Source organism: Mesorhizobium sp. M0862 (genome assembly GCF_040319795.1).
Taxonomy (GTDB): domain Bacteria; phylum Pseudomonadota; class Alphaproteobacteria; order Rhizobiales; family Rhizobiaceae; genus Mesorhizobium.
In genome coordinates this window covers 222,715-276,809 of record NZ_JAMYOJ010000007.1, presented here as the reverse complement: position 1 = coordinate 276,809, position 54,095 = coordinate 222,715, and the positions used below count along the sequence as shown (strand labels likewise).

The following is a 54,095-nucleotide window of genomic DNA, read 5'->3' as shown; positions in this document are numbered from 1 at the left end:
GCTATGCGCTGACGGAAGCAGCCGCCACGCTGTTCGAACGCGGCAGAGCGGTGAGCGAGCAGGCGAGCGCGTTCGCACTATTGGCATTGGGCTCGGTCGAGGCGATCGAAGGCACGGTGCGCATTGCCGCCAGCGAGGTGGTGGCGGCCTATGTGCTGCCGAAGATGACGGCGCGGCTCGGCATCGAGGAGCCCGGCATCGAGGTCGAGATCGTCGCCTCGAACCAGGTCGAGAACCTGCTGCGAAGGGATGCCGACATCGCCATCCGCATGGTCAAGCCGGCGCAGAACGAGCTGACGGCGCGCAAGGTCTGCGATATCAAGCTCTGCTGCTGCGCGGCGAAATCCTATCTCGACCAGCACGGCCGCCCGCTCAAGCCCGCCGATCTTCTCGACCACCCGCTGATCGGCTTCGACCGCAGCGACGAGATGATCCGGGGCTTTACCCAAGCCGGCATCCCCGTCACCCGAAGCAGCTTCCGCTTCAGGGCCGACAACCAGATCGTTCTGTGGGAAGCGCTGCGGGCGGGAAACGGCGTCGGTCTTGGCCAGGAGCCGCTGGCCGACAGCGACCCGTCGCTGGAGAAACTGCTGCCCGGCCTGCCACTGCCCAGCCTGCCGGTGTGGCTGGCCATGCATCGCGACGTGCGCACCAGCGTGCGCATCCGCCGCGTAGCGGATTTCCTCTACGAGGAGCTGAAGCGCTATTCGGCGGGGGCGGCCGCGAATTCGGCGCGGTGAGCGAGCCCGGCCATCAAAAGCACGACGATCAACAGCCCCGACATGGCGACGAAGATCGGCCCGAAGCTGGAATGCTCGGCGACGAAGCCGATCGCCGACGGCGCCACCAATATGCCGGAATAGCCCATGGTGGTGACGACGCTCATGCCGGTGCCCGACGACATGCCTTCCTGGTTGCCGCCGGCCGAGAAGATGATCGGCACCATATTGGCGATGCCGAAGCCGCAGAGAGCAAAAGCCGCGATGGCGATCCAGGGCGAAGGCGACAGGCCGGCGACCAGCATGCCGGCGGCGGCGACCACCGCCGAGCCGCGCAGCGTCGCCACCGCGCCGAAGCGGTTGCGCACGCCGTCGCCGAAGAAGCGCATGACCGCCATGACGCCGGAGAAGGCGGCGTAGGCAAGGCCGGCGATGGCGAGGTCGGCGCCGAGCTCCTGCCTGAGATAAAGCGCTGCCCAGTCGAGCACGGCGCCCTCGGAAATCATCGTCAGCAGCGCCATCAGCCCGACCAGGTAGACCAGCGGGTTGGCCGGCAGCGTAAATTTGTGATGTTCGGCCGCCTGCGGCTTGTCTTCGGCGATGAGGTAGCCGACCGCCACGGCAATGACGGCAAAAGCGATGATCGTGACTACAGCCGCATGGGCGAGGTGGCCGTAAGTCTGGATGGCGTAACCGCCCAGACCGCCACCGGCGAAACCGCCGAGGCTCCAGAAGCCGTGCGAGGACGACATGATGGCGCGGGACAGCCTGCGCTCGACCACCACGGCATTGGCGTTCATGGCGACATCCATGCCGCCGATCGAGCCGCCGAAGATGATCATGGCGATCGACGCCAGCGGCACGTTGGGCGCCAGCGCCACGACCAGCAGGCCGAGGCTGCCGCACAGGCCAAACCAGCGCAACACGGTGCGCGAGCCATGCCTGGAGATCAGATGGCCGCACCAGCTCATGGCCGCGACCGCGCCGACGCCGAACAGAAGGATCAGCAGACCGAGGGTGAATTTCGAGATGTCGAGCCGGGTCAGGAACACCGGAATCTGCGGCGCCCAGCTGCCGGTCAGGAAGCCGTTGCCGAGGAAGATGCTTGCTACAGCCCATCGCCCGCGAATGGCGCTCTGCATGGTGTTTTGCGCGTTCATGGCCCGAATCCGGTCAAAGAATGGCTTTGCGCGGCAAATTAGATCGATTCAATTTCTCGTCAAGCGCTTGGCTGCGAAAAGCTTGTGGGCCACATCTAAGGGGAAACCATTGGGCAGCGTTCCTTCGCGCCCCCCCTCTGTCCTGCCGGACATCTCCCCCACAAGTGGGGAGATTGGCGGCTTCGGCGCCTCGCTTATTCTTGCACCGCTGGCGATTGGCTAGAGCCTGCGTGACGGCCAATCTCCCCCCAAGTGGGGGAGATGTCCGGCAGGACAGAGGGGGGCGCTGTCCCGCCGACGTCAATCCTGTGAACCGCGCGCTACTTCAATGATCCCTCGGCCGCCTCGCCTCGAATTCCGCCTTCTTGGCGTCCGAAGCCTCGGTCTGGTTCAGCGCCTGCCATTGCGCATAGGGCATGCCGTAGACGATTTCGCGCGACTGGTCCTTGCCGAGATCGACGCCCTCAGCCTCGGCCGCTTCGCGATACCAGTTCGACAGGCAGTTGCGGCAGAAGCCGGCGAGGTTCATCAGGTCGATGTTTTGCACATCGCTGCGCTCGCGCAGATGATCGACCAGCCGGCGGAAGGCCGCGGCCTCGAAATCGCGTTTCTGGTCATCGCTGAGTTCGGTCATTGCCTTGGATCCTCACAGCGGCCCGGTGCGCGAGCCGAACATCTTCACCTGATGTATATCGGGACGGCGGTCGATGGCGTCAACGATCGGCGCCAGCCGTTCCGTCCAGGCCAGCGCCCCCTTGCGGTCTGATATCAGGTCCTGGCGGATCTCGATCAGCGCATGGGCAAAGCCGTTGACGATGGCGTGCTTGAACATGGTGTCGCCGCGCAACGCGCCGTCATAGGGTTCATTGTCGCCGACGACGAGGTTTTTATCCTGCGCCAGCATGTCGATCAGCGGCCGCGCCACGCGGTCGTCGAGGTCCCACAATATGCCGACATGCCAAGGGCGGATGAAGCCCTGCATGACAGGGGTGAAGGAGTGTACGGAGAAGATGAACGGCGCTTTGCCTGAGGCGTGCGCCACCGACGCGATCATGGCGCCGACCGCGTCCTGATAAGGCCGGTAGAAGCCGTCGAGCCGCCTTTCGCGTTCTTGCGGCGCCATAGGGTAGTTTCCCGGCACGACAGTGCCGTCATAGAGCTGGCGGATCAGCGTCGGGTCGTCCTCGCCGCGATTGGGATCGATCAGCAGCCGCGAAAAATTGGCGATCACCGCCGGCACGTCGAGCGCTGCGGCCAGTTCGCGCGTCACCGTCTCGACACCGATGTCGTAGGCGATATGGCGATCGAGTTCCGCCGCCGGCAAGCCGAGACTGCCATACTCCTCCGGCAGGTCGCGGCGGGCATGGTCGGCGACAAGCACGATGCCTCGCTTGCGGTCGCCTTCGACGATATCGAAAGGCGCGAAAACTGTGGATCGGGTCATTGGCTGGAAAGGTCTGTTCGCTGGCTTCCGGGGAGGGTGGTATCGTCATTCCCACGAAGAGGACGGTTGCGCAATGCCGTTGTTTGGCCACGGTTTCTGCGAAAATCCTGTGACGCGCGGCGTATCGCGTGTCGGGGGCCTTTCTAAATCGATTGGAATTGGACAGAACGGCGCGTTGACATGCGCCCGGACTTTTCCGAAAAGGGGCGTTGAGAGATGCAGATGACGTTATTGAGGGGTTTCGGGATGGGTTCCGCCGGCAGGCCGCGTGCGCGCACCGCCTTTGCCGTGCCGCTCCTGACCCTGACGCTAGGGCTCACCGCGCTGGTCGCGGCTTCGCCTGCCCGCGCCGATTTCCGCGTCTGCAACGCCACGCAGAACCTGGTCGGCGTTGGCATCGGCTACCGCGCCAAGGCAGGCTGGATCACCGAGGGGTGGTGGCACATCGAAGGATCGAGCTGCAAGACGCTGATCGAAGGTCCGCTGTCATCGAGGTTTTACTATCTTTATGCAGAAGACGCCGAGCGCGGCGGGCGCTGGGATGGCCCGATCAACATGTGCGTGGCCGAAAAAGAGTTCAAGATCGCAGGCGTTACCGATTGCGTCGCCCGGGGCTTCCAGCGCGCCGGATTCCAGGAATATGACACGGGCGAGCAGGCAAGCTGGATGGTCCAGCTGACCGATGAGTCCACAACGGGAGGCGCTCCAGCCGCCCCGGGAACAAACAGTCAATGAGACGTAGCCGCAAGGTCAAGATCCTCGCCACCATCGGTCCTGCCTCCTCGTCCGAGGAGATGCTGCAGAAGCTGTTCGAAGCCGGCGCCGATGTCTTCCGCATCAATATGAGCCACACCGATCACGAGCTGATGCGCACGCTGGTCGGCCGCATCCGCGCGGTCGAGGAAAAGGTCGGCCGTCCGATCGGCATCCTGGCCGATTTGCAGGGACCGAAGCTGCGCGTCGGCAAGTTCGCCAACGGCAAGGAGGTTCTGACGCCGGGCCAGACCTTCACCCTCGACAACAATCCCGAGCCCGGCACGTCGACCCGGGTCTACCTGCCGCATCCCGAAATCCTGAGTTCGGTCGAGGCCGGCCACCGTCTGTTGATCGACGACGGCAAGCTGGAGCTCAGGGCGGTGAAGAGCGACGGCAAATCGATCACCTGCACCGTCGTCGCCGGCACCACCATTTCCGACAAGAAGGGCGTCAGCCTGCCCGACACCGACCTGCCGGTCGGTGCGCTGACCGAAAAAGACCGCAAGGACCTCGATGCGGTGCTGGCGGAAAGCGTCGACTGGGTGGCGCTGTCGTTCGTGCAGCGGCCGGAGGATTTGGCGGAAGCCCGCAAGATCGCGCGCGGCCGGGCGCTGATCATGGCCAAGATTGAAAAGCCGCAGGCCGTCGCCCGGCTGGCCGAAATCATCGAACTCTCCGACGCGCTGATGGTCGCCCGCGGCGATCTCGGTGTGGAAATGCCGCTGGAAGCCGTGCCTGGCATCCAGAAGCAGATCACGCGCGCCGCGCGCCGCGCCGGCAAGCCGGTGGTGGTCGCCACGCAGATGCTGGAATCGATGATCACCGCGCCGGTGCCGACCCGCGCCGAGGTGTCCGACGTGTCGATCGCCGTGTTCGAGGGCGCCGACGCCATCATGCTTTCAGCCGAATCCGCTGCCGGCGCCTATCCGGTCGAGGCGGTGGCGATGATGAACCGCATCGCCACCAAGGTCGAAACCGACCCGACCTATGCCGGCATCATCAACGCGCAGCGCTCGGAACCGGAAGCAACCGGCGCCGACGCCATTTCGCTCGCCGCCCGCGAGATTGCCGAGACTCTGAAACTGTCGGCGATCATAACCTATACGGCGTCGGGCACCACCGGCCTGCGCGCCGCGCGCGAGCGGCCGCAAGTGCCGATCATCGCGCTGTCGCCGATCCTCAACACGGCGCGGCGGCTGTCGCTTTTGTGGGGCACGCATTGCGTCGTCTCGCCCGACGCCAGCGACCTCGACGACATGGTCGACCGCGCCTGCCGCATCGCTTTCGAAGAGGGGTTCGGCCAGCCGGGCGACCGTGTCATCATCACGGCGGGCGTGCCGCTGAGGACGCCGGGTTCGACCAACATGCTGCGCATCGCCTATGTCGGATCGGACGTGCAGGCCACCCGCAACATAGGTTGACAGAGGCTTCAACTCATCACAGTTCGCAGCGCTCTTGCCGCACCTTCGGCGTGATCGATACGCTGAAGGAAGCGGTGTGCGCGAGGGAGTGGGTCATAGAGATACTGATCCGGGCCGCGCATCTTTCGCCGGTTGAGGTCGGCGGTGTCGAGCAGGTCGAAATCGACCCTTTCCAGCGTGCAGTGCCAGCCTGCGCTATGCGAAGCCCATCCCCTTCCGTGGTGCTGCAGAAGCCGCTCTCGGCTGGAATAGCCGTGATAGTCGAAGGCGATCACGCCGTTCGTCATGTAGATATGGTTGCCGTAGAAATCCTCGCCCGGAATGATCCGTTCGCCGTAGAATCCGTCCAGGGGAGGATGGCTGAGGAAGGTGCCCGCAAGGATGTGGCAGGCGCCGTAGCCGAAGAAGATGCGATCCGGTAGCGCCCAGAACGCTTCGGGGTTTTTCTTGATTCCGTGCTTCAGGACATACATGCGCCGTCACGTCGGGGCGAGTTGCGCGTCGGGCACCGTAATGTCGGGGCACTGTGCATCGTTGTAGGCATCGCCGGCGATGCGTGCTTCCACGGTTTTTGCCAATGCCTGCAGGTCGACGACCTTGCCGGCGACTTTTTCGATGGCACCGACGACGAGGTCTGGCGCGATCCAATCCGGCTTGTGTCCGAGATTGTGGACCCAGATCAGTTCGGCGCCGGGGATGTCCCTGTCCAGGCCGACCGAATGGATCGAAGCATAGACCACCTTGTCGCGATCGCCCGAGATGACAATCGTTGGCGCTGTGATGTCGCGGTATTGCGGCGCGGCGTTCAGCGTATAGTCGTAGAGGCCGGCGACATCGATGGCGTTGGCGCGGAAAGCGCCGGGACGCAGCACCAGCGGAATCGAGGCATTGCCGACATAGCCTTCCGGCACCTTGTTGGGAGAAAACACGCAGGCCGTGGCGCTGTCCATCTGCAGCGTGCCTGCCGGATAGGTCAATGTCTCCGAGAACAGCCAGCCGATGATGGGGGTGGCGGTCAGCTTGTAGTACCAGGCGGTCGCGCCGCCCGGCCAGGGGTGGCTGACCGGCGACAGAAAGACCAGCCCGAGCGTCTTCTCCGGGTGTTCGCGGCCAAAGGCGGCGGTGATCACGCCGCCAAAGGAATGGCCGACCATGATCGCATTGTGGATGCCGAGACGGTCCATCAGCCTGGCGATGGTGTCGGCCTGCGCCGACGGGCTCTCATTGCCGGGGCCGCGTGCCGACCAGCCAAAGCCCGGCCGGTCGAGGAAGACCATCTCCGCGCGGCCTTCGAGCAAAGGCCTGATCGGCAGCATCTGATCCCTGAGGTTGGCGCTGGCGCCGTGGATGAAGACGATGGCCGGCAGCTCGGCATTTTGAGGCGCCGGCACGTGGACATAGTGGATGCGGGTGCCGTCGATGTCGGCAAATTCGCCGGCCGGCGGGTTCCGCCACTCGATCAGCCACGCGCCGGCCCGGGTGACACCGGCCAGGGCAAAGACGAGCGCGAGGAGCAAAGCACAGGCGGCGTAAATGAGGTTCATGCGCGGAGATACGGGGGTGGAGGGGGATAAGTTCTAGGGAGTAGGGAGTAGGGAGTAGGGAGTAGGGAGTAGGGAGTAGGGAGGTGGCGTCTCGACCAATCTTCTCTACTGACTACTAACTAATCCCTAATTCCTACTGCCTAATCAAATTCCTTCGCCGGCAAGCTCTTCCGAAATTGCCGCGACCTGGTCCTGGGCGCTGCGCATCATCGGGTAGATAGTCAGCACCTTCTGCCAGGCTTCGAGCGCCGACTGCTTGTGGCCGGTGGCGGCCATGATCTGGGCCAGGCCCGAAAGCGCGCCGAAATGGCGTGGTTCCAGCTGCAGCGTCTGGTCGATGTCGGACATCGATTTCCCGAAATTCTTCATCATGTAATGCACCGTGGCGCGCCGGTTCCAGCCTTCGGCATATTTTGGCTGCAGGATGACGACCTGGTCGAGGAAGTCGAGGGCGACGTCGAACTTCTGGTCGTCCATCGCCTTTTGCGACCATTGCATCATCAGGTCGATCGAGGCGCTGCCGGACTGGAACCATTCGCCCCAGATGCGCCCGGCGATGCGCTCGGCCGCCTTTTCGTTGCGCTCGCGCTTCAGCTCGGCAAACAGTTGGTCGAGCCTGGCTTCCCTGGTCAGGGCAACCGGCGGCTTTGCCGGCGGATCGTCCGCCGACGCCGGAGCGACGCCGAAAAGAAAGAGGGTGGCCAAAAATGCAAAAAGAATCCGCATCGCCGGAATCTAACCCCGGACCGCGGATCGTCAAACTGAAATTAGCGTGAAAGTGCCTGGAACCAGGCAATTACCATCATATGGACGGAGGCAACGAACCCCCGGCCGAACACTCAGCCCTGGCGCGCCTTGTAGCGCGGAGCGGTCTTGTTGATGATGTAGACGCGGCCCTTGCGGCGAACCAGCTGGTTGTCGCGGTGACGCGCCTTCAGCGCCTTGAGCGAATTCTTGATCTTCATGGTCTTGCCCGTCGGTCTGGGCCCTGTCCGGGCCGAATTATTAAGGCGCGCCTGAAAAGCGCGCCTTTGAACTTGCGGTGGCTCATAAACGAGGAGCCTTGCCCGTGTCAACCGCAAGCGTGCTGGATAGAGGCCGAGAATGGCTTTGGCCATCAAATATCCGCCATCTCGGCTCCACGCCATTGCGCGGCCGAAGGCGGGCTGGAATGGTGCGGCACCCGCAAGCCGATTTGGAGACCTCCATGCGCCTGTTGTTTGTGTCCGCGAGCCTTGCCGTTATGGCAGCCGCCTCCATCGCGCAGGCGCAGGAATGCGACCGCAACGACGACAGCCAGCAGATGATGAACATCTGCGCCGGCGAGGACTATCGGGCCGCCGATGCCAAGCTCAACCAGGCCTACAAGGATCTCGTCGGTCGCAACGACGACAAGGGCAGGAAGCTGCTGCAGGTCGCGCAACGCGCCTGGATCGCCTTCCGCGACGCCGAATGCGCCTATACGACGACAGACAGCGAGGGCGGCTCCATCCATCCGATGGAGGTTTCACAATGCCTGACCGAACTGACGGACCAGCGCATCAAACAGCTCACCGCGGGCGCCAATTGTAGGGAAGGCGATGCGAGTTGCGCCAGCCCCGACGAGGACGGGGATCTGAACGACGAGCTGCAATAGGGCTCGAGCCACGCCCTCGCGCAAAGTGCCGGAATGGCTTAGCTACGGCGGCTGATGCGCGTGAAATGGCCCATCTTGCGGCCTGGGCGCGCTTCCGCCTTGCCGTAGAGATGCAGCATCAGATCGGGCTCGGCGAGCAAAGCGGGTACGCGCAGCACATCGTCGCCGATCAGGTTTTCCATGATGCAGTTTGAATGCCGGCCAGGGTTGCCCAGCGGCAGGCCGGCAATGGCGCGGATATGCTGCTCGAATTGCGAAACGATGCAGGCGGCTTCCGTCCAGTGGCCGGAATTGTGCACGCGCGGCGCCATTTCGTTGGCCAGCAGCGTGCCATCGGCAAGAACGAAGAACTCGACGCCGATGACGCCGACATAGTCGAGGGCCGCCAGGATTTTCGCTGCCGACCCCTGTGCCGTCGCCGCCGTCTCCAGCCTGATCTGGGCCGGCAGGGTCGAGGTATGCAGGATGCCGTCGCGGTGGACGTTCTCAGCCGGATCGTAGGCGGCGACCGCGCCGTCCAACCCGCGCGCGGCGATGACCGAGATTTCGCGCTCGAAAGCGACGAAGGATTCGAGGATCAGCGGCACATTGCCCATGGTCTCGCATGTGCCGGCAAAGCCGCCCGTCTCCATGTTGCGGAAGACGCGCTGGCCCTTGCCGTCATAGCCCATGCGGCGGGTTTTCAAGATGCCGCTGCCACCGAACTCTCTCAGCGCCGCCGTCAGCTCGTCGTCATTGTCGACGGAGCGGAAATCCGCTGTCCTGATGCCGATGCCGTTCAGGAATAGCTTCTCCGCCACCCGGTCCTGGGCGACTTCCAACGCCCTGGGCGGCGGATAGACCGGGACCTTGGCGGCGAGCGCGCCGGCAGCCGCTACCGGCACATTCTCGAATTCGTAGGTGACGACGGCGCTGACTGCCGCCAGTTCGGCAAGGGCGTCCGCATCGTCATAGGCGGCGGTGATCTGGCGGTTGGCGACCTGAGCCGCCGGGCAATCGGCCTGCGGTTCGAGGATAATTGTGCGGTAGCCGAGGCGCGCTGCGGCAACAGCCAGCATGCGGCCGAGCTGGCCGCCGCCGATGATGCCGATGCTCGATCCGGCGGGCAGGCTCACGGCGCGTCCGTCGGTTCGGTGGCGACCCTGGCGGTTTGGGCGGTGCGCCAGGCATCCAGGCGGGCGGCAAGTTTTTCGTCGTGCAGCGCCAGCACGGCGGCCGCCAGAAGGGCGGCGTTGGCCGCACCCGCCTTGCCGATGGCAAGCGTGCCGACCGGAATGCCGGCCGGCATCTGGACGATGGAGAGCAGCGAATCCTGGCCGGACAGCGCCTTCGATTCGACCGGCACGCCGAACACCGGCAGCGGCGTCATCGCCGCCGTCATGCCGGGCAGGTGGGCGGCGCCGCCGGCGCCGGCGATGATCACCTTGTAGCCGGCCGCCTTGGCGCCTTTGGCGAAATCATAAAGGCGGTCCGGGGTGCGGTGGGCGGAGACGATCAGCCGCTTGTGCGGAATGCCCAGCGCCTCCAGCGTTTCGGCGGCGTGGCGCATCGTCGCCCAGTCGGACTGGCTGCCCATGATGATGGCGACGTCGGCGCGGTGGTCGGTCAAGCGCATGCTCCCGGCGGTAAAGGCGCGCCTTAGCGGAATTCGGGCTGGCCCGCAAGGATGGCGGCCGCCGCAGCCTAGTCCGGCCAGCGCAGGGCGCCGGATGAATCCTTTCGCGGCTGTCTCATCGCATCCGCCGGCCTGTCGGCCGCGGTGAGCACGGCGCGGAGGCGTTCGGCGACGATCTCGGCCTCGCCTGGGTGCAGGTTGCACGGGTCGAGGAAGAAATGGCCACGCTCGACTTCGTGGTTGCGCACGATGATGGGCGGCGATCCGGCCGCCAATGCCGAGGCGAGGCCGGCGGCACTGAAGCGGCTTTCGGGGGAGACGAAGATCTGCAGCCGGTCGAGCGGATTGGCGGTCGGGTCGGGAATGATGTTTGCGACGATGCCGGGTATTCCCTGCAGCGAATCCCTCCACAGATGGAGCGCCGCTTCCTCGCGTCGGCGGATGCCGGCATGGTCGCGCTTTTCCCAGGCTTCGAGCGCCGCCATCGTGCCGGCGATGCTTTCCTTGCCGACCTTCATGGCGCGGGCGACGCCACGGTTTTGCAGATAGGCGGCGCGGACGAGATCCTTGCGGCCGGCGACGATGCCGCTGGTCGGCCCCGAAAGGAATTTGTGGCCGCTGTAGACGACGATGTCGGCGCCGCGCGCCAGGAAGCTGCGCAGGTCATATTCGGAAGCCGCATCGACGATCACCGGCACGCCCCTGGCGTGGCAGATATCGCAGAATTCCTCAAGGGAAAGCATGCCGTATTGCACGGTGTGGTGCGCCACGACGTAGAGCGCCGCCGCCGTGCGCTCGTTGATAGCCTCGCGCACATGATAATCCTGCGTGACGCTGACCGTGCCGGCCGGAATGACCTTGGCGCCGGCGACGCGGATCGACTGGTCGATCGGTGCGCCGTAATTGACGATATGGCCGAGCTGGATGACGACTTCGGACTTCAGCCCTTCGGTATCGTCGGGCAGCCGTTCGATCGCCAGCAAATTGGTGCCGGTCATCGCCCCGGCGATCGCCATTGTGATGCCTGAGGCGCAGCAGGCGGTGATGAAGCCGGCCTCGCCGCCGGTGAGGCGGGCGGTGATTACGCTTGCGGCGCGCTGCAGATCGTCCATCTCCACCCATTGCGAGGCGATCTCGGCCATGGCGCTGATCGCCTCGGGAACGATGATCGAGGCGCCGAGCGTCGTCATCGTGCCGGAGACGTTGATGATCGGCCGCAGTCCCAGCCGTTCACGGATCGTGGTGTTGGAGCCGGTGTCGGAATAGGTTTTCATGTTCAGCAATCCCTTGACGGTCAGGCGGCGATCTCGACGACCGCTTCGATTTCGACGGTGATGTTTCCAGGCAGCGAGCCGACCCCGATCGCCGAGCGGGCATGGCCGCCGATCTTGTCGAAGACGCTGGCGAACAGGTCCGAGCAGCCATTGACCACTTTCGGGTGGTCGCTGAAGGTCGGCGTCGCATTGACGAAGCCGAGCAATTTGACGACGCGCACGATGCGGCCGAGATCGCCGGCGGCGGCGTGCATGACGGCGAGCAGGTTGAGGCCGGTGAGGCGGGCATGCTCATAGGCCTGCTCGACGGTGACGTCCTCGCCGACCTTGCCGGTGCACAGCGTGCCGTCGGCGCGCAGCGGCCCTTGACCCGAAAGAAAGATCAGCCGGCCGCTCTCGGCATGGGTGACGAAATTGGCGATCGGCGTCGGCGGCTCGGGCAGCATCAGGCCGAGCTCGGCGAGCCGGATGTAAGGCGTCATGGAAGAATTCTCCTTGGGCCGGCCTGTTGTTTTACGCAATTCCCAAGGGAAAGCGCTTCGCGCTTTTCCCGGGAAAACCGCTTACACTTTTCCTGGAATTGCTTTGGGCCGCCCATGTCAGAAATGCGAGGCGCGGAACCGCGCCAGGAAAGAGCGCAGGCGCTCATTGGTGGTCTCTTCGGCAAGGATCTCCTTCGGCGGGCCAACAGCGCTGACACCGCCATCGGCCATGAAGACAATGCGGCTCGAAGCGTCGCGGGCAAAGGCCATCTCGTGCGTGACCATCACCATTGTCATGCCGTCTTCGGCCAGGCTGCGCACAACGGCCAGCACCTCGCCGACCAATTCGGGATCGAGCGCGGAGGTGATCTCGTCGAGCAGCAGGATCTTTGGCTCCATGGCGACTGCCCGCGCTATGCCGACGCGCTGCTGCTGGCCCCCGGAGAGTTCCGCCGGCAGGCTGTCGGCCTTGTGGGCGAGGCCGACGCGGCTCAGCCAATGCTCGGCGATCTGGCGCGCCTCGGCCTTGCTCTTGCCGCGCACCTTGGTGAGGCCGAGCATGATGTTGCCGGCGGCGGTGAGGTGCGGAAACAGGTTGAAGCTCTGGAACACCATGCCGGTTTCGGCGCGCATATTGGCAAGGTCGCGCTCGCTGCGCCGCTGGCGCGCGCCGGCCTCACGAAAACCGACCTCCTTGCCGTCGATGCGGATCGAGCCTGAGTCGTAGCTTTCGAGAAAGTTGACGCAGCGCAGCAGGGTGGTTTTGCCGCTGCCGGAAGGGCCGATGACGGTGACCACTTCGCCCCTGTCCACCTTGAGGCTGACCGAGCGAAGCACCTCGACCGAACCAAAGGCTTTCGAGACCCCGGCAATGTCGAGAAGGGCAGCATTGTCGTTCGAGCTTGTGGCCATCGTGCTAGTCCCGGATGAAGGCAAAGCGCCGTTCCAGCCGCCGGCTGGCGTAGGAAAGCGCATAGTTGACGGCGAAATAGATCAAGGCGCCGAGGATGTAGAGCGGCATCGCCTCATAGGTGCGGCCGATGACCTGGTTGATCGCCTGCATCAGGTCGGTGATGCCGAGCAGCGAGACCAGGGCGCTGCCCTTGACCGCATCGGTGACGCCGTTGATCCAGGGCGGCAGGAAGCGCCGGAAGGCCTGCGGAAAGATGACGTAGGTGAGCCGCTGGCGGAAGGTCAGCCCAATCGCCATCGCCGCCTCGGACTGCCCTTTGGGAATGGAGCCGACGGCGCCGCGGAGATACTCAATGACCTGCGCGGTCTTAAACAAGGTGAGCGCCAGCACCGCCGCCGAGAAGGATTGCAGATGCAGGCCGATGGCCGGCAGGCCGTAATAGACGAAGAACATCAGCACCAGGATCGGGATGCCGCGGATGGTGTCGGAGAAGATGCGCACGGCCCAGCGCAGCGGCGCCGGGCCGTAGACCAGGCCGACGCCGAGCGCGACGCCGGCAATCAGCGACAGCACCACGACCAGCAGCGACACCCACAAGGTGATGGCGAAGCCCTGGGCGAGGAACGGTACGGCGTAGAGGATCTGGCTCAGCATGTCAGCGCGCAGCCCTGAACCGGCGTTCGACCAGCCGCAGCCCGAAGAGCAGGGTGTAGCCGGTCACCAGGTACATCGCCGTCGTCACCAGATAGACCTCGACGATGCGGAAGGTGTTGAAGTTGATCCACTGGGCGCCGAAGGTGAGCTCGGGCACCGAGATCACCGAGGCGATCGACGTGTCCTTGAACAGCGAGATGAAGGTGTTGGACAGCGCCGGCAGCGTGATGCGCAGCATGGTCGGCAGGCGCACATGAACCAGCCGCTGCCAAGGCGTGAGCCCGATCGCCTTGCCGGCATCGAGCTGGCCGCGCGGCACGGCTTCGAGGCCGGAGCGGAACACCTCGACCAGATAGGCGCCGCTATAGACCGACAGCGTCAGCACGAACGAGGTCGGCGCGTCGTAGGCGACGTCGATCACCGTCGGCAGGCCGTAGAAGACAAGATAGACGAGCAGGATCAGCGGCACGTTGCGGATGAATTCGACGTAAGCCGCAATGATGGCGCGCACCACGCGTCCGGCCGAGACATACCAGACCGCCAGCACCAGGCCGATGACGACGCCGATGGCAATCGAAATCACGGCAAGCTCGAGGCTGAGCAGAAGGCCGCCCCACAGCTTGTCGAAATGGCGCCAGATCAGGTTGAAGTTGAGCGTATAGCCCATGCGTCTCCGGCAATAACCAAGGGGATGCGAACTAGAAGGCGGAAGGGCTAACCCTTCCGCCAGCACTTGTCAGACAACCGGGAAACCGGGATGGCGGGCCGGCGGCTCTTGGCCGAAATAGTCCTTGAAGGCGGCGTCGTAGAGTGTGGTCTCATGGCCGAACATGGCGATGGTGAAGGTCTGGTTGACGAAGGTCAGCCAGTCCAGGTCGCCCTGCCTGACCGCCGCGCCGTAGAGCATCGAGTACCAGCTCTTGCCGGCATCGAAATATTTGTCGGGGTTGCGCGAGGCCAGCCAGCGCACGGTTGAAAGATCGACAGCGGCGGCATCGGCGCGTTTCGATTCCAGTGCCTGCAGCACATTGGCCTGAGTGTCGATCTGCAGCACCTGCGCCTCCGGCAGGGCGTAATGGACCGAGCTTTCGGCATCGACATTCTGCAGGATCGAGATGCGCGTCGCCGAACCACCGGCGAGCAGCTTGTCGAAGGTCTTGTTTTCCGCCGTCGGCAGCGTCAGCAGGGCGACGCCCTCGACATAGTATGGCCTGGAGAAGTGGATCAGCTGCGAGCGCTGCGCGGTCATGGTCATGAACTGGATGGTAATGTCGACCTTGTTGGTGGTGACATTGGGGATGCGCTGCGCCGGATCCTGCATGACGAACTCGACCTTGCTCGGATCGTCGAACAGGCCCTTGGCCAGAATGCGGCCCATGGTGATGTCCATGCCGACTAGCTCGCCGGCATCGTTTTCGAAATGCCATGGCGCGTTGGTGCTGCCGGTGCCGACGATCAGCTTGCCGCGGTCAAGCGCGGTGCGCAGAACGCTGTCGGATGCGGCTTGTGCCGCCGCCTTTTCGGCGCTGACAGCGGTCATCACGCCCGCCGTTGCAAGCCCGGCCATGCCCAGTTTCAGAAAATCTCGCTTGGATGCGTCGTTCACTGCGACCTCCTGTTGTTTGAGTTCCCCTACAGACACACGTGTCGCCGACCTGAATTGTCTCTTACAATAGACATATGTATCCTATACAAGACAGATACTAACATCAGGAATCAGTTATGCAAGATAGCAATGGACTCACGGATCGGGCGGAGCTTGGTCCAGCCGAGAGCCCGACGCCCGACAAGACCTCCGGCTCGCGCGAGAAGGGCCTCAACCGGGTGCTGGAGATCCTGGACTTCCTGCATGCTACGCAGCGCGCCATCGGCATTGGCGATCTCGCCAAGGGGGTGAATGCGCCGCGCTCCACCACCTATACGCTGGTGCGTTCGCTGGTCGATGCGGGTCTCCTGGAGATGGAGGGCGACGGCAACCGGGTCTATTTCGGCAAGAAGCTCTACCTCTATGGAATGGACTATGTGAGGGGCAACGACCTGCTTAGGCGGGGCCGGCAGGAGGTCGACAATCTGTCGCGCGAGACCAGCGAGACCTCCGAATTGTGCATGCTGCAAAGCGGGCGCTATACCATCGTCCATTCCAGCCCCGGCACCAGGCCGTTCCGCATCAGCTCGGCCACCGGCCTGCAGATCCCGCTGCCATGGACGGCATCGGGGCGGCTGCTTCTGGCCGGATTGGAAAGGGCCGCCATCCAGGACATGGTCTCGGAAGACGACCTTTTGCTGCCCGACGGCCGCAGGCTGCAGTTCGACGACTTCATTGCCGATATCGCGACGGCCAGAACGACCGGCTATTGCATCACTTCGGGGCTGGTCGACGCCTACACCAAATGCCTGGCCGCCCCTGTCTTCGCGGCCGCCGGCAAGGTCGAGGCGACGCTGTGCCTGGTGGTGCCGATCGACACTTCAGCGGAGAAGACCGACGAATTGCTGACGTTGCTGCGCCATCGCGCGGCGCGGCTGTCGATAGCGGGGTGAGCAGTTAGGCCCCGAGGCCGTCGGCTAAGCGATGATGTCCGGAATGATCTTGTCTTCCAGCGCCATCAGCCGGTCCTTGAGGAAAAGCTTCTTCTTCTTCATGCGCTGGATCTGCAAGGGGTCGCAGCCCATGGCGATCATCGCATTGATGGCCGCGTCGAAATCGGCATGCTCCTGCTTCAGGCGGGAAAATTCGAGGCGGACATCGGCCTTTTCCTGGTCGGACATTCTCTACCGTCTGCATGTCTGCGGCGCCCGGCAATGGGCATGATTGGGCGGGGGCGGCATCAATTGCCGCCGGCGCGCAGCCAATATCACATATCACATTGTCGTGGAATGCTACCACGCAGCATTCGACATCGCAGCCGGATGGTGGCAGACTGTCATGGTGCCGTCACAGATGCGACCTGCGGTGGACGTGCCTTTGACGGCTGCAATCGAGGAAACCATGAAAGGGAGAACCAATCATGTCTCTTGCATCCCATCTTGATGAGTTGCAGCGGAAACACGGTGATATCGAACGCGAGATCGACGATGCGATGAACCATCCATCGGTCGACGACCTCGAAATCGTGAATCTGAAGCGACGCAAGCTGGCACTCAAGGACGAGATTGAAAAACTGAAGGCGAAACCGACGAGACACTGACGCCCTTCCAGGATTAGACGCGCCGCCTTGGCGCGTGACTATCGCTCCGGTGGCGACATGCCGCCGGAGGCCTGTTTTTGCTACTGATTCCGATACTGTTGGCTGGCGAAACCCGTCTGTGGGGTCACCGCGCTGCTGCGATTTGGCGGCTCTGCTTGTCTGTCGCCATTGACAAGCCATCTTTGCTCCTCCACCTCATGCCCGAACCTCAGCGCTATGCGCTGATAGCTGATTGAGCGTGCGTCGACGTGGACGTATGTCGCTCGGGTGATCAAGAGGCTGCCGGCATGACCGGGTATTTTTCCTCCCCCTTTGCGCGCCGGACATCGGTCGGCGTCGATGTCGGCGGCGTGGTCGTCGGCGGCGGCGCGCCGGTCGTCGTGCAGTCGATGACCAACACCGACACGGCCGATATCGACCAGACCGTCGCGCAGGTTGCGGCTTTGCATCGCGCTGGCTCCGAGATCGTGCGCATCACCGTCGATCGTGACGAGAGCGCCGCCGCCGTGCCGCGCATCCGCGAACGGCTCGAGCGGCTCGGCATCAATGTGCCGCTGGTCGGCGACTTCCACTATATCGGCCACAAACTGCTGGCCGATCATCCGGCCTGTGCCGAGGCGCTGGCCAAATACCGCATCAATCCTGGCAATGTCGGCTTCAAGGACAAGAAGGACCGCCAGTTCGCCGCGATCGTCGAAATGGCGATCAGGCATGACAAGCCGGTGCGCATCGGCGTCAATTGGGGGTCGCTCGATCAGGAGCTGCTCACCCGGCTGATGGACGAAAACCAGCGCCAAGGCTTTCCGCTGACGGCGCAGGAAGTAACCCGCGAAGCGATCGTGCAGTCGGCCATCCTGTCGGCCGAAATGGCCGAAGAGATAGGCCTCGCCCGCGAAAAGATCATCCTGTCGGCCAAGGTCAGCGGCGTGCAGGATTTGATCGCCGTCTATGCCGAGCTTGCCACGCGCTCCAACCATGCGCTGCATCTTGGCCTCACCGAAGCCGGCATGGGATCCAAGGGCATCGTCGCCTCGTCGGCTGCCATGGGCATCCTCTTGCAGCAAGGCATTGGCGACACCATCCGCATCTCGCTGACGCCGGAGCCGAATGGCGACCGCACGCGCGAGGTGCAGGTCTCGCAGGAACTGCTGCAGACCATGGGCTTCCGTCAGTTCGTGCCGATCGTCGCCGCTTGCCCCGGCTGCGGTCGCACGACCTCCACCGTGTTCCAGGAGCTCGCCCAGAACATCCAGGCCGATTTGCGCAAGAACATGCCGGTCTGGCGGGAGAAATATCCCGGCGTCGAGAACCTCAAGGTCGCGGTGATGGGCTGCATCGTCAACGGCCCCGGCGAATCCAAGCACGCCGATATCGGCATATCGCTGCCCGGCACCGGCGAGATGCCGACCGCACCCGTCTTCGTCGACGGCAAGAAGTCGGCGACGCTGCGCGGTCCGTCGATCGCCGCCGATTTCGAAAAAATGGTTGCCGACTATATCGAGCAGCGGTTTGGACAGCACGGCAAAGCCGCGGCCGAATGAGCCATGCGGGGGCTGCTCAAAGCCGGTGTGATCCTGTTCTGCGGGCTGAGTGCCGGACAGGCGCTTGCCGATCCACCGCAATCGCGCTCGGCGGCGAAACGATTGATCGGCCATGTCTGTGACCTGATCGAGACGCATGCCGAGCGGAACGGCCTGCCGAAGGATTACTTCGCCCGGCTGATCTGGAAAGAAAGCCGCTTCGATCCCAATGCGGTTAGCCCGGTCGGTGCCGAAGGGATCGCCCAGTTCATGCCGAGCACCGCCAAGATGCGCGGGCTGGCCGATCCTTTCGACATCGACCAGGCGATCCCGGCTTCGGCGAAATATCTCGCCGAAATGAAGACCGGCTTCGGCAATCTCGGCCTGGCGGCGGCTGCCTACAATGCCGGCGAGAGCCGCGTTTCGCGCTGGCTGGGTTCGGGCGGCTTCTTGCCCATGGAGACCGAGAGCTACGTCTTCGACATCATGGGCGAACCGGCCGACAAGTTCTCCGACAGCGCCTACGCCGGAACGATCGAGCCGCTCGACGCGAAAACCAGCTTTCCCGTCGCCTGCCGCAAGCTGCCGGTGATCATGTCCAGAACCGTGGCGATGGCCTCGATCAATGTGAAGCCATGGGGCGTCCAGGTGGCCGGCAATTTCCGCAGGGGAGCTGCGATCAATCAGTGGCTGAGGGTCAGGAGCCGGTTTCCGGCGCTGCTTTCCGGTCGTGACCCGGTGGTCAGCCGGGTGCGCACGCCGATCGGCCGACGCGGCATCTACGCCGTCAGGATCGGCGTCGACGACCGTGCCGCCGCCAACGTCATCTGCCAGAAACTGCAAAGCGTCGGCGGCGCCTGTATCGTCGTGCGCAACCGATAGGGGGCGACATGACGGCCAAAATCGTCCTGCTTAATGGCGTCGGCAGCGCCGGCAAAAGCTCGATCGCCAGGGCGCTGCAAACAATCGCCACCGAGCCCTTCCTGCATGTCCAGATGGATGCTTTCATCGACATGCTGCCGCCGGCGCTGCAGGATCATGCCGACGGGTTTTCCTTTGAGACCGTGCTGGAAGACGGCAAGCCGTCGGTGGTGATCAGGAGCGGGCCGGTCGGCGCGCGAACCATGCGCGGCATGCGCCATGCCATCGCCGGGCAAGGCAACAATCTCATTGTCGACGACGTGATCTTCAATGACGAGATAGCGGAGTATGTCGAGTTGCTGTCGAGCTTTGACCTGCATCTGGTCGGCGTCATGGCGCCGCTGGAGGTGCTGGAAGCGCGCGAGGCCGCGCGCGCCGACAGGCTGCCCGGTCTGGCGCGCTGGCAATATGGACGCATCCACAGGGGCATAGACTACGACCTCGAAGTCGACACCAGCCGGCTGACGCCGCTTGAATGCGCCCGTCGCATCCAGGAAAGATTCCGACTATAGTGGCCGGTGTCTTTGACACGATCGCAGCTTTTACCAATTGCCCCAAAAGCCGATAGCCGTCTCTGGCCTGCAAAGTCGTGTCGATTAAATATTTATGAGCCCTGCTGTAGTAAGACGGGTGGAAATTTCCGGCGAGACCTTTGGGGCCGTTAACGGGGGAAATCATGCCGGTGACAAATTTCCTTGGACGCGTCGTCGGTGAACTTGAAACGCCGCGCGCCAAACGGCCGTTCGGTTCTGGCTGGCTGTCCGGCTCGATTGGCTTGCTTGCCGGGGTCACCGCCCTGCTGATGGTCATCGTGCTGCGCTACCCGTCGCTTACATCGATGCCGGATCTGGCCCCCATCCACCAGATGCTGTTCTTCAAGCCGGTGCTCTATTTCGTCCTCATCTCCGGCTATATCCTGGCGATCCTCAGCATGACGCTGCGCAGGCAAAAGACGCTCGGCGCGGCAGCGATGTTCACTGTGCTGCTGGCGTCGCTGGTCGGCATGCTTCCGGTGCGCCATCAACTGCACATCGACGGGGTGTTCTTCGGGCTCGATTTCTTCATCCTGAACGCCTTGTTCATGGGTGTGCTGTTCGTCCCGCTCGAACGTCTTTTCGCGCGCAACAAGGATCAGACCGTGTTCCGCGACGAATGGCGCGAGGACCTGTTCTACTATCTGGTCTCGTCGCTGCTGGTGCAGATTTTGACCTACCTGACCTTGGCGCCGTCCAACTTCGTCAATTCACAGGGCGCCCTTGGTTCGGTGCGCGCCTGGGTCCACGGCTTGCCGTGGCTGGTGCAACTGCTGGCGGTGATGTTCCTGACCGACCTTGCCCAGTATTGGGTGCATCGGGCCTTTCATCGCATTCCCTGGCTGTGGAAGTTCCATGCCGTGCACCATTCCGCCAAGTCGATGGACTGGATTGCCGGTGCGCGCATGCATTTCCTGGAAATCATCGTGCTGCGCAGCCTGACGGCCACCCCGATGTTCGTGCTGGGGTTCGATGAATCGGCTATCCAGACGTATATATTGATCGTCTACGTCTATTCGTCGTTCATCCATTCCAACATCGGAACCAGTTTCGGTCCAGTCGAAAAGGTGCTGGTGTCGCCGCGTTACCACCACTGGCATCACGGCCTCGAAAAAGAAGCGATCGACGTAAATTTCGCCATCCATTTCCCGCTGCTCGACCGGCTGTTCGGCACCCATCATATGCCCGAAGGGCGCTGGCCGAACGGCTACGGCATTCACGGACATCCCGTTCCGAACGGATACTGGCAGCAATTCCTCTATCCCTTCCGGCGCGGCTAGACTGGAGTCCTTCGCGAAGCGCGCGTGTCACCGCGCCTGGCGAGGTTAGCCCAATCCATGACAAGCGACAGAGCCCCGAGATGCGTGACGGCTACATAATCTGCGGCACGCCGAGAACCGGAAGCACCTTGCTGTGCGGCCTTCTGGCCTCGACGAAAACAGCCGGCGATCCGCACTCGTTCTACCGGCGGCAGGACAAGGCGGAATGGGCCGAAGAGTGGAAATTGCCGCATCCCGAGACGATGAGCGCGCATGACTTCGATGTCGCCTACCTCAAGGCGGCAATCAGCGCGGGAAAGGGCGGAACAGCCGTCTTCGGCTTGCGCCTGATGCGGGAGAACCTGGGTGAACTCTCGGCCATCCTCGACCGGATCTACCCAGACCTGCCATCGGACAAAGCACGCTTTGAAAAGGCCTTCGGCCGTATCCTCTACATCCATCTTTCGCGCGAAAACAAGCTGGCGCAGGCGGTGTCGCTGATCAAGGCCGAGCAGACCGGGCTTTGGCACATCGCGCCCGACGGAACCGAGATCGAACGAGTCGCACCGCCGCAGGAACCCCGCTACGATTTCAAGCGGATCCAGCGCGAGCTTGCCGAACTCGAAGCCTATGACGCGGGCTGGAACGTCTGGTTCGCGGAGCAGGGGATCGTCCCGCTGCGCATCGGCTATGAGCGCCTGTCAGCCGATCCGGCAGCGGCATTGGCATCCATCTGCGAGGCCCTGGGCGTTCCGGCGCCGAATGCCGCCGACGTAAAGCCGGGCGTCGCCAAGCTCTCCGACGAGACCAGCCTCGACTGGATGCGCCGCTATCATCTGGACGCGGCGATTTGATCAAGCCCTCTTTACCGCTACCGTTTCGCTGAGCCAGGTGCCGATCTTGCTGCCGAGACGGTCGGGCGACACCGGCTTGGGCAGATAGTCGTCCATGCCGGACTCGATACATTTGTCGCGGTCGCCCTTCAGTGCGTGCGCGGTGACGCCGATGATTGGTGTGTGATTGCCACTCGCTGCCTCCGCCGCCCGGATGGCGCGGGTCGCCTCGTAGCCGTTCATCTCCGGCATGGAGACGTCCATGAGGATCAGCTTCGGCCGCAGCGCCCGGTACATCTCGACGGCCGTGCGGCCATTGCTGGCGATGCGGTAGCTGAGGCCAAGCCCATTGAGGATCTGGCCGAACACCAGCTGGTTCACGTCATTGTCCTCGGCGATCAGAATATCGATCGGGCCGTTTGGCGTGGCGATCGATTCAGGCACTGTGGCCGCCGGAATTGCCGGGCCGCGAATGACGGTGAAGGCGGGTGGCGCCACAGGTGCCGCCTGCGGAACAACAGGCTCGCGAACAAACTGGGCCTTGCCGATCTGGGCCCGCGCTTTCTGGATGGCCGAGATGACGGTGCCGAGCAGGATGGCCGAGCGTGCCGGCTTGGTGAGATGCGCGGCGATGCCGAAATCGATGACCATCTTGCCGAAATCGACCTGATCGACCGAGGTCAGCAGCACCACCGGGATGGCGGAGAGACGGCTGTCGGCAGAAATCGCCTTGGCGACATCGGCGCCGTTCATGCCGGGCATCTGGTAGTCGAGGATGATGCAGTCGACCGCAGCACCGAGCTGGCTAGCCCGGTCTAGAAAGGCGAGGCCGACGGCGCCGCTTTCGGCGGCCGCGCAGTCGAAGCTCCAGCTTCTGAGCTGTTCCAGCAAGATCTCGCGGTTGACCGGGTTGTCGTCGATGACCAGCACGCGGGCGCCGGTGACATCGACCGGCACGACCTCGTTGCGCGTGTCCTGCTGATGCGCCGGCAGCGGCACGGCGAACCAGAACACCGAGCCGCGGCCGATCTCGCTTTCGACGCCGATCTTGCCGCCCATCAGGTCGATGAGGCGGGCGGCGATGGCAAGGCCGAGGCCGGTGCCTTCATGGCGGCGCGTCGACGAGCCGTCGACCTGCGCGAATTTCTCGAACACGTTCTCGAGCTTCTCGGCAGGAATGCCGATGCCTGTGTCCTCGACGCGGACCTTGAGTTGGACCAGGCCGTCGACCACCTCGCCGCCGACATCGATCAGCACATGGCCCTTCTCGGTGAACTTCACCGCATTGCCGAGCAGATTGGTGACGATCTGACGGAACCGTCCGGCATCGCCGACGACATGGGCAGGCAGGCGCGGGTCGACACGCACGATCAGCTCGAGGTTCTTTTCGGCGACGCGCGCCGACACCAGTGTGGCCACGTCCTCGACCGCTTCGGCAAGCCGGAAGGGTGCAGGATCAAGCGTCAGCTGACCGGCATTGATCTTGGAGAAATCGAGGATGTCGTTAATGATGGTGAGCAGCGCATTGCCGGACTTGACGATGACTTCGGTGAAGGTCTTCTGGCGCGCGTTAAGCTCGGTCTTGGCGAGCAGTTCGGCCATGCCCAGCACGCCATTCATCGGCGTGCGGATCTCATGGCTCATATTGGCCAGGAATTCCGATTTGGCGCGATCGGCCGCTTCGGCCTTGAACAAGGATGCGGCGGATTCGGTGAAGGCGCGGCGGATCGCCTTTTCCATCGGCCGGAAGATCCAGAGGGCAACGATGGCCAGAACCGCGAACAGAAGGCCGCTTGCCCAAAACAGCAGCCTGTCGCTGGAGGCGTCGGCCAGATGGCGTTCGCCATCCATGGCGGTACGCACACGCACCAGCATCGGCTGGACGAACAGGTCGTTCTGGTTGAGGATTTCGCGCGAACTCCATTCGTCGGTCTGTTGCGCCGCCGACATCAGGTTGAAGTTGCGCACGATGTCACGCGACGACCAGAACAGGTCGCCGTTGACGGCGGCCGACGAGAGTTCGTCCAGCGTTTTGGCCGACAGGCTCGGCTTGATCGCGGCCAACTCCGCGGACAGTGTTTCGATCTCGCCGGTCAGGCGTTGCGAATGGCCGCGCGCGGCGGCGGCAAGGCCGTCACGGGTTTCGGTGCGCCAGGTCGTGCTGGCGGTTTCGGCAAAGCTGGAGGCGTTGCGCAGGTCGCGGGTGAAGACGACGAGATTGCTGCTCAGCGCGTCGATGTCGTGGCGGAAGGAATTGACGCGATTGAGCGCAAACATCACCGCGGTGGAAGCCAGCGCAAAGATGAGCAATCCCGAGATGTAGCGGATCCGGATCGAGCGGATGAAGAAAGAATATTCCGGCATGCGCAACCCCAACACATACGCATCATTTTAACGGTCGGGATTACGCTTGATTTACATTAAAATTCCGTTCGCGCCTGGCGGGCCGTCAAGATCCTGGCTGCACGTGCCCGGAGTTGGCGCCATAGAGGGTGGCATCGCATTCGCGCATCATGCGCAGTGCTTCTTCCTCGGTCAGGCCGAACTTGCGCATCATGCTCCGGATTTCGGGGCCTACAGCTATCTCCACCGGTCTTGCCGCCTGGCGGGTCTTCCTGGCCTTTTTCTTGGACATCAGTACGTTTCCCGTCTTGACCGACACATGTTTCGCATCAGCCCTGGCCCGGCCTCACCGTGCTGCGCCAGACCATGGGCGCATGGCAGATCAGGCGGCTGCCAGCCTCCTCCCGCGCGCCGGTCGCGAGCCGCACGGCGCGCCTGGCGATCTCCTCGATCGGCGGCGAGAACGTCGTCAGCCGGTAAGAGGCCCAGTCGGCCTGTTCGATGTCGTCAAAGCCGATGACGCAGAGATCGCGGGGTACGCTGATGCCGAACTCGTGGCGGGCCGCATCGAGAAAGCCGCACGCAATCAGGTCGGTCACGCAGAACGCCGCATCCGGCCGCTGCCGGCCGGAAAAGAGTCGCCTGGCGCCATCGGCTCCGGTGGCATAGCCGGTGCGGCCCTCGCGCCACACGGTCACCTCCAGCCCTTCCTTCTGCGCGGCGGTAAGGAAGGCGGTTTCGCGGGAGAGCAGGCTGGGCGTGCCGGCAGCCGAGGTCACCAAAGCGGGGCGGGTACAGCCGGCCCGGATGAAGGCATGCAGCGCTGCCTCTGCGGCTGCAGCGTTGTCGACACCGATATTGTGCGGGCCGTCGAAGCGGTCATCGCGATTGATCAGCACCAGCCGCTGGCCGTTCTCAAGACAGGTGCGGATCAGCAACTGCGGCGGCGAGCCGGACAGAACGATGCTCGCATCGGCGCGATAGTTCAGCGTGTTGCGCAGCGCCTGGTCGACATGGTGGCTGGGGCCGGAGGTGTTGAACACCATGGCCATTTTGCCGGCGTCCCGCAGATGTTGGGTCAGCGCCTTCTGCAGGCGGGCATGATAGGGCGTGTCGCCATCGGCAACGATGAGGCAGACGATGCCGGTCGAAGCCCGCATCAGGCCGCGAGCCAGATGGTTGACGTGATAGCCGAGTTGCTCGGCCGCCAGCATCACCCGCTCGCGGGTTTCCCCGGAAACGGAAGCGCCGGGCGTGAAGGTACGTGACACGGCCGAGCGTGAAACCCCGGCGAGGTCGGCAACCTGCTGGGCGCTGGAAAAACCGGTGCGGATTCTCGGAACCGTCAAGCGAACGCTCTCGCTGCTGTTTTCGTGATTCTTTGCACGCCCGTGCAATGTAATGCAACTCTTCTGCCATTGCCACCCACCGCACTTGACAGGCATGGCCGAATGCAACAGCTTTGCACAGCCGTGCAATACAAGCCGGCTCAAGAGTGGCATCGGAGGAATACCCTGTCCATTTCGCCGAAGACGGCTTTGAGGGCGCGATTGTCCGGACCGGCTGCATGAGCAGGGCGGCGGCGCATCCGAAGGCGGACCGGCTGTCCAAGGCCGAGATGGACAGGCGTGCCGAGGTCTGCCGGAAACTGCTTGTCACGGCCGGGCAACTGGCGATGGAAGGCTATGCCCGGCAGGGCGCCGTCCAGCCGGTGGCGATGAAAGGCCCGCAGGATTTTCTCACTGAAACCGACGGCAAGGTCGAGGAGCACATCCGCGCGACGCTGGCAGAGGCTTTTCCGCAGGACGGGTTTTTGGGCGAGGAAGGCGGTGGCATGGGCTCTGCCCGCATGTGGGTCGTCGACCCCATCGACGGCACCGCCAATTTCATGCGCGGTATTCCGCATTTCTGCATTTCGATAGCTTTCGTCGAGAACGGCCGCAGCGAGATCGGCGGCATTGCCAATCCGGCCATCGGCGAAACGTACTTTGCCCGTCGCGGGCAGGGCGCGACGCGCAATGGCGCGCCGATCCATGTGTCGCCGACGCAAGCGTTCGACCGCGCCTTTGTCGAGTTCGGCTGGTCGCCCAGGATTCCCAATCGCGACTATCTGGACAAGGTGAGCCTTGTCTGGGCACTCGGCGCCAATGTGCGGCGCTCCGGCTCCGGAGCGCTTGGGCTGGCCTATGTGGCCGACGGCCGCTCGGATGCCTATGCCGAGCTGCACATCAATTCGTGGGACTGCCTGGCCGGATTGCTGCTGGTGGAGGAGGCCGGCGGCCGTGTGAACCGGTTCCTCGACGGCGACGGCATGGCGAAGGGCAATCCCGTGCTAGCGGCAGCACCCGGCGTTGCGGCGACATTGTCCCAGGTGATCGGAGTGCCGCTCGACGACGGGTAGATCGTTTCCAGTGAGAAGACAGGGAGGAATATCGATGAAGACATTTGACAGTAAGCAAGGCTTGCGCGCCGCCTGGCTTGGCCTTGGCGCGGCGCTGGCCATGTTCGGATTGGCGAGTGCCGCCCAGGCGGCCGACCGCAGCCTCACAATGTATTGCGCCGTCGACGAGGCCTGGTGCCGGGCGATGGCGACCACCTACCAGAAGGAGACGGGCGTCAGCGTCGACATGACCCGCATGAGCGCCGGCGAAATCTACGCCCGCCTCCGGGCCGAGAAGGACAATCCGCAAGCCGATATCTGGTGGGGCGGCACCGGCGACCCGCATCTGCAGGCGGCGGAAGAGGGCCTCACCCAGGAATACAAGTCGCCGCAACTGGCAAACTTGCGCGACTGGGCGCTGAAGCAGGCCGACAGGTCGAAGAACCGCACGGTCGGCATTTATCTCGGTGCGCTCGGTTACGGCTATAATGAGGAAGATCTGAAGCAGCGCGGGCTGACCGCGCCGGCGTGCTGGGCCGATCTGGTCAAGCCGGAATTCCAGGGCGAGATCGAGATGGCCGACCCGAATTCATCGGGCACGGCCTGGACCATGCTTGCCACGATCGTCCAGCTGATGGGCGAGGACAAGGCATTCGACTATCTCAAGCAGCTCAACAAGAACATCGCCGAATACACCAAGGCAGGGGCCGCGCCGGCACTCGCCGTCGGCAAGGGCGAGACGCTGATCGGCATCTCCTTCCAGCACGACGTCATCAACGCGGCCAAGCAGAACCCGGCGGTGAAGGTGGTTTCGCCTTGCGAGGGCACCGGCTTCGAGATCGGCTCGATGAGCATCGTGACGGGCGCCAAGCATGTCGAAGAGGCGCAGAAATTCTACGACTGGGCGCTGAGCCCGGATGCGCAGAAGCTCGCGGCGCCGAACGGCAGCTTCCAGATCCCGTCGAACACCGCCACGCCGGTGCCGCCCGAGGCGCCGGACCTCTCGAAGATCAAGCTGATCGACTACGACTTCGCCAAATACGGCTCGTCGGCCGAACGCAAGCGGCTGTTGAAGAAGTTCACCGACGAGGTCCGCAATGGCGGCTGAGCGCGTTCTTTCGTGCTCACTCTAGCATCTGATCGCCGGCTGCCCTTCGCGGCAGCTGGCGCACCATCCTTTGGCACAGAAAGACATTGAATGGCCGCGGCCGGTTCCATGGTCAGTTCCGCTCCTGGACGCAGCGCGCTCGCCTGGGTAATGGCCGCGTGGGCGAGCTTCGTGCTCTTGCCTTGGTACAAGGTCGAAGGCGGCTTCCTGTCGTTCGACTGGCTGGCACAGCCGACGGATGCGACGCCGGCCATCATCCTGGCGCTCGGTGGCCGGCCCTGGCTGTTGCCGCTTGTCCTGCCGCTTCTGCTGGCGAGCTGGCTGGTGGCGCGCAACAAACCCAAGAGCCTTGCGATTGCAGGCGCGGCGGGCCTGCTGTGGCTGGCCATCGAAGGCTTTTCCATCATCCATTCGGGCTGGGGATTTGGCTTGCTTACCCAGATCGCCGGCACGCCGGGACCGATGCAGCCGGGGCTCGGCTGGGGCGCTGCGCTCTATGCCGTGGCGATGCTGATGTTCATCGCCGAGGCGCTCGCCGCGCGCGGCTGGTGCAAGGGCGACCGCTTCGTCGTCGGCTCGCTCTCAATCGTGATTGCTTCGCTGATCCTGTTCGTCGCCTATCCGCTGCTGTCGATCCTCACCTCCGCCATCAAGGACAATGACGGCAATGTCGTGCCGGCGCTGTTCGTCGAAAAGATCTTCAGCGCCAACATATGGAGCCTGCGCTGCCTCTATGGCGAGGGCTCCTGCGGCGTGGCGTGGAACACGGTGGCGATCGCAGTCCTCGTCGGCTTTTTCTGCACGGCGCTTGGGCTGGCTCTGGCGCTGATTGCGCTTCGCACCAAGCTGCCGGCCAAATGGCTGCTGCGCGGCCTGTCCATCCTGCCGATCATCACGCCGCCCTTCGTCATCGGCCTGGCGCTGATCCTGCTGTTCGGCCGCGCCGGCATCGTCACCAACCTCATGTCGGTGCATCTCGGCATTCCGCGCAGCCGCTGGATCTACGGCATGGCCGGCATCACCATCGCGCAGGTGCTGGCCTTCACGCCGATCGCCTTCCTGGTTCTGGTCGGCGTGCTGCAAGGGGTCAGCCCGAGCATGGAGGAGGCGTCGCAGACCTTGCGCGCCAGTCGCTGGCGGACGTTTCGCACCGTCACCTGGCCGTTGATCCGGCCGGGCCTGGCCAGCGCCTTCCTGATCTCGTTCATCGAGAGCATGGCCGATTTCGCCAATCCGCTGGTGCTGGGAGGCAATTTCAACGTGCTGTCGACCGATATATTCTTCGCGGTGGTTGGCGCGGCGCACGACCAGGGCCGCGCGGCGGTGCTGGCGATCGTGCTGTTGATGTTCACGCTGGCAGCCTTCGTCATCCAGCGCCGCTGGATCGGCAGCCGCAGCTACGTCACCGTCGCAGGCAAGGGCGATGGCGGCGTACCGGCGACGCTGCCCAAGGCCTTGCGGATCGGCTGCTACGCCGCCGTCGTTCCGTGGCTGGTTCTGACCATCGTGGTCTACGGCATCATCCTGAGCGGCGGTTTCGTGCAATCGATCGGGCGCGACAACACGCCGACGCTCGAATATTTCCTCACCGCCTTTTCGATCGAGAAAGGCGTCAATGGCTGGTTTTTCAGCGGCTCGGCCTGGCCGTCGCTGCTGATGACCATCGGCCTGGCGCTGGTGGCGATGCCGTTCACCGCGGCGCTCGGCATCCTGACGGCCTATCTGCTCGACCGGCAGCGTTTCGCCGGGCGCACCATGTTCGAGTTCCTGGCCATGATGAGTTTCGCGATTCCCGGCACGGTAATCGGCGTCAGCTATATCCTTGCCTTCAACGTGCCGCCGGTGCAATTGACCGGCACCGGGCTGATCATCGTGATCTCCTTCATCTTCCGCAACATGCCGGTGGCGATCCGTGCCGGGCTCGCCAATCTGGGCCAGATCGACAAGAGCCTGGACGAGGCATCGCTGACGCTTGGGGCGCGGTCTTTTGCTACCTTGCGGCGGGTGATCCTGCCGATCCTGAAGCCGGCGATCGTGACCGCGATGATCTACAGTTTCGTGCGCGCGGTGACGGCGGTCAGCGCCGTCATCTTCCTGGCGAGCGGCCGGTTCAACCTTGCCACGGTCTACATTGTCGGGCGCGCAGATGTCGGCGAATACGGCATCGCGATTGTCTATTCGGCGGTGATGATCGTCGTCATGATGGTCATCCTGATCGGCATCCAGCTGCTGGTCGGCGAACGCCGGCTCGGCCGGCGCCGGCCTGGTCCGGAAGCCGTTGTGGCAGCAATCTGATGGGGAGAAGCGGCGTGGATCAGACGGCGAAGAATGCTGCCCCGGTTGTCACGGACAGGCCGGCCGTGCGGTTCGAGGGCGTCACCAAGAAATACGGCGCGGTGATCGCCGTCGACAATGTCAGCTTCGACATCGCGCCGGCCAGCCTGGTGACGCTGCTCGGGCCCTCGGGTTGCGGCAAGACGACGACGCTCAGGCTGATCGCCGGGCTGGAACAGACCAGCACCGGGCGCATCCTGATCGGCGACAAGGACGTCACCTTGCTGTCCGCCGCCGAGCGAGATGTCTCCATGGTGTTCCAGTCCTATGCGCTGTTCCCGCACATGAACGTGATGGAGAATGTCAGCTACGGCTTGCGGGCTATGGGGCTTGGCAAGGCGCAGGCAGCCGAGCGCGCCGCCGAAAAGCTGTCGCTTGTCGGCCTGTCCGGCTACGAGAAGCGCCAGCCGAGCGAATTGTCCGGCGGCCAGCAGCAGCGCGTCGCGGTGGCGCGAGCCATCGTGCTGGAGCCGAAGGTGCTGCTGTTCGACGAGCCGCTGTCCAATCTCGACGCCAAGCTGCGCCGGCGCGTGCGCGACGAAATCCGGGGTCTCCAGCAAGATCTGGCGCTGACCATGGTCTATGTCACGCATGACCAGGAAGAGGCGCTCGCCGTCTCCGACCGCATCATCGTCATGAACGCCGCTCGCGTCGCCCAGGACGGCACGCCGCGCGACCTCTACAACGAGCCGACCAACCGCTTCATCGCCGACTTCATGGGCGACGCCAATCTGCTCGACGTCGAGGTGCTTTCCAGCAATGCGACCAGTGCAAGGGTCAAGGTCGGACCCTTGCTGCTCGACATGCCGGGTCGCGGTAACGCTCCGGGGCCGGCGATGCTCGCTGTGCGCCCGAATGCCGTGCGCATCTTGCCCGGCCAGCCAGCGGGCACCATGAAGGGCCGGGTGGTCAAGAGCTCGTATCTCGGCGACCACATGGAATACCGCATCGCGATCAGCGATCCGGCGGTCGAACTGTTCGCGACATCGCCTGATGTCACACCCGCCGTGGCGGAAGGGACGATGGTCGGGATCGATTTCGATCCGGCGAAGATCGTGCTGATCAAAGACGATTGAACGCGCCGGGAAAACCGTTGCACACTGTCTGGCGTTGCTTGGTGACGCGTCACAACAGGCGGCGACCAGGGATTAGCGTTCCAGTTTGCATTGGGTTTAGATCGTTCTGTTTGCATGCTCGCCTGTTGCGAGCCTGTGGATCACCAAGGGCGCATCGACCGAACTCAAACGAGCTTTTCCAGCGTGATCGGAAGGCTTCGAATGCGTTTGCCGGTCGCGTGGAAGACGGCATTACCGATCGCAGGTGCGACCCCTACGACACCGATCTCGCCGACGCCTTTGCCGCCAAGAGCGGTTGCCTGCATGTCCGGAATTCCAACCGAAATCACCTGGATGTCGGGCACATCGGCGTTAACCGGGACGGCGTAGTCGGCAAAATTCGCGTTGATGGTGCGCCCGTCTCGCTGGTCGACGTAACCTTCTTCCAGGAGAGCCTGCCCGAGACCCATGACCATACCGCCGATCCACTGGCTTTCCGCAAGCTTCGGATTGAAGATCCTGCCGCTATCGAATGCCGAGACCATGCGCTTGACGCGGATCGTGCCAAAATCCTCATCGATCCGAACTTCCACGAAATGCGCACACCAGCTATGGGCCGAGACGCCTCCTTCCACAGCGCCCTTCAACTGTGCAAAACTGCGGTCAGCTCCGTTCTTCATCTCCTCGGTGGCGCCGGGAGCAAAGGTGTTACCCTCGATTTCCAGTTTGTCTTTGCCCACTGCCTTCAAGAGTTCCGCGATGCCGATACCGCCGTTCGGCCGTCGGGTCGGTTGCACCGAGCCGTTTTCGAACGTGAGGTCAGTCGCCTTCGAGGCTGCCAGCGGCGACTTCGGATCGGATGCGGCAAGCGCCAGCAAGGCGTCCCGTGCATTCCTGGCCGCCTTGTCCACCGCTCCCGTCAGGTTGTTGGCCTGCTGGGAACCGCCTGCGAGCGCCGATCTGGGGAGGAGGGTATCGCCCAGCCGCACCGCGACTGTCTCAACAGGAACGCCCAATGCGTCAGCCGCTGTCTGGGCGAGAATGGTATAGGTCCCCGTTCCCATGTCGGTGCCCGCGCTGAGGACTTCGATCTGTCCACTGGCATGGAGTACGATCTTGGCTTCGCTCGCGGTACGGATCATGGGGTATGACCCGGCGGCCATTCCATAACCGATCAACTCGCGGCCTTCGCGCATCGAGCGAGGGGCCGGGTTCCGGTTCCACCAGCCGAAGGCTTCCGCGCCCACGGCATAGGCTTCGCCTAACTGTCGAGTGCTCCACTTCATCCCATTGCTGGGATCCGTCTCCGCCCAGTTGGCAAGGCGCAGCGTGACCGGATCCATGCTGAGCGCGTACGCCAGCTCGTCGATCGCGCTTTCCACAGCATAGGCACTGGGGTTTTCGCCGGGGCCCCGTTTCCAGCCGGGCTGGACCGTATTGACCGGGACGACGTTGAGACGCGAAGAAAAGTTCGGCGTCGCATACATGATCTTCGTCACATTGTTGCAAGCCTCGATATGGACTTCGTCAATCGCCGTCTCGTTCCAGCTCTCATGGACGATCGAGCTTATCTTTCCGTCCTTCGAGGCTCCGATTGAGAGTGTCTGCCGTGTCGCCGGTCGGCCGCCAAGGCCGGTAAAGGTCTGCGGCCGCGTGAGAGAAACCTTGATCGGCCTGCCCAGTTTCCGCGAGGCCGCGCAAGCCAGCCCCACATGCGGATGTGCCCCGATCTTGGACCCGAACCCACCGCCGACATAAGGCGAGATCACCCGCACATTCTCGATGCCGATGCCGAGCCATTCCGACACGACGCTCCGTGCCCCGCCAACCCACTGGCTGGGCTCCCAGACGGTGATTTTCCCGTTCTCCCAGGAAGCGATGCACGCATGCGGCTCCATCGGCACATTGTATTCGCGTGACGTCGTGTAAGTTACGTCTACCTTGACCTCGGCATTGGCCAACGCTGTCGCCGCATCGCCCCACGCGGCACCCATCTCATCGATGGGCTGCACTTTTGCCTTGGGATCGTTGATGTCGAGAATAGGGTCGCCGTCCTCATATTCGATCTTGAGAAGACTTGCCGCTTCCGTTGCCTGCTCAAAGGTTTCTGCGACCACGAGCGCGATATGCATGCCGTTGAAACGGACCACATCGTCTTGAATTGGGGTAAATTCCTCGGTCGCTCCGCCGCCCTTGCTGTAGACGGTCGGCTTGTTGAGCTTCAGGGAATTCTGCGCGGTGTAGACATCCAGGACACCCGGTAGAGCCTTGGCGGCCGACGTATCGATACTGACGATACGCCCTGCCGGCCGCGTCGATTGGACGGTAACGCCATAGGCCAGGTTCTCCAGCTTCTGCTCGATCGCATAGCGAGCCTGCCCGGCTACTTTCAACGGGCCTTCGGCGCGGGAAAGCCTGGCACCGAGAGCTGGCGCCTTGGCGGGGACGGTCTCAGCCGCAACGGCTTTTGACGAGAGATCGACAGCGGCGCGAGCGACAGCGGCTACGCCGGCGCCGAGCTTCAAGACGGTGCGGCGGTTGAGTTCGAACGCGTTACCATGTGTCATGCGATACCTCCTACCGTCATCAGGGCGCGGGCCACGACCTTCGGTGCCAGTTCAATCTTGAATGCGTTGTGTCCGCTCGACTTCGCGCCGTCGCCGGCGGCTGACGAGGCGCTTCGAAGCGTCGCCTCGTCGAGCGTCTTTCCCTTGAGCAAATTTTCGACGGCGCGCAGGCGCCAGGGTTTGGTGGCGAGGCCGCCGACCGCAATGCGTACTTCGCGAATTGTCTTGCCATCGGCTTCCAATTCGATTCCGACAGCGGCGCTGGCCGCGGCGAACTCGTACGACGCGCGATCCCGGACCTTGAGATAATGCGAGCGTTCCAGGGCTGCCGAACGCGGGATCTCGATCCCGACGATCATCTCTCCGGGCGACAGATTATGCTCAAGGTGTGCGGTATCGCCAGGGAGCAGGAAGAATTCGTCGGCGGGAATTTTGCGTTCGGAAGCTCCCCGGATGATGACCGTGGCGTCGAATGCCACCAGGGAAACCGCAAAATCTCCGGGGTAGATTGCTATGCACGCGTCACTCGTGCCGAGCACCGCGTGGTTGCGGTTGACGCCGCCAAGGGCAGCGCATCCGGAACCTGGATTGCGCTTGTTGCAGTTCGAATAAGCGCCCGGGTCGCGGAAGTAAGTGCAACGGGTTCGCTGCATCAAGTTTCCACCGATGGACGCCATGTTGCGCAGCTGTGCCGAGGCAGCGCGCCACAGGCTTTCGGAAAGCACCGGCGCAGCCTGCTTGATATCGGCGTGGTCGGCGACCTTGCTCATCTTGGCGAGCGCACCGATGCGAATGGCATCCGCCGATACCTCGATCGTGTCCAGGCCGGGAAGGCGCGTGATGTCGACCACCCGCGCAGGACGCTCGACATTCAGCTTCATGAGGTCAAGAAGCGTGGTCCCACCGGCGAGAAATCTTGTCTCTGGCTTGGTAGCCTCGGCAAGCGCCCTCGCGGCATCTTTGGCGCGGAGATACTCGAAAGGTCTCATAGTGCTGCCTCCTTCTTCAGGCGGCTGGCGGCATCGCGCACCGCGGCGACGATATGGGGGTAAGCGCCGCACCGGCAGATGTTGCCGCTCATGTATTCGCGGATGTCCTCGTCCGTATCGGCGTGGCCCTCACGAATGCATGCAACGGCCGACATGATCTGACCGGGGGTGCAATAGCCGCACTGGAATGCATCGTGCTCGATGAACGCGGTCTGGACTGCGTGCATCACGCCGTCGGCAGCCTGGAGGCCCTCGATCGTCGTGACCTGACGGCCTTCGACCTGGGCCGCCAGCGTCAGGCAGCTCAATACCCGCTCGCCGTCGACGTGGACGGTACAGGCGCCGCACTGCCCATGATCACAGCCTTTTTTCGTGCCGGGCAGGTTGGCATGCTCGCGTAGTGCGTCCAGCAGAGTCACGCGTACATCAAGATTAAACTGGTGGCGCCGGCTGTTGATGTCCAAGGCTAGCTGTCGGGGCTCTGGCATGTCGTCTCCTCGGTGGCGGGCGGGATTGGGACTTCTCGCGAAATCGATCGGACCGACGAAGCCTACGGCATCGGTCGGAAAGGGACGTCTATTCAAAGGCCTGTCATTGGCCGGTTGCCTAAGGGTCAACCCTCAGGAGAGCACGGACGCGACATCCGAATTAGCCCTCAAAATTCGCATGAGCCTATCGACGGCGCTCATAAATAGACCTGCGACGACGGCAGTGCTGAATGCGACGTTCAGCTGTCGAAGGCCAGCGACCCGGATAGCTCCTCATGGGCATCGACCTGCTGCTGCAGCAGAGCGAGTTTCTGCCTGACCATTGCAAGAGCATCGGCGCCGGCGATGAACCGACGGGGCAACTCCGGCTTGTCGACCAGAGTGATCAACGCCTGCGCGAGTTTCGCGGGGTCGCCGACTTGCTGGCCGTTCGCGGCTTTCCAACCCGTTATCTGCTGGGCGCGACGTTCGCTGTAATCGCTGACGAATGACGGAGCATATTGTGTGGATTCGTCCGTCAGCAGCTCCGTGCGGAAAAACCCGGGGTTCACGATCATCGTTTCAATGCCGAACGGCGCCACCTCGGCTTGCAGTGACTCGATCCAGCCATCAACGCCGAACTTTGCCGCGGCGTATGCAGAACAGAACTCAAAGCCGACCAGGGCCGGCCGTCGATGAGATGGCAATGACCTTGCCAGAACCCTGCGCGCGCATGACCGGCAGGACTGCGCGCGTGACATTCATGGCGCCGGTCAGGGTGGACGCGAGCTGAAGTTCGATATGGGCCGGAGTCAGGTCCTCGAAATAGCCGGCATAGAAGCCCGCGGCATTGTTGACGAGCACGTCCAGGCGACCAAAGCGGTCGAGGGTTGCCTTCACCGCAGCATCGGCGTCGGCCGGCTTGGTCACGTCCAACGTCGCGACCAAAAGATTGTCCCGTTGGCCGATCGCCTCGGCGACCCGATCTGGGTTACGACCGGTCGCAACGACCTTATCGCCGATGGCCAGGACCGCTTTGGCAAAGTCGAGGCCCATACCTCGCCCTGCGCCGGTGATCATCCATACTCTACTCATAGTCGTATCCTTCCTGGTCGGTATCTTTCAGTTTATGCCGCGTTGGCTTGGCACGTCCGTCTCAGCGTTTCGTTGTCTGCCAAGTGAAATAGGGAATAGGACTCGATACGATTAGCCTCTATAATCTGCATGAAGTTAGAAATGGGATTGATAAATGAGGCGCGGAGATTTCAGCGAGTTGGCAGTCTTCATCGCCGTAGCAGAGGCGGGCAGCTTCACGCGCGCCGCAGCAAAGCTTGGTCTATCGCAGTCGGCGCTCAGCTACGCTGTCAGAACGCTGGAACAGCGCATGGGAGTCCGGCTGATCTCACGCACCACCCGCAGCCTGTCCGTGACGGTAGCTGGAGAGCGCTTGCTGCGAAGCCTGCGACCGGCCTTCGATCACATCGAAAGCGAGATCGCCGCCGTCGCCGCCCAGCGCGACAAGCCCACTGGCCTCATTCGCCTGACGACATTCCGGTATGCTGCCAAATCAGTACTGTGGCCCGTCATCGCCAGACTCCTTCTGAAGTATCCGGATATCGAAGTAGAATTGAGCCTGGACGAAGGTCTGGTTGACATCGTTGCAAACAAATTCGACGCCGGTATCCGGATCGGCGAGCAGGTCCAGAAGGACATGGTGGCAGTAAGGATCGGCCCGGACCTGCGTATGGCGGTAGTTGGATCACCGTCGTATTTTGCAACCCGAACGGTTCCAAAGACACCGCGCGAACTTGGGGAACACAAAGGCATCAGCTACCGTCAGAAGACCGGCGGCGGGCTCTTTGCCTGGGAGTTCGAAAAACGCGGTGAGGAACTTGAAGTCAGGATGAATGGCCCACTCATTATCAATGACGGGGAAATGCTGGAGGCTGCGGCCCTCGACGGGCTCGGACTAGCATACACATTTGAAAGCCAGGTCGCTCCGTTCGTCGCAGACGGACGCCTGATCCGGGTGCTGGAAGACTGGTGCCAACCCTTCCCGGGCTATCACCTCTATTATCCCAGCCGACGCCAGCACACTGCAGCGTTCGCTCTTCTTGTGGAGGCACTCCGTCTCAAGGCGTGACGGAAGGGCGAAAACACGCCGCTCTAACTTGGCAAAGTGAGTTATCCCTCCCTCATCAGCACAATTTTCGGGCCTCCAATCGATTCCTCCGTCGCAACTTATCCCTTACGACTGCGTCGCGGTGGCCGTCCGATTCCGAGCCTTGAAGCTGCCAGTCGCTTCCGGCCCCTAATGCGGTCATTCCCTGATGCAGGTTGAGATGGCCTCGTGCTGGCAGTGGCTGACAACTTTTAGGCAAAGCGGATCCTTCTTGTAATGCGGCCCGCCATGATGAGGATGTCGGGCTCTTTGCTGCTTCTGCTCTATCTCTAAATTAGGATGCCTTCTCACCCTCAGATGTCTGGATCAGCCTGCGCGCGGCATCTGCTCCTGCCGCAAGGAAGCGATCCGACAATTCGGTCCCTGCCACCGCGCGGGCCAGTTGAAGCGCGCCGATGAGGGTCGCAAAGACGCCCATGGCAACGCCTTCCGGATCCCTGGCCTGCGGAAGCGCTGCAGACAACTGGCGCACCAAAACCAGCAAGCGTTCGGTGTAGACTTGGCGCGTTTCGAGCGGCTGACGCGCGAGTTCCGGGAGCAGCGCGGCGTTGGCGCAGCCCGTTCCCGGATTGTCCCGGTGCCCGGCTGACAGATACGCCGCTATCCCCATCTCCGGACCACCGGCGGCCAATACCTCTTGCAGTTGCTGCACCTGGCTCTCTAGCGCCGCTACCAGGCTTTCACGCACAAGCTCCGCCTTGGATTGGAAATGCGGATAGAAGGCTCCGTTCGTCAGCCCGGCGTCGCCCATGATGGCTGCCAGTCCGGACGCGGCGATGCCGTCACCGCGAAAACGCTGGGCTGCGACCTCGACGATGCGATCGCGGGAGGCGTCCTTTCGGCCCTTTTCGTAGCGCATGGCGCTCTTCCTTTCTGCTATTGCATTATGGGTGTAATGTGATATTACGATCATAATTCAATCAACGGCAAAAAGCTAGCCCTCATGTCTGTGGAGTATCAAATGAGTACCCTTTCAGAAAGAACCGCAGTCGTGACCGGAGCCTCTTCGGGCATCGGCCGCGCCAGTGCCGAGGCCTTGGCGCGGGTGGGGTATACCGTCTTCGGGACAAGCCGCAGCAAGGCCGGCAACGGCCCGGCTAAGGTGTCCATGCTGACCTGCGACGTGACCGACGGGGAGTCCGTCAGCGCCCTCGTTGCAACCGTGCTGGCCCAGACCGGTCGTATCGATCTGCTAGTGAACAATGCCGGTGTCGGCCTGCTTGGCGGCGCCGAGGAATCTTCGGTCGCACAGGTGCAGGCTCTGTTCGACGTCAATCTGTTCGGCGTCATGCGCATGACCAATGCGGTGTTGCCGTCGATGCGGCGCCGCGGCCAAGGGCGCATCGTCAACATCGGCTCGATTCTGGGATTGGTGCCCGCGCCATACTCAGCGCACTACTCGGCGGTCAAGCACGCGCTGGAGGGCTATTCGGAATCGCTCGATCATGAGGTTCGCGCCTTCAACATTCGCGTCTCGGTCATCGAGCCGGCATTCGTGCGCACCGTCTTCGACCAGAACGGCATCGAGCCGGATTCCCTGTTGAAGGAGTACGATCAAGCGCGCGCCGGGCTCAAGGCGCTGCTTGCCGATGTGATGCCCAAAGCCGATCGGCCGGAAGTGGTGGCGGATGTGGTCGTCAAGGCAGCGACCGACGCCCGTCCGCGACGGCGCTATACCGCAGGGAAGGCAGCGCGCCAGGTCAGCCTGCTGCGCCGCTTCGCCCCCGCGGGGATGTTCGACAAGACCTTGCGCAAGCAGTTCCGCCTGCCGGTCTGAACAACGGTGGGACGGAGAATTTCACGCACAGACAGCAGGCCAACAGACACTCTCAGAAAGTCACTGCCATGAAGGCATTCGTTGTCGACAAATATAGCAAGAAAGGCATTTTGCGGCTGGCCGAGATGCCGGAGCCGGAGCTGCTGGACAATGACGTCCTGGTCGAGGTCCATGCCGCCGGGGTGAACCTGCTGGATTCCAAAATCAGGACCGGCGAATTCAAACTCGTCCTTCCCTATCGCCGGCCCTTCATCCTCGGTCACGACGTTGCCGGGAGGGTTGTCAGGGTGGGCTCGAAAGTCCGCAAATTCAAACCCGGCGACGCCGTCTATGCGCGGCCGCGCGACGGCCGGATCGGGACATTCGCCGAATTCATCGCAATCGATGAAGCCGACGTGGCGCTGAAGCCGGCGAACCTCAGCATGGAAGAGGCGGCCTCGATCCCGCTGATCGGTCTGACCGCCTGGCAGGCTCTCATCGAGAGGGCGGGTCTGAAGACAGGCCAGAAGATCTTCATCCAGGCTGGCTCCGGCGGCGTGGGGACATTCGCCATCCAGTTGGCAAAGCACCTCGGCGCGATCGTTGCGACAACAGCGGGCGCGGCAAGCAACGATCTGGTCAGGGATCTCGGCGCCGATGTCGTCGTCGACTACAGGAAGGACGACTTCGAGAAAATCCTGTCGGGCTACGACGTCGTCCTGAACAGCCAGGACGCCAAGACGCTTGAGAAATCCCTGACTGTGCTGAAACCGGGTGGGAAGCTCATCTCGATTTCCGGTCCTCCGGATCCCGAATTTGCCAGGAAACAGAGACTGAACGTGGTGCTAAGGCTGCTGCTGCGGCTGCTGAGCCGTGGTATCAGGACCAAAGCCAAGCGCCGGGGCGTGGGATTTTCGTTCCTGTTCATGTCGGCGCAAGGTGAGCAGCTGAGCAAAATCACGTCCCTCATCGAAGATGGGGCGATTCGCCCGGTCGTCGACAGGGTCTTTCCTTTTGAAGCGACCAATGAGGCGCTGGCTTACGTCGAAACAGGACGCGCCAAGGGCAAGGTCGTCGTCAAGGTCAGATAGCGCGCCCAGTTGCTTTGGGGCATTTGAGAGACACCAAGCAAGGCAGCGCAAGGCCGACAAATTCCGAAAACGGTTCGGCATCCGATTGCCCAAACCTCAGTTGTTGCGGATTGCCACGAAGCTTGCCGCTGCCTTCAGCAAGGATGCCTGTTCACCGTATGGCTCAAGCAATTCATGGGCCTGCTTGACCAGCCCATGGAGCTGGCTGCGCGCCCAGTTCGCGCCATGCAGCGCCACCAGCGTCGCCTTGCCGGCGGCTGCGTCCTTGCCGGTCGCCTTGCCCATCTGGCTGGCATCGGCGGTCAGGTCGAGCAGGTCGTCGGCGAGCTGGAAGGCAAGCCCGACCGCCGAGCCGAATTCGGCCAGCCGGTCGCGGTTCTGCGGTGCGGCGCCGGCAATGATCGCGCCGGCTTCGCAGGCGAAGCGGATCAGCGCGCCGGTTTTCATCGCCTGCAGCCGGATAATGCCGGCTTCGTCCGGCCTGTTGCGCTCGGCTTCGAGGTCGAGCGTCTGCCCGCCAACCATGCCCCCGGTGCCAGCCGCGCGCGCCAGCGCCAGCACCAGCGCCGCCCTGCGCTCCGCCGGCAGCGCCGTCGCCTCATCGGCGAGGACATCGAAGGCAAGCGTCAGAAGCGCATCGCCGGCAAGTATGGCGGTAGCTTCATCGAAGGCCTTGTGCACGGTCGGCTGGCCGCGGCGCAGATCGTCGTCGTCCATGGCAGGCAGATCGTCATGGATCAGCGAATAGCAATGCACGCATTCGAGCGCCGCCGCCACGCGCATCGCCGCCTCGCCATCGGCGCCAAAAAGGGCGGCACTTTCCATGACCAGGAAGGGGCGCAGCCGCTTGCCGCCGTTCAGCACGCCATGGCGCATGGCCGCCATCAGACGCTCCGGTCGGGCGATCTCGCCGGCAAGCGTGCGGCCGTCGAGCAGCAGCCTGAGCCCGGCCTCGATCGCCGCCGCCCGCCCCAGAAGTGCGGCCTCAAAGGCCAATTGCTCGTCTTTCGTCATGGCCGGGAGCGGTAGCCGACACTCAGACGTTGCGCAAGAAGCCTCGCGCCATTATGCCGGAGGCGGGAGAGTGGCGCGGGTGGGGGCGGCTTGACGGAACCGATCGTCGATCATGAAACCGAAGGGTTTGAGATGGCGCGACCAAGGCGCGTGAACCGCGCCGGTCTGAAGCGCCTGGCACGGCGCGGCCTGGTCGTCGCCGTCGTGCTGGCGGCGATACCCATTGTGCTGACCTTCCTCTATCTGCCGTCCTTCGTGCATCCGATATCGACCTTGATGGTCAAAGACCTCGCGACCTTCTCCGGTTACGACCGGCGCTGGGTGTCGATCGACGATGTGTCCCCGGTGCTGGCCAATTCGGTGATCATGTCGGAGGACGGGCAATTCTGCTTCCATCGCGGCATCGATCTCGGCGAATTGCGCGGCGTCGTCGACGATGCGCTGGCCGGCGAGGCGACGCGCGGCGCCTCGACCATCACCATGCAGACGGTGAAGAACCTTTTCCTGTGGTCGCGGCCGCTGGGCTCGGTGCGCAAGGTGGTCGAACTGCCGCTGGCCGTCTATTTCGACGCGGTGATGTCGAAACGGCGGACCATGGAGATCTACCTCAACATCGCCGAATGGGGGCCGGGCATTTACGGCATCGAGGCGGCGGCGCAGCACCATTTCGGCGTTTCGGCCAAACAGCTGTCGCGGCGGCAGGCGGCATTGCTGGCCGTCTCGCTGCCCAATCCGATCGCCCGCAATCCGGCCAAGCCCGGTCCGGGTCTGCGGCGGCTGGCGTCGCTGATCGAACGCCGCGCCGGCCGTTCGGGCGCGTATGTCGGTTGTCTTGATTAGGTAGAACCGCTGCCAGTTCAAAAAAAATCGCCACGGTGCTGGCCAAAACGGCGCAGGGCGTGTATAGGCACCCGACTTTCTCAGATTATGGCCCTGACGCGGCCCTTTCACGAGGGCTATCGGGGCATTTTGACCATGTAGTGGAGCATATCCATGGCCGTTCCGAAACGAAAAACCTCTCCGTCCAAGCGCGGCATGCGCCGCTCGGCCGACGCTCTCAAGGCCCCGACCTATGTCGAGGACAAGAATTCCGGCGAAATGCGCCGCCCGCACCATATCGACCTGAAGACCGGCATGTATCGCGGTCGCCAGGTGCTGACGCCCAAGGAAAGCTGAGACCAGCTTTCGAAGGGTTTGAATGCCAAAAGAACCGGCCATTGGCCGGTTTTTTTGCGTTTGGTGCGCGTCGCGCCGCCAACTATGCCAAAGACCGGGCGTCCGTGGCGATACAAGCTGCGGCGGCGGTGCTGTATTGAGTGATGCCTTGTCGCGGCGCTTCCGCGCGATGATCGGCCGGCTTCAGAGGGACCGCATGACCAAGCTCACCACAGCACCGCGCGATATCTTCCAGACCTTCATGAACTTCCCGCTGGTCGAGGACCTCGATGCGCTGAAGGCGGATGTCGCCATCATCGGCATGCCGTACGGCAGTCCCTACACGATCGACGAGCTGGTCAACGACCAGACCAACGCGCCGACCGCGGTGCGGCGCGCCTCGCAGCGCATCAGCCTCGGGCTCGACCGCTATGATTTCGACATTGGCGGAACCCTGTTCGACGGGCAGGACGTCAAGGTGGTCGATGTCGGCGATGTCCCCGGCGATGCCGCCGGCAGCCACTACAGGTTGGCCGAAACGGCGATCCGCAAGATCCGCGTCGCCGGCGCCTTGCCGATCACCATTGGCGGCGATCACGGCATTCCAATCCCGATCCTGCGGGCGCTTGACGGCGAAGGGCCGATCACCCTGGTTCAGATCGATGCCCATCTCGACTGGCGCGACAATGTCAACGGGGTCAGGGAAGGCTATTCCAGCCCCATCCGCCGCGCTTCGGAGATGGCGCATATAGCCGGGATTTTCCAGCTCGGCATCCGCGGCCAGGGCAGCGCCCGGCTCGAGGAGGTCGAGGCGGCCCGCGCCTACGGCTCCAACATCGTCACCGCCAATGAATGGCAGGATATCGGTACGGCGGCGCTGCTCAAGCGCATCCCGGACCGTGGCCGCTATTACCTGACCATCGATGCCGACGGTCTCGATCCCGCTGTCATGCCGGCGGTCGAAGGCCCGGCGCCTGGCGGCATCAGCTATCGGCAGACGATCGAACTGATCAAGGGGCTGTTCGCCAAGGGACGTGTCGTCGGCATCGACATCGTCGAGATCGCGCCGGCGCGCGACGTCAACGAGATCACCTCGATGACCGCCGGCCTTTTCATCCTCAACGCTATCGGCGCCGCCGTGCGGACAGGCCAGTTCAAGCGCTGAATCCCGGCGTGTCGGTGGTCAGCCGGGGCAACTGTGGCTGACAGGGTTGTTTCGCGCGGTCTTTTTCCGTGTTTGCGGGCGCTAGCGAAAAATCTTGACGGCGTGCCTGCGGGGCATTCTACAGAAGGTGCCCCCATTGTTTAGGCAATTCCTTGGGAAACCGCTTTCCTGGAATTGCTAGAGGAGACGCCTGATGTTCGGTGCCATCCCGCTGCTGATCGTGCCCTTCGTGGCCTACAATCTCGGACTCCTCGGAATATTCGGCAGCGGCGACGATCCGTGGGCGACCGAGATCTTCTCGTTCAGCATGATGTCGGGCGGGGTGTTCTCGATGACGCTCGGCGACCTGATGGTGGTGATCGGGCTGATCTTCCTGTTCCTGGAAATGGTGAAGTCGGTGCGCACCACGAACGCCTCGATCATGGACCATCTGTTGTCGACGCTGGTCTTCGTGGCGTTCCTGGTCGAATTCCTGCTGGTGAAGGGCGCGGCGCACTCCGTCTTCTTCACGCTGATGGTGATCGCCCTATTCGATGTGCTGGCCGGGTTTTCGGTGTCGATGCGGTCGGCGAGTAGAGACATAAATTTGAACTAGCCGCCTTCGTTGGATGGTCGCATCCGTTCGCGATTGGCGTGGCTGCTCTTTCTGGTCGTCATCCTGGGGCGAAGCAAGGAGCGAAGCGACGCGGCGCAGACCCTGGGATCCATTCCGTGAAGCTAAGGCGTTGCAACGGTTCAGAATTCTGCTCCGCTTACACTTGCGGCAAAGGTCGCGGCATGGATCCCAGGGTCTTCGCGACGGAGTTTCGTTCCTGCTTCGCCCTGGGATGACGAAGCTCCCCCTCAGCCCGGATCGGCGGTGAAGCCCGCCGCTTCGATGCCGGCGATGGCGGCGGCTTCGTCATTGTCCGACGTATCTCCCGAAATTCCGACGGCGCCGATGACGGCGCCTGCCTTGTCGCGGATCAGCACGCCGCCGACGACCGGCAACACGCGTCCACCGGAGACGTCGGAAATGCCGGCGACGAGATGCGGCCGCTCCTTGGCGAAAGCCTCGACACGGCGCGAGCCCATGCCGATGGCGAGCGCGCCATAGGCCTTGCCGGCCGACATTTGCGGGCGCAGGAACGAGGCTCCGTCCTGACGCTGGAAGGCGACGAGATGCGCGCCGGCGTCCAGCACGGAAACGCCGAGCGGCTTGAGCTTCAGCTCGGCGCCCTTGGCGAAGGCGGCGTCGATGATGTGCTTGGCTTTTTCGAGGGTCAGTGCGGTCATGGCTGTCTCCTGATCAAAACGCGTCAATCATCGACCTGACATGCGGGATGCGAAATCCCGGTTGCGGTTGAAATTGCTTCGCGTGGGAAAGCGGAAATGGCGGGCATTGCTGATCGTGGCACATGGCGGCGGATACGATCCGCCGGCATCCAGATCGGGCGTCGATGAAGAAGGCCGCGCTATTTTTTCTTGGCTCGGGGCGCTTTCTTGACCGGAACGGCAGGGGCGTTGGCGAGGTCTTCCGCTTCCTTGGCAAGGCGCAATGCCCGGAGCTTGTTGGTCTTGGCCTGGCGGGCGTCGGCCTCGGCGACATACTCCGCCATCGCCTTTTGCCGCACCGTGGCGGCCTCTTCCTGCTTCTTGAAACGCATATCCGCCCGGGCGCGGGCAGTATCCTTAGAGTTCTCGACCAAGAGCGTTATCCAATCCCGTAAATTATGTTTTTCAGCCCCTTGATAGCAGAGCCGGCCTGATAATGGGGAAATAAGTTGGTCAAGCGGCGGGGGCCTCGATGCCGCTCGACGCCTTGCGGGCGACCACCGCCTCATATCCGGCCTGCAATGTAGCGCGGACGGAAGGCTGCGCGGGTGTGGCGACAGGCGTGCCCAGATGGTCGTGGCGCAACTCGTCCATGAACTGCTCCCACATTGGCGGCCCGCCTTTCTCCAGCAGTTCGGCGCGGATCGAAAGCTCCTCGCTCACCGGCAGCCAGACGCGGCCCCAAGCGCCGAGATGCGCCATGATCGGCACCAGCGTGATAGCCATCTCGGTCAGGCTGTAGATCGCCTTCTGCTTGTGCGAGGGGTCGTCGGCCTTGGTCAGCATGCCGAGTTCCATCAGCCGCTTCAGCCGGTCGGCCAGGATGTTGGAAGCGATGCCCTCGATCGAGCCGTTGAGCAGTTCGCGAAAGTGGCGTTTGCCGCCAAAAATCATGTCGCGCAGGATGATCAGGCTCCAGCGATCGCCGAACACTTCCAGCGACAGATTGATAGGGCATCCCGAGCGGTGTTCGGTTTTCATCCGACTCTCCTCAAAAACCAGTTGCATTATCGTATCAGTTTTATTATCGTGCAACCGATTGCAAAACGCAATCAGTTTGATTGGCCTTTGATTGGCCCATGCGAGGAGAGTCCCATGACACGGGCAGCAGCACCCGAAATCGTCTCCCAGACGTTTGGGGATCCCGTCGATCCAACCGTTCTGCTGATCATGGGCGCCATGGCCTCGATGCTCTGGGGGCCGGAGGCGCTCTGCAAAAAACTCGCCGGCGAGGGCCGTTTCGTGATCCGCTACGACAATCGCGATACCGGCCTGTCGACCAAATATGCGCCGGGCGAGCCGCCGTATACCTTCGACGACATGGCGGACGATGCGGTGCGCGTCCTCGACGGTTGCGGCATCGGCAAGGCGCATGTGGTCGGGATGTCGATGGGCGGCATGATCGCGCAACGACTGGTGTTGAAACATCCCTCGCGTGTCATCACACTGACGGTGATCAGCAGTTCGCCGGTGGGGATCGATACATCGCACCTGCCGGGGACGACCGAGGCCTATATGGAGCACTCGGCCGATGGCGCCAAGGTCGATTGGTCGGACCGCGACCAGGTGATCGGCTTCGTCGTCAAGGATGCGCGTGCGATCGCCAGCACCGCGCATCCCTTCGACGAGAAGGCGATGCGCGCGTTCGTCCAACAGGACTACGACCGATCCGGCGGCTTCCTGAGCGCGACTAACCATTTCATGCTGAAGGGCGGCGAGGATCTGAAAGGACGCCTGCGCGAGATCAAGGTTCCGCTGCTCGTCATTTACGGGACATCGGATCCGATCTTTCCGGTCGACCATGGCGCAGCCCTTGCCGACGCTGTTGCCGGCGGGCGGCTTGTCCGCATCGAAGGCGGTGGCCACGAACTGCATCCCGACGACTGGGGCACGATCGTCGCCGCCATCGTGGCGCATACCAAACCCTGAAGGCAGTCTCGAACCTTGACACATTCGCCTCACGGAAATAGTTAAGTAAATGCTTCAGTGTTGGCGCTGGCTGGCACCGCTCCAGCATCGACGAACCGCAAACAGACGAGCAAAAAATGTCCCTGACCTTCCATTTCCATCCGCTGGCATCGTTCTGCTGGAAACCGCTGATAGCGTTTTACGAGAACGATACGCCCTTCACGCCGGTTATCGTCGACCTCGGCGATGAGCAGTCGCGGGCAGCGTTCCTGAAGGTGTCGCCGACCGGCAAGATGCCGGCGCTGCGTGACGATGCACGCAACCGCACGGTGCTGGAATCGACCATCGTCATCGAATATCTGGCCGCGCATTATCCCGGGCCGGTCGAGTTCATCCCGGCCGAGGCCGACCTTGCTCTCCAGGTCCGCCAGGCCGACCGTTTCTACGATTTCTACGTGCAGGCGCCGATGCAGAAGATCGTCGGCGACAGGTTGCGCCCGCAGGACAAGACCGATCCGTTCGGGGTCGACGAGGCGCGCGCGCAATTGCGCAACGCCTATGCGATCATCGGGGAGGAGATGCGTTCGAAACTCTGGGCGGCCGGCCCCACCTTCACCATGGCCGACTGCGCGGCCTCGCCGGCGCTGTTCTACGCCAACAAGGTCGAGCCATTCGGCGACAGTTATCCGGCCGTGAAACGCTACCACGACCGCCTGCTCAAGCGGCCGTCCTTCGCCCGGGTGGTCGAGGAGGCGCAGCCCTACTTCAAGTTCTTTCCCTACAATAACGGCTGATCGCGATGCTGCACGATCCCGCCCAGCTCGACCTGATGTTCCAGGCGCTCGCGGACCCGGCCAGGCGCAGCATGGTCGAGCGGCTGTCGCGTGGGCCGGCCTCGGTCAGCCAGTTGGCCGAACCGCTGGCGATGTCGCTGTCGGCCGTCGTCCAGCATCTCAACGTGCTCGAAGCAAGCGGGCTGGTGCGCTCGGAAAAGCTCGGCCGCGTGCGCACCTGCCAGATCGCGCCGCAGGCGCTGCGTAGTGCAGAACACTGGATCAACGAACGGCGGCTGACATGGGAGCGTCGGCTCGACCGGCTCGGCGATTTTCTCGCCGGGACCGAATGACCTGAAGCAGAGGAGAAATGACCATGCCCGGCAAAAGCAGAGCGGAGTTGATCCGCGGCTATTTTTCCGCCTACCAGGCGAATAACAAGGCTGCCGTCGCGGCGGTTCTCGCCGACGATTTCACCTTCACCAGCCCCTATGACGACGCCATCGACCGTGCGACCTATTTCGAGCGCTGCTGGCCGGACAGCCCGGCCTTCAGCTCGATCGTCATCGAGCGGATATGCGAGGACGAGGACGCCGCCTTTGTCCCCTATCGCTGCGAGACGGCGGACGGAAAAACCTTCCGCAACACCGAACTGCATCTGTTCCATGGCGACAGGTTGCGCGCCGTCGAAGTCTATTTCGGCGCGTCCTATCGCGACGGCGTCTTCGTCGCGCAGAAACCATCAAGCTGACCAAGAGGACCCGACCATGGCCGAACGATCCGTCGTCCACTCCACCTTCGTCCTCGAGCGCCTCTATCCAGTTGCGCCGGCGAAAGTCTATTTCGCGCTCAGCGATCCGGCCGCCAAGCGGCGCTGGTTCGCCGACCCCGACAACCCGATGACCCACAGGCACGAAATGGATTTTTGCGTCGGCGGCCAGGAGGTCAATGCCGGCGGGCCGAAGGACGGGCCGATCCACACCTATACCGCCACCTATCAGGACATCGTGCCCAACCAGCGCATCGTCTACAGCTACGACATGCTGTTCGGTGATGTCAGAATCTCGGTTTCGCTGGCGACAATTGAGCTTCGCCCGGAAGGCACGGGCACGCGTCTGGTGCTCACCGAGCAGGGCGCGTTTCTCGATGGGCACGACACACCGTCATCGCGCGAGCATGGTACCCGATTCCTGCTCGATGCGCTGGGCAAGGCGCTGGCAACGGACACTTGAAAGCCAGGGAGGCGAGCTGGAATCTCGCCTATGCTTCCCAGAACTGATCAAGCCAAATATTGAGCTTGAGGAAGCCGGCACTGCTGACTGTATAGACCCGCCTCGTGCCCTCGGCCCTGGCCTGAACCAGACCGGCGTCCAGCAACACTTTCAAATGCTGGGACACGGCCGGGCGGGAGACTGGAAGGCCCGAAGCCAGCTCGTTGACAGTTTTCGGGCCACGCCGGAGCTCTTCCAGAAGATAGCGCCGGTTGGGGTCGGCAATCGCCATGAAGGCGTCAGAAAAGATCATGCCTATACTTGTGGGGCAAAGCTTTTCAAATCTCAACCGTCGGCTTCCGCTTTTCTGAGCCGCAGTGCTTCAGGGGTGACCGAGCGATCGGCCGGCTGGGTCTTGAAGGCATCGCGGTCTTCGATCGGCACCGGCGCGCGGCGGCTGATGCGCAGCAACGTGTAGGCGGCGAGGCTGAGATGCGCCAGCGCGGTGGCCAGGAACAGGCCTTCGGGGCGGAGCCAGCCCATCAGGGCGGCAGCCAGCAAGGGCCCGATCATGGTTCCGAAGCCATACAGAAGCAGCAGGCCGCCCGAGACCTTGACGAAATCCTCCGATCGGGCGTGGTCGTTGGCATGCGCCACGGCGATCGAATAGAGCGTGTAGGCAAAGGCGCCGTAGGCAGCGGCGAAGACAATGACGAGGACGGCGGAACGCGGTTCGAACAGGAAGATCAGGATGGCGAACAGTGCGGCGCCGAAAGCCGCGCCCGCCAGCACGAAACGGCGGTCGGTCTTGTCGGAGAGGCGTCCGGCCGGAAGCTGCATGGCCGCGCCGGCAATAACGACAAGGCTCATCATCAGTGCGATCTGGGCGGTGGAGATGCCGATACGGGCGCCGTAGACGGCGCCAAGCGTGCCCCAGGCGCCATTGGCGATGCCGACCAACAGGCAGGCGATCGCCGACACCGGCGAGTTGGCGTAGAGACCTTTGACGTCGAGCTTGACGTCCTGCAAAGGCTTGGGAGACGAAGCCGACGACACCGCGGTCGGGATCAGCGACAGGCAGAACAATATGCCGGTGATCATGAACAGCGATGCCGATCTGACGTCGCCGCCGGCAACGATCATCTGGCCGCCCATGATCGAGGCATAGGTGACCATCATGTAGAGGCCGAAGACGGTGCCGCGGTTCTCGTTGGTGGCCTTCTCGTTCAGCCAGCTTTCGATGACCATGAAGGCTCCGGCCATGGTGAAGCCGGTGAAGGCGCGCAGCAGGATCCAGACATATTCGTCGATGATCAGGCCGGTAAGCAACGCCACGATGGCGCCCGAAGCGGCAAAGGCGCCGAACGCCCGGACGTGGCCGGCGCGGCGCACCAGGCGCGGTGCGAAGAAGCAGCCGGTGACGAAGCCACCGGCCCAGGCCGTGCCCATCAGACCGAGCGATGCGGTCGAAAACCCTTCGATCTGGCCGCGCAACGGCAACAACAGGCCGTGCAATCCCGAAGCCGCAAGCAGGAAAGCGGTGCCGCGAAGCAGCGAGAGGATCGGCCTGTAGCTTGCAAACATTGTTTGATCCGTCTGGAGATTCGGTGGCGGGGTCTGAAGACAGGCGCATTCGGGCTTTTCGGCGGCGGATGCTCAACGCCGAAACTAATGCGAAAACTAGCCGCGGCGAAACAGGGCTTCGGCCGCCGATTTGGTGCTGCCCTTGGTCTGGAGCTCGGCTTCGAGCCGGGCAATCTCCTCGCGCAGGATGCTGATCCGTTCGGTAAGGTCACCGACCGAAAGCAGCGACAGATCCTGTCCGATCTCATGCGGGCGGGCTTTCTTTTTGGGTTCGTCGTCGAAGATCGCCATCGTCGCTCCTCCCTATTCAGTATTGGGCTGATTTGGCCATTTGCCTGATCCGGCAATCAGCATACATAGGGCAGGGGCGCAGATGCAAACAGCCGGCAAGAAGCTGGCAGCCGGCGACAGACCGGCGGACCGAGACGGGAAATTTCATGGCGAGCGGACATAAAATTCCAGCCACGATGACGGCCATCGCAATCTCGCAACCGGGCGGGCCGCGGGTGCTGAAACCGGAAACGCGCGACGTGCCGGTGCTTGGTCCCGGCGAAATCCTGATCCGCGTGCGTGCGGCCGGCGTCAACCGCCCCGACGTGCAGCAGCGCAAGGGCGCCTATCCGGCGCCGCCCGGCGCTTCCGACCTGCCCGGTCTCGAGGCATCGGGCGAAGTGGCCGCCCTTGGCGACGAGATATCGCGCTGGCGCATCGGCGACCGGGTCTGCGCGCTGACGCCGGGGGGCGGTTATGCCGAATATGTCAAGGTTCATGCCGGCAGCGTGCTGCCGCTGCCCGCCGGCTTCACCCACACGGAGGCGGCCGCGGTTCCGGAAAACTATTTCACCGTCTGGCACAATGTGTTCGAGCGCGGCGGCCTGAAAAAGGGTGAGACGCTGCTGGTCCATGGCGGCTCATCGGGCATCGGCACCACGGCGATCCAGCTGGCGTCGGCCTTCGGCGCCTATGTCGTCACCACCGCCGGCAGCAAGGAAAAATGCGACGCCTGCCTTAAACTCGGCGCCGACCGGGCGATCAACTACCGCGAGGAGGATTTCGTCGCGGCGGTCAAGGATGCGACCGGCGGCAACGGGGCCGACATCATTCTCGACATGGTCGGCGGCGACTATATCGCGCGCAACTACGAGGCCGCCGCGGTCGAGGGCAGGATCGTCCAGATCGCCGTCCAGGCCGGCGCGGTGGCGAGCGCCGATTTCTCGAAAATCATGGTCAAGCGGCTGACCCACACCGGCTCGACGCTGCGGCCTCGCACGGTCGAGTTCAAGGCGGCGCTCGCCGCCGCACTGGAAGCACAGGTGTGGCCGCTGCTCGGCACCCGGAAGGTAGCGCCGGTGATGGACATGATCTTCCCGCTGACCGACGCCTGGCGGGCGCATGAGCGCATGGAAGAGGGCGAGCATATAGGCAAGATCGTTCTCGACGTCGGCTAGATGGGGCGAGATTCAGGTGAGGCCGGCCTGCGAATGGCGGCTCCCTGCGCTTCCGGCCTTCGCCGGCCGAAGCCCTCATGAGGGTTGCGGCAGTTAAGGCTACGGCCGGCGTAGGCCGGTGTCACGTACTGAAGTACGCTCCGCTCCGGTTCTCGGGAGCCGCCATTCTCGGCTCGGCCTGACCTGAATCTCGCTGATCCTCCGCGCTCAGCCTGTCGGCAAGATGAACACAAGCTTAATGCTGCAATGCAGCATTTGCATTGCGGCTATGCAAAGACGTCTGTTCAATTCGTGGGCAGCCCTGCCTATCTAAGCGTCATCGAAACGATTTGATCCAACAACTGGAGGACAACCATGAACCCGATCCGTGCTTTCCGTAACTGGCGTATGTACAACGAAACCGTGCGCGAGCTGAACAAGCTCAACGCCCGTCAGCTCAGCGACCTCGGCATCAGCCGCGGCGACATCGAGAGGATTGCCCGCAAGGCCATCTAATTCGAGCATGGTCGGCCAGTGAGGCCTGACCACGCGGCAGAAGCAAGAGCCGCCGCAGACGGTATCCCGTCGCCGGTTCCGAGCCCGCTGGACCCTGTCCGGCGGGTTTTGTCGTTTTGGACCCCTGTTACAACTCGGCATCAATGATCGCCGGAGCCGAGGTCCTCCTGGCCTCCCCTGCTGTCCGGTGTCCGACGGCTGCGCCCTGCGCCAAAAACATTGCGAAACGGCAACGGAGCGGTTATACAGGCCGCGAATTTCCCATTTTGGTGGCTCTAAACCACCGCCCGCGCGGGAACGCGGGCGAACGAGAAGGATTTTTGAAATGGCCAATACGCTGCTGATGCCCAAGGCGACCGCCGTCTGGCTGGTCGACAACACCGCGCTGTCCTTCGAGCAGATCGCGCAGTTCTGCGGGTTGCATCCGCTCGAGGTCAAGGCGATCGCCGACGGCGAATCGGCGCAGGGCATCAAGGGCATGGATCCGATCATGACGGGACAGCTGACCCGCGACGAGATCGCACGCGCCGAGAAGGATCCGAACCAGCGCCTGAAACTGTCCGACCCCAAGGTGCGGGTGCCGGAATCCAAGCGCAAGGGTCCCCGCTACACGCCGTTGTCGAAGCGCCAGGACCGGCCCAACGCCATCCTGTGGCTGGTCCGCAACCATCCGGAATTGAAGGACGCGCAGATTTCGCGCCTGGTCGGCACGACCAAGTCGACGATCGAACAGATCCGCGAGCGCAAGCACTGGAATTCGGCCAATCTGCAGCCGATGGACCCGGTGACGCTGGGTCTCGCTTCGCAGATCGACCTCGACATGGAAGTCAACCGCGCCTCGCGCGGCCGCGAGCAGGCGCAGCCTGTCGGCGACACGCTGCTGCCGGCTGCCGTGACCGAGCGCCTGGTGCCGGCGCCGGAGAAGCCGAAGGACGAGGATGCCGAACTGGACGCAAACGCCGTGTTCGCCAAGCTTTCGGCGCTCAAGTCCAAGAAGGAAGATGCGGACGACGAGTGAGGTTTGCGACAGTTCAACAAAAAAGCCCGCTTCGAGCGGGCTTTTTAACTGATTGTCGAAATCTCAGCTGCGCGCCGCCCGGTCCGGCGTCATGCCATAATCCTCGCTGCGCTCGACCGCGCGGTAGAAATCGGCGAGCTGCTTGCCGCGCTCCGGCTTGAAGATGCGGCCGGCAATGACCACCGAGGCGATGCGGTCGATGCGGAAGGCGCGGAAATCGTCGCGCATCTCGCACCAGGCAACCAGCGTCCATACCTTGCCCCAGAACCACAGACCGAGCGGACGGATGTCACGCCCGGTGCCGCGGCCGGCCTCGTCGCGGTAGTCGATGGTCAGCACCTGTCGCTTCTCGACAGCGCGCTCGATCACGTCGATCGCCTCACGCGCGGCGTCGCTCACCACCCACATCGGGGTGTGGATCTCGGTGCGGGCGATGCGGTCCTTCTCGGCGTCGGGCAGGACGGCGCCGATCTTGACCAGCGCCTCGTCGGCCGCACGCGCCATAGCCGCGCCGCCAAAGGCCCGCACCATGCGGGCGCCGGCGACCAGCGCGACGATTTCGTCACGCGTGAACATCAGCGGCGGAAGGTCGAAACCCTCCCTCATCATGTAGCCGACGCCGGCCTCGCCGTCGATCGGCACTCCGGTCGACTGCAAATCGGCGATATCGCGGTAGATGGTCCGCTCGGAAACCTCGAGCCATGTGCCGAGCTTCTGGGCGGTGACCAGCCGGCCGCCACGCAGGTGCTGCACGATCTGAAAGAGCCTGTCGGCACGTCGCATCGTATGGTCCCTCGGCTGCTTGCCTATGAATGTCATGGTCCCGAAACCGGTTCCGGGTGACATCCATGTCCTGTTTTATGCTTGTC

At 63.3% G+C, this 54,095-nt stretch carries 61 protein-coding genes and 1 pseudogene (1 of these 62 running past the window's edge); 30 read left to right on the top strand and 32 right to left on the bottom strand.

Annotation, left to right across the window (positions count from 1 at the left end; genetic code table 11):
- Window positions 1-740 carry the 3' portion of a LysR family transcriptional regulator gene (locus tag NKI15_RS13900; protein WP_352514803.1) on the top strand. Its footprint begins 169 nt before the window's first position, so the window shows 740 of its 909 coding nt (coding positions 170-909); the start codon falls outside the window, past its left edge; the stop codon is at window positions 738-740.
- Here the strand turns inward: NKI15_RS13900 and NKI15_RS13895 are convergent.
- From NKI15_RS13895 to NKI15_RS13885, 3 genes are all read right to left on the bottom strand, one after another.
- Window positions 704-1,879, bottom strand: coding sequence for an MFS transporter (locus NKI15_RS13895; protein ID WP_352514802.1), 1,176 nt, complete (start codon window positions 1,877-1,879; stop codon window positions 704-706). The genes NKI15_RS13900 and NKI15_RS13895 overlap by 37 nt on opposite strands.
- A gap of 325 nt (window positions 1,880-2,204) precedes the next feature.
- Entirely contained in the window at window positions 2,205-2,513 is a 309-nt protein-coding gene (locus NKI15_RS13890) for a DUF1244 domain-containing protein (protein ID WP_023673120.1), read from the bottom strand.
- 12 nt (window positions 2,514-2,525) lie between these two features.
- A complete protein-coding gene (locus NKI15_RS13885; RefSeq protein ID WP_023806504.1) occupies window positions 2,526-3,323 on the bottom strand; it encodes an N-formylglutamate amidohydrolase in 798 nt (265 codons plus the stop codon).
- A gap of 246 nt (window positions 3,324-3,569) precedes the next feature.
- On the opposite strand from NKI15_RS13885, the gene NKI15_RS13880 reads away from it, so the two are divergent.
- A complete protein-coding gene (locus NKI15_RS13880; protein WP_023673118.1) occupies window positions 3,570-4,058 on the top strand; it encodes a DUF1036 domain-containing protein in 489 nt (162 codons plus the stop codon).
- Entirely contained in the window at window positions 4,055-5,500 is a 1,446-nt protein-coding gene (pyk, locus tag NKI15_RS13875) for a pyruvate kinase (RefSeq protein ID WP_023673117.1), read from the top strand. Before NKI15_RS13880 ends, pyk begins: the two co-directional genes overlap by 4 nt.
- An 8-nt stretch (window positions 5,501-5,508) precedes the next feature.
- On the opposite strand, the gene NKI15_RS13870 is transcribed toward pyk, so the two are convergent.
- The 4 genes from NKI15_RS13870 to ykgO all read right to left on the bottom strand — a co-directional run bounded on the left by NKI15_RS13870 (window position 5,509) and on the right by ykgO (window position 8,009).
- Window positions 5,509-5,973, bottom strand: a complete 465-nt coding sequence (locus NKI15_RS13870) for a hypothetical protein (RefSeq protein WP_286461952.1) — start codon at window positions 5,971-5,973, stop codon at window positions 5,509-5,511.
- Window positions 5,974-5,979: 6 nt separating this feature from the next.
- A complete protein-coding gene (locus tag NKI15_RS13865; RefSeq protein ID WP_023737010.1) occupies window positions 5,980-7,044 on the bottom strand; it encodes an alpha/beta fold hydrolase in 1,065 nt (354 codons plus the stop codon).
- A gap of 144 nt (window positions 7,045-7,188) precedes the next feature.
- Window positions 7,189-7,770 (bottom strand): tetratricopeptide repeat protein, encoded by a 582-nt coding sequence (locus tag NKI15_RS13860; protein ID WP_023684032.1) that lies wholly within the window; start codon window positions 7,768-7,770, stop codon window positions 7,189-7,191.
- Window positions 7,771-7,883: 113 nt separating this feature from the next.
- The gene (ykgO, locus tag NKI15_RS13855; protein WP_006327841.1) at window positions 7,884-8,009 is read right to left on the bottom strand and encodes a type B 50S ribosomal protein L36; all 126 of its coding nucleotides are present in this window, start codon (window positions 8,007-8,009) and stop codon (window positions 7,884-7,886) included.
- 242 nt (window positions 8,010-8,251) lie between these two features.
- Between ykgO and NKI15_RS13850 the strand changes: the two genes are divergently transcribed.
- Complete coding sequence (locus tag NKI15_RS13850) at window positions 8,252-8,680, top strand: lysozyme inhibitor LprI family protein (RefSeq protein ID WP_023684031.1); 429 nt, start codon at window positions 8,252-8,254, stop codon at window positions 8,678-8,680.
- Window positions 8,681-8,718: 38 nt separating this feature from the next.
- On the opposite strand, the gene NKI15_RS13845 is transcribed toward NKI15_RS13850, so the two are convergent.
- From NKI15_RS13845 to NKI15_RS13810, 8 genes are all read right to left on the bottom strand, one after another.
- The gene (locus NKI15_RS13845; RefSeq protein WP_023702776.1) at window positions 8,719-9,795 is read right to left on the bottom strand and encodes a 5-(carboxyamino)imidazole ribonucleotide synthase; all 1,077 of its coding nucleotides are present in this window, start codon (window positions 9,793-9,795) and stop codon (window positions 8,719-8,721) included.
- The gene (gene purE, locus NKI15_RS13840) at window positions 9,792-10,289 is read right to left on the bottom strand and encodes a 5-(carboxyamino)imidazole ribonucleotide mutase (protein WP_023708578.1); all 498 of its coding nucleotides are present in this window, start codon (window positions 10,287-10,289) and stop codon (window positions 9,792-9,794) included. The genes NKI15_RS13845 and purE overlap by 4 nt, the downstream gene beginning before the upstream one ends.
- A 74-nt stretch (window positions 10,290-10,363) precedes the next feature.
- Window positions 10,364-11,569 (bottom strand): aminotransferase class V-fold PLP-dependent enzyme, encoded by a 1,206-nt coding sequence (locus NKI15_RS13835; RefSeq protein WP_023673110.1) that lies wholly within the window; start codon window positions 11,567-11,569, stop codon window positions 10,364-10,366.
- A 20-nt stretch (window positions 11,570-11,589) separates the two neighbouring features.
- Window positions 11,590-12,051, bottom strand: a complete 462-nt coding sequence (locus NKI15_RS13830; RefSeq protein ID WP_023715046.1) for a RidA family protein — start codon at window positions 12,049-12,051, stop codon at window positions 11,590-11,592.
- A 117-nt stretch (window positions 12,052-12,168) separates the two neighbouring features.
- Window positions 12,169-12,963 (bottom strand): amino acid ABC transporter ATP-binding protein, encoded by a 795-nt coding sequence (locus NKI15_RS13825; protein ID WP_023673108.1) that lies wholly within the window; start codon window positions 12,961-12,963, stop codon window positions 12,169-12,171.
- Between the two features lie 4 nt (window positions 12,964-12,967).
- On the bottom strand, window positions 12,968-13,618 hold the full coding sequence (locus NKI15_RS13820; protein ID WP_023684027.1) for an amino acid ABC transporter permease: 651 nt from the start codon (window positions 13,616-13,618) through the stop codon (window positions 12,968-12,970).
- 1 nt (window position 13,619) lies between these two features.
- Window positions 13,620-14,285 carry an amino acid ABC transporter permease gene (locus tag NKI15_RS13815; protein ID WP_023693641.1) on the bottom strand — a complete coding sequence of 222 codons (666 nt, stop codon included), beginning with the start codon at window positions 14,283-14,285 and terminating at the stop codon, window positions 13,620-13,622.
- Between the two features lie 69 nt (window positions 14,286-14,354).
- On the bottom strand, window positions 14,355-15,185 hold the full coding sequence (locus NKI15_RS13810) for a transporter substrate-binding protein (protein ID WP_023737009.1): 831 nt from the start codon (window positions 15,183-15,185) through the stop codon (window positions 14,355-14,357).
- 155 nt (window positions 15,186-15,340) lie between these two features.
- Between NKI15_RS13810 and NKI15_RS13805 the strand changes: the two genes are divergently transcribed.
- On the top strand, window positions 15,341-16,156 hold the full coding sequence (locus tag NKI15_RS13805; protein ID WP_023737008.1) for an IclR family transcriptional regulator: 816 nt from the start codon (window positions 15,341-15,343) through the stop codon (window positions 16,154-16,156).
- 24 nt (window positions 16,157-16,180) lie between these two features.
- Here NKI15_RS13805 and NKI15_RS13800 read toward each other — a convergent pair whose 3' ends face one another.
- Window positions 16,181-16,384, bottom strand: a complete 204-nt coding sequence (locus NKI15_RS13800; RefSeq protein WP_023673103.1) for a YdcH family protein — start codon at window positions 16,382-16,384, stop codon at window positions 16,181-16,183.
- Between the two features lie 239 nt (window positions 16,385-16,623).
- Between NKI15_RS13800 and NKI15_RS13795 the strand changes: the two genes are divergently transcribed.
- The 6 genes from NKI15_RS13795 (at window position 16,624) to NKI15_RS13770 (ending at window position 21,890) form a co-directional block, all read left to right on the top strand.
- Window positions 16,624-16,803, top strand: a complete 180-nt coding sequence (locus tag NKI15_RS13795) for a YdcH family protein (RefSeq protein WP_023684024.1) — start codon at window positions 16,624-16,626, stop codon at window positions 16,801-16,803.
- A gap of 287 nt (window positions 16,804-17,090) precedes the next feature.
- The gene (gene ispG / locus NKI15_RS13790; RefSeq protein WP_023693643.1) at window positions 17,091-18,344 is read left to right on the top strand and encodes a flavodoxin-dependent (E)-4-hydroxy-3-methylbut-2-enyl-diphosphate synthase; all 1,254 of its coding nucleotides are present in this window, start codon (window positions 17,091-17,093) and stop codon (window positions 18,342-18,344) included.
- Window positions 18,345-18,347: 3 nt separating this feature from the next.
- Complete coding sequence (locus NKI15_RS13785; protein ID WP_023832024.1) at window positions 18,348-19,205, top strand: lytic transglycosylase domain-containing protein; 858 nt, start codon at window positions 18,348-18,350, stop codon at window positions 19,203-19,205.
- 8 nt (window positions 19,206-19,213) lie between these two features.
- Entirely contained in the window at window positions 19,214-19,756 is a 543-nt protein-coding gene (locus tag NKI15_RS13780) for a chloramphenicol phosphotransferase CPT family protein (protein WP_352514800.1), read from the top strand.
- A 164-nt stretch (window positions 19,757-19,920) separates the two neighbouring features.
- Window positions 19,921-21,057, top strand: coding sequence for a sterol desaturase family protein (locus NKI15_RS13775; protein ID WP_352514799.1), 1,137 nt, complete (start codon window positions 19,921-19,923; stop codon window positions 21,055-21,057).
- Between the two features lie 80 nt (window positions 21,058-21,137).
- Complete coding sequence (locus NKI15_RS13770; RefSeq protein WP_352514798.1) at window positions 21,138-21,890, top strand: Stf0 family sulfotransferase; 753 nt, start codon at window positions 21,138-21,140, stop codon at window positions 21,888-21,890.
- Here the strand turns inward: NKI15_RS13770 and NKI15_RS13765 are convergent, their stop codons facing one another.
- The 3 genes from NKI15_RS13765 to NKI15_RS13755 all read right to left on the bottom strand — a co-directional run bounded on the left by NKI15_RS13765 (window position 21,891) and on the right by NKI15_RS13755 (window position 25,561).
- The gene (locus NKI15_RS13765) at window positions 21,891-24,233 is read right to left on the bottom strand and encodes a response regulator (protein ID WP_352514797.1); all 2,343 of its coding nucleotides are present in this window, start codon (window positions 24,231-24,233) and stop codon (window positions 21,891-21,893) included.
- Between the two features lie 85 nt (window positions 24,234-24,318).
- Window positions 24,319-24,504, bottom strand: a complete 186-nt coding sequence (locus NKI15_RS13760; protein WP_023684018.1) for a hypothetical protein — start codon at window positions 24,502-24,504, stop codon at window positions 24,319-24,321.
- Window positions 24,505-24,541: 37 nt separating this feature from the next.
- On the bottom strand, window positions 24,542-25,561 hold the full coding sequence (locus NKI15_RS13755; RefSeq protein ID WP_031208759.1) for a LacI family DNA-binding transcriptional regulator: 1,020 nt from the start codon (window positions 25,559-25,561) through the stop codon (window positions 24,542-24,544).
- Window positions 25,562-25,779: 218 nt separating this feature from the next.
- Between NKI15_RS13755 and NKI15_RS13750 the strand changes: the two genes are divergently transcribed.
- The 4 genes from NKI15_RS13750 (at window position 25,780) to NKI15_RS13735 (ending at window position 31,110) form a co-directional block, all read left to right on the top strand.
- Entirely contained in the window at window positions 25,780-26,613 is an 834-nt protein-coding gene (locus tag NKI15_RS13750; protein WP_050587730.1) for an inositol monophosphatase family protein, read from the top strand.
- A 61-nt stretch (window positions 26,614-26,674) separates the two neighbouring features.
- Window positions 26,675-27,700 carry an ABC transporter substrate-binding protein gene (locus NKI15_RS13745; protein ID WP_023706271.1) on the top strand — a complete coding sequence of 342 codons (1,026 nt, stop codon included), beginning with the start codon at window positions 26,675-26,677 and terminating at the stop codon, window positions 27,698-27,700.
- A gap of 90 nt (window positions 27,701-27,790) precedes the next feature.
- Window positions 27,791-29,995 carry an ABC transporter permease gene (locus NKI15_RS13740; protein ID WP_502898692.1) on the top strand — a complete coding sequence of 735 codons (2,205 nt, stop codon included), beginning with the start codon at window positions 27,791-27,793 and terminating at the stop codon, window positions 29,993-29,995.
- 14 nt (window positions 29,996-30,009) lie between these two features.
- A complete protein-coding gene (locus tag NKI15_RS13735; protein WP_352514796.1) occupies window positions 30,010-31,110 on the top strand; it encodes an ABC transporter ATP-binding protein in 1,101 nt (366 codons plus the stop codon).
- Window positions 31,111-31,274: 164 nt separating this feature from the next.
- On the opposite strand, the gene NKI15_RS13730 is transcribed toward NKI15_RS13735, so the two are convergent.
- The 4 genes and pseudogenes from NKI15_RS13730 to NKI15_RS13715 all read right to left on the bottom strand — a co-directional run bounded on the left by NKI15_RS13730 (window position 31,275) and on the right by NKI15_RS13715 (window position 36,207).
- Complete coding sequence (locus tag NKI15_RS13730) at window positions 31,275-33,656, bottom strand: xanthine dehydrogenase family protein molybdopterin-binding subunit (protein WP_352445296.1); 2,382 nt, start codon at window positions 33,654-33,656, stop codon at window positions 31,275-31,277.
- Window positions 33,653-34,645 (bottom strand): FAD binding domain-containing protein, encoded by a 993-nt coding sequence (locus NKI15_RS13725; protein ID WP_023825013.1) that lies wholly within the window; start codon window positions 34,643-34,645, stop codon window positions 33,653-33,655. The genes NKI15_RS13730 and NKI15_RS13725 overlap by 4 nt, the downstream gene beginning before the upstream one ends.
- Window positions 34,642-35,133 (bottom strand): (2Fe-2S)-binding protein, encoded by a 492-nt coding sequence (locus tag NKI15_RS13720; protein ID WP_023730815.1) that lies wholly within the window; start codon window positions 35,131-35,133, stop codon window positions 34,642-34,644. Before NKI15_RS13720 ends, NKI15_RS13725 begins: the two co-directional genes overlap by 4 nt.
- A 239-nt stretch (window positions 35,134-35,372) precedes the next feature.
- Window positions 35,373-36,207, bottom strand: a pseudogene (locus NKI15_RS13715) (SDR family oxidoreductase).
- 154 nt (window positions 36,208-36,361) lie between these two features.
- Between NKI15_RS13715 and NKI15_RS13710 the strand changes: the two are divergent.
- Complete coding sequence (locus NKI15_RS13710) at window positions 36,362-37,255, top strand: LysR family transcriptional regulator (protein ID WP_352514795.1); 894 nt, start codon at window positions 36,362-36,364, stop codon at window positions 37,253-37,255.
- Window positions 37,256-37,568: 313 nt separating this feature from the next.
- Here NKI15_RS13710 and NKI15_RS13705 read toward each other — a convergent pair whose 3' ends face one another.
- Window positions 37,569-38,153, bottom strand: coding sequence for a TetR/AcrR family transcriptional regulator (locus NKI15_RS13705; protein ID WP_023825010.1), 585 nt, complete (start codon window positions 38,151-38,153; stop codon window positions 37,569-37,571).
- Window positions 38,154-38,255: 102 nt separating this feature from the next.
- On the opposite strand from NKI15_RS13705, the gene NKI15_RS13700 reads away from it, so the two are divergent.
- Together NKI15_RS13700 and NKI15_RS13695 are read left to right on the top strand one after the other, a co-directional pair.
- Window positions 38,256-39,071, top strand: coding sequence for an oxidoreductase (locus NKI15_RS13700; RefSeq protein WP_352514794.1), 816 nt, complete (start codon window positions 38,256-38,258; stop codon window positions 39,069-39,071).
- Between the two features lie 68 nt (window positions 39,072-39,139).
- Complete coding sequence (locus tag NKI15_RS13695; RefSeq protein ID WP_352445290.1) at window positions 39,140-40,141, top strand: NADP-dependent oxidoreductase; 1,002 nt, start codon at window positions 39,140-39,142, stop codon at window positions 40,139-40,141.
- 96 nt (window positions 40,142-40,237) lie between these two features.
- On the opposite strand, the gene NKI15_RS13690 is transcribed toward NKI15_RS13695, so the two are convergent.
- On the bottom strand, window positions 40,238-41,155 hold the full coding sequence (locus NKI15_RS13690; protein ID WP_352445288.1) for a polyprenyl synthetase family protein: 918 nt from the start codon (window positions 41,153-41,155) through the stop codon (window positions 40,238-40,240).
- A 132-nt stretch (window positions 41,156-41,287) separates the two neighbouring features.
- Between NKI15_RS13690 and NKI15_RS13685 the strand changes: the two genes are divergently transcribed.
- From NKI15_RS13685 to NKI15_RS13670, 4 genes are all read left to right on the top strand, one after another.
- Window positions 41,288-41,995, top strand: a complete 708-nt coding sequence (locus tag NKI15_RS13685) for a biosynthetic peptidoglycan transglycosylase (protein WP_352514826.1) — start codon at window positions 41,288-41,290, stop codon at window positions 41,993-41,995.
- A gap of 153 nt (window positions 41,996-42,148) precedes the next feature.
- Window positions 42,149-42,331 (top strand): 50S ribosomal protein L32, encoded by a 183-nt coding sequence (gene rpmF / locus NKI15_RS13680; RefSeq protein ID WP_008834724.1) that lies wholly within the window; start codon window positions 42,149-42,151, stop codon window positions 42,329-42,331.
- Window positions 42,332-42,527: 196 nt separating this feature from the next.
- On the top strand, window positions 42,528-43,475 hold the full coding sequence (locus NKI15_RS13675) for an agmatinase (protein WP_023690073.1): 948 nt from the start codon (window positions 42,528-42,530) through the stop codon (window positions 43,473-43,475).
- A 193-nt stretch (window positions 43,476-43,668) separates the two neighbouring features.
- Window positions 43,669-44,070, top strand: coding sequence for a hypothetical protein (locus NKI15_RS13670; RefSeq protein ID WP_023670154.1), 402 nt, complete (start codon window positions 43,669-43,671; stop codon window positions 44,068-44,070).
- 248 nt (window positions 44,071-44,318) lie between these two features.
- Here the strand turns inward: NKI15_RS13670 and NKI15_RS13665 are convergent, their stop codons facing one another.
- From NKI15_RS13665 to NKI15_RS13655, 3 genes are all read right to left on the bottom strand, one after another.
- Window positions 44,319-44,750 carry a GlcG/HbpS family heme-binding protein gene (locus NKI15_RS13665; protein WP_023690074.1) on the bottom strand — a complete coding sequence of 144 codons (432 nt, stop codon included), beginning with the start codon at window positions 44,748-44,750 and terminating at the stop codon, window positions 44,319-44,321.
- 179 nt (window positions 44,751-44,929) lie between these two features.
- Window positions 44,930-45,163, bottom strand: a complete 234-nt coding sequence (locus tag NKI15_RS13660) for a hypothetical protein (RefSeq protein ID WP_023684002.1) — start codon at window positions 45,161-45,163, stop codon at window positions 44,930-44,932.
- Window positions 45,164-45,242: 79 nt separating this feature from the next.
- Window positions 45,243-45,770 (bottom strand): winged helix-turn-helix transcriptional regulator, encoded by a 528-nt coding sequence (locus tag NKI15_RS13655; RefSeq protein ID WP_023670151.1) that lies wholly within the window; start codon window positions 45,768-45,770, stop codon window positions 45,243-45,245.
- Window positions 45,771-45,884: 114 nt separating this feature from the next.
- Here NKI15_RS13655 and NKI15_RS13650 point away from each other — a divergent pair, with 114 nt between their 5' ends.
- The 5 genes from NKI15_RS13650 (at window position 45,885) to NKI15_RS13630 (ending at window position 48,702) form a co-directional block, all read left to right on the top strand.
- On the top strand, window positions 45,885-46,718 hold the full coding sequence (locus NKI15_RS13650; protein ID WP_352886217.1) for an alpha/beta fold hydrolase: 834 nt from the start codon (window positions 45,885-45,887) through the stop codon (window positions 46,716-46,718).
- A gap of 116 nt (window positions 46,719-46,834) precedes the next feature.
- A complete protein-coding gene (locus NKI15_RS13645) occupies window positions 46,835-47,491 on the top strand; it encodes a glutathione S-transferase family protein (RefSeq protein ID WP_352886215.1) in 657 nt (218 codons plus the stop codon).
- A gap of 5 nt (window positions 47,492-47,496) precedes the next feature.
- The gene (locus NKI15_RS13640; protein WP_023699361.1) at window positions 47,497-47,823 is read left to right on the top strand and encodes an ArsR/SmtB family transcription factor; all 327 of its coding nucleotides are present in this window, start codon (window positions 47,497-47,499) and stop codon (window positions 47,821-47,823) included.
- A 23-nt stretch (window positions 47,824-47,846) separates the two neighbouring features.
- The gene (locus tag NKI15_RS13635; protein WP_352886214.1) at window positions 47,847-48,221 is read left to right on the top strand and encodes a nuclear transport factor 2 family protein; all 375 of its coding nucleotides are present in this window, start codon (window positions 47,847-47,849) and stop codon (window positions 48,219-48,221) included.
- Window positions 48,222-48,237: 16 nt separating this feature from the next.
- A complete protein-coding gene (locus tag NKI15_RS13630; RefSeq protein ID WP_023826733.1) occupies window positions 48,238-48,702 on the top strand; it encodes an SRPBCC family protein in 465 nt (154 codons plus the stop codon).
- A gap of 28 nt (window positions 48,703-48,730) precedes the next feature.
- On the opposite strand, the gene NKI15_RS13625 is transcribed toward NKI15_RS13630, so the two are convergent.
- The 3 genes from NKI15_RS13625 to NKI15_RS13615 form a co-directional block, all read right to left on the bottom strand.
- Window positions 48,731-48,994, bottom strand: coding sequence for an ArsR/SmtB family transcription factor (locus NKI15_RS13625; protein WP_023690079.1), 264 nt, complete (start codon window positions 48,992-48,994; stop codon window positions 48,731-48,733).
- A gap of 32 nt (window positions 48,995-49,026) precedes the next feature.
- Entirely contained in the window at window positions 49,027-50,265 is a 1,239-nt protein-coding gene (locus NKI15_RS13620) for an MFS transporter (RefSeq protein ID WP_023670146.1), read from the bottom strand.
- 96 nt (window positions 50,266-50,361) lie between these two features.
- Window positions 50,362-50,556, bottom strand: coding sequence for a DUF1192 domain-containing protein (locus NKI15_RS13615; RefSeq protein WP_023670145.1), 195 nt, complete (start codon window positions 50,554-50,556; stop codon window positions 50,362-50,364).
- Between the two features lie 146 nt (window positions 50,557-50,702).
- On the opposite strand from NKI15_RS13615, the gene NKI15_RS13610 reads away from it, so the two are divergent.
- The 3 genes from NKI15_RS13610 to NKI15_RS13600 all read left to right on the top strand — a co-directional run bounded on the left by NKI15_RS13610 (window position 50,703) and on the right by NKI15_RS13600 (window position 53,226).
- Complete coding sequence (locus NKI15_RS13610; protein WP_352886212.1) at window positions 50,703-51,713, top strand: NAD(P)H-quinone oxidoreductase; 1,011 nt, start codon at window positions 50,703-50,705, stop codon at window positions 51,711-51,713.
- A 354-nt stretch (window positions 51,714-52,067) separates the two neighbouring features.
- The gene (locus NKI15_RS13605) at window positions 52,068-52,208 is read left to right on the top strand and encodes a DUF1127 domain-containing protein (protein ID WP_023670143.1); all 141 of its coding nucleotides are present in this window, start codon (window positions 52,068-52,070) and stop codon (window positions 52,206-52,208) included.
- 325 nt (window positions 52,209-52,533) lie between these two features.
- Window positions 52,534-53,226, top strand: coding sequence for a DUF1013 domain-containing protein (locus NKI15_RS13600; RefSeq protein ID WP_023670142.1), 693 nt, complete (start codon window positions 52,534-52,536; stop codon window positions 53,224-53,226).
- A 63-nt stretch (window positions 53,227-53,289) separates the two neighbouring features.
- Here NKI15_RS13600 and NKI15_RS13595 read toward each other — a convergent pair whose 3' ends face one another.
- The gene (locus NKI15_RS13595; protein WP_023683994.1) at window positions 53,290-54,009 is read right to left on the bottom strand and encodes a helix-turn-helix transcriptional regulator; all 720 of its coding nucleotides are present in this window, start codon (window positions 54,007-54,009) and stop codon (window positions 53,290-53,292) included.
- Between the last annotated feature and the right edge of the window lie 86 nt (window positions 54,010-54,095).

Bases quoted from the DNA above. Each gene is read 5' to 3' on its own strand.
- NKI15_RS13740 (WP_502898692.1), top strand. From the start codon at position 27,791: ATGGCCGCGGCCGGTTCCATGGTCAGTTCCGCTCCTGGACGCAGCGCG.
- NKI15_RS13885 (WP_023806504.1), bottom strand. From the start codon at position 3,323: ATGACCCGATCCACAGTTTTCGCGCCTTTCGATATCGTCGAAGGCGAC.
- NKI15_RS13835 (WP_023673110.1), bottom strand. From the start codon at position 11,569: ATGAAAACCTATTCCGACACCGGCTCCAACACCACGATCCGTGAACGG.
- NKI15_RS13670 (WP_023670154.1), top strand. From the start codon at position 43,669: ATGTTCGGTGCCATCCCGCTGCTGATCGTGCCCTTCGTGGCCTACAAT.
- NKI15_RS13810 (WP_023737009.1), bottom strand. From the start codon at position 15,185: ATGGCCGGGCTTGCAACGGCGGGCGTGATGACCGCTGTCAGCGCCGAA.
- NKI15_RS13770 (WP_352514798.1), top strand. From the start codon at position 21,138: ATGCGTGACGGCTACATAATCTGCGGCACGCCGAGAACCGGAAGCACC.
- NKI15_RS13600 (WP_023670142.1), top strand. From the start codon at position 52,534: ATGGCCAATACGCTGCTGATGCCCAAGGCGACCGCCGTCTGGCTGGTC.
- NKI15_RS13815 (WP_023693641.1), bottom strand. From the start codon at position 14,285: ATGGGCTATACGCTCAACTTCAACCTGATCTGGCGCCATTTCGACAAG.
- NKI15_RS13695 (WP_352445290.1), top strand. From the start codon at position 39,140: ATGAAGGCATTCGTTGTCGACAAATATAGCAAGAAAGGCATTTTGCGG.
- NKI15_RS13780 (WP_352514800.1), top strand. From the start codon at position 19,214: ATGACGGCCAAAATCGTCCTGCTTAATGGCGTCGGCAGCGCCGGCAAA.
- NKI15_RS13870 (WP_286461952.1), bottom strand. From the start codon at position 5,973: ATGTATGTCCTGAAGCACGGAATCAAGAAAAACCCCGAAGCGTTCTGG.
- NKI15_RS13710 (WP_352514795.1), top strand. From the start codon at position 36,362: ATGAGGCGCGGAGATTTCAGCGAGTTGGCAGTCTTCATCGCCGTAGCA.
- NKI15_RS13655 (WP_023670151.1), bottom strand. From the start codon at position 45,770: ATGAAAACCGAACACCGCTCGGGATGCCCTATCAATCTGTCGCTGGAA.
- ispG (WP_023693643.1), top strand. From the start codon at position 17,091: ATGACCGGGTATTTTTCCTCCCCCTTTGCGCGCCGGACATCGGTCGGC.
- NKI15_RS13635 (WP_352886214.1), top strand. From the start codon at position 47,847: ATGCCCGGCAAAAGCAGAGCGGAGTTGATCCGCGGCTATTTTTCCGCC.
- NKI15_RS13665 (WP_023690074.1), bottom strand. From the start codon at position 44,750: ATGACCGCACTGACCCTCGAAAAAGCCAAGCACATCATCGACGCCGCC.
- NKI15_RS13760 (WP_023684018.1), bottom strand. From the start codon at position 24,504: ATGTCCAAGAAAAAGGCCAGGAAGACCCGCCAGGCGGCAAGACCGGTG.
- NKI15_RS13805 (WP_023737008.1), top strand. From the start codon at position 15,341: ATGCAAGATAGCAATGGACTCACGGATCGGGCGGAGCTTGGTCCAGCC.
- NKI15_RS13700 (WP_352514794.1), top strand. From the start codon at position 38,256: ATGAGTACCCTTTCAGAAAGAACCGCAGTCGTGACCGGAGCCTCTTCG.
- NKI15_RS13895 (WP_352514802.1), bottom strand. From the start codon at position 1,879: ATGAACGCGCAAAACACCATGCAGAGCGCCATTCGCGGGCGATGGGCT.
- NKI15_RS13830 (WP_023715046.1), bottom strand. From the start codon at position 12,051: ATGACGCCTTACATCCGGCTCGCCGAGCTCGGCCTGATGCTGCCCGAG.
- NKI15_RS13610 (WP_352886212.1), top strand. From the start codon at position 50,703: ATGGCGAGCGGACATAAAATTCCAGCCACGATGACGGCCATCGCAATC.
- NKI15_RS13595 (WP_023683994.1), bottom strand. From the start codon at position 54,009: ATGCGACGTGCCGACAGGCTCTTTCAGATCGTGCAGCACCTGCGTGGC.
- NKI15_RS13795 (WP_023684024.1), top strand. From the start codon at position 16,624: ATGTCTCTTGCATCCCATCTTGATGAGTTGCAGCGGAAACACGGTGAT.
- NKI15_RS13730 (WP_352445296.1), bottom strand. From the start codon at position 33,656: ATGACACATGGTAACGCGTTCGAACTCAACCGCCGCACCGTCTTGAAG.
- NKI15_RS13705 (WP_023825010.1), bottom strand. From the start codon at position 38,153: ATGCGCTACGAAAAGGGCCGAAAGGACGCCTCCCGCGATCGCATCGTC.
- NKI15_RS13675 (WP_023690073.1), top strand. From the start codon at position 42,528: ATGACCAAGCTCACCACAGCACCGCGCGATATCTTCCAGACCTTCATG.
- NKI15_RS13880 (WP_023673118.1), top strand. From the start codon at position 3,570: ATGGGTTCCGCCGGCAGGCCGCGTGCGCGCACCGCCTTTGCCGTGCCG.
- NKI15_RS13605 (WP_023670143.1), top strand. From the start codon at position 52,068: ATGAACCCGATCCGTGCTTTCCGTAACTGGCGTATGTACAACGAAACC.
- NKI15_RS13645 (WP_352886215.1), top strand. From the start codon at position 46,835: ATGTCCCTGACCTTCCATTTCCATCCGCTGGCATCGTTCTGCTGGAAA.
- NKI15_RS13685 (WP_352514826.1), top strand. From the start codon at position 41,288: ATGGCGCGACCAAGGCGCGTGAACCGCGCCGGTCTGAAGCGCCTGGCA.
- ykgO (WP_006327841.1), bottom strand. From the start codon at position 8,009: ATGAAGATCAAGAATTCGCTCAAGGCGCTGAAGGCGCGTCACCGCGAC.
- NKI15_RS13850 (WP_023684031.1), top strand. From the start codon at position 8,252: ATGCGCCTGTTGTTTGTGTCCGCGAGCCTTGCCGTTATGGCAGCCGCC.
- NKI15_RS13725 (WP_023825013.1), bottom strand. From the start codon at position 34,645: ATGAGACCTTTCGAGTATCTCCGCGCCAAAGATGCCGCGAGGGCGCTT.
- NKI15_RS13625 (WP_023690079.1), bottom strand. From the start codon at position 48,994: ATGATCTTTTCTGACGCCTTCATGGCGATTGCCGACCCCAACCGGCGC.
- NKI15_RS13720 (WP_023730815.1), bottom strand. From the start codon at position 35,133: ATGCCAGAGCCCCGACAGCTAGCCTTGGACATCAACAGCCGGCGCCAC.
- NKI15_RS13690 (WP_352445288.1), bottom strand. From the start codon at position 41,155: ATGACGAAAGACGAGCAATTGGCCTTTGAGGCCGCACTTCTGGGGCGG.
- rpmF (WP_008834724.1), top strand. From the start codon at position 42,149: ATGGCCGTTCCGAAACGAAAAACCTCTCCGTCCAAGCGCGGCATGCGC.
- NKI15_RS13615 (WP_023670145.1), bottom strand. From the start codon at position 50,556: ATGGCGATCTTCGACGACGAACCCAAAAAGAAAGCCCGCCCGCATGAG.
- NKI15_RS13630 (WP_023826733.1), top strand. From the start codon at position 48,238: ATGGCCGAACGATCCGTCGTCCACTCCACCTTCGTCCTCGAGCGCCTC.
- NKI15_RS13765 (WP_352514797.1), bottom strand. From the start codon at position 24,233: ATGCCGGAATATTCTTTCTTCATCCGCTCGATCCGGATCCGCTACATC.
- NKI15_RS13785 (WP_023832024.1), top strand. From the start codon at position 18,348: ATGCGGGGGCTGCTCAAAGCCGGTGTGATCCTGTTCTGCGGGCTGAGT.
- NKI15_RS13640 (WP_023699361.1), top strand. From the start codon at position 47,497: ATGCTGCACGATCCCGCCCAGCTCGACCTGATGTTCCAGGCGCTCGCG.
- NKI15_RS13775 (WP_352514799.1), top strand. From the start codon at position 19,921: ATGCCGGTGACAAATTTCCTTGGACGCGTCGTCGGTGAACTTGAAACG.
- NKI15_RS13890 (WP_023673120.1), bottom strand. From the start codon at position 2,513: ATGACCGAACTCAGCGATGACCAGAAACGCGATTTCGAGGCCGCGGCC.
- NKI15_RS13860 (WP_023684032.1), bottom strand. From the start codon at position 7,770: ATGCGGATTCTTTTTGCATTTTTGGCCACCCTCTTTCTTTTCGGCGTC.
- NKI15_RS13620 (WP_023670146.1), bottom strand. From the start codon at position 50,265: ATGTTTGCAAGCTACAGGCCGATCCTCTCGCTGCTTCGCGGCACCGCT.
- NKI15_RS13865 (WP_023737010.1), bottom strand. From the start codon at position 7,044: ATGAACCTCATTTACGCCGCCTGTGCTTTGCTCCTCGCGCTCGTCTTT.
- pyk (WP_023673117.1), top strand. From the start codon at position 4,055: ATGAGACGTAGCCGCAAGGTCAAGATCCTCGCCACCATCGGTCCTGCC.
- NKI15_RS13750 (WP_050587730.1), top strand. From the start codon at position 25,780: ATGAGCAGGGCGGCGGCGCATCCGAAGGCGGACCGGCTGTCCAAGGCC.
- NKI15_RS13800 (WP_023673103.1), bottom strand. From the start codon at position 16,384: ATGTCCGACCAGGAAAAGGCCGATGTCCGCCTCGAATTTTCCCGCCTG.
- NKI15_RS13650 (WP_352886217.1), top strand. From the start codon at position 45,885: ATGACACGGGCAGCAGCACCCGAAATCGTCTCCCAGACGTTTGGGGAT.
- NKI15_RS13820 (WP_023684027.1), bottom strand. From the start codon at position 13,618: ATGCTGAGCCAGATCCTCTACGCCGTACCGTTCCTCGCCCAGGGCTTC.
- NKI15_RS13825 (WP_023673108.1), bottom strand. From the start codon at position 12,963: ATGGCCACAAGCTCGAACGACAATGCTGCCCTTCTCGACATTGCCGGG.